45 protein-coding genes are annotated in these 56,548 nt (G+C 60.3%); 43 read left to right on the forward strand and 2 right to left on the reverse strand.

The annotated features are described in order from the left end of the window. Positions 1 to 644: 644 nt before the first annotated feature. The 42 genes from HMPREF2527_RS09860 (at position 645) to hemW (ending at position 52,870) form a co-directional block, all read left to right on the forward strand. Positions 645 to 1,106, forward strand: a complete 462-nt coding sequence (locus HMPREF2527_RS09860) for a DUF559 domain-containing protein (RefSeq protein ID WP_246824753.1) — start codon at positions 645 to 647, stop codon at positions 1,104 to 1,106. A gap of 259 nt (positions 1,107 to 1,365) precedes the next feature. Further along, a complete protein-coding gene (gene aspS / locus HMPREF2527_RS02870; RefSeq protein WP_070506229.1) occupies positions 1,366 to 3,138 on the forward strand; it encodes an aspartate--tRNA ligase in 1,773 nt (590 codons plus the stop codon). A 192-nt stretch (positions 3,139 to 3,330) separates the two neighbouring features. After that, on the forward strand, positions 3,331 to 3,858 hold the full coding sequence (locus tag HMPREF2527_RS02875; protein WP_070506237.1) for a P-loop NTPase family protein: 528 nt from the start codon (positions 3,331 to 3,333) through the stop codon (positions 3,856 to 3,858). Between the two features lie 106 nt (positions 3,859 to 3,964). Beyond that, positions 3,965 to 4,399 (forward strand): D-aminoacyl-tRNA deacylase, encoded by a 435-nt coding sequence (dtd, locus tag HMPREF2527_RS02880; protein ID WP_070506239.1) that lies wholly within the window; start codon positions 3,965 to 3,967, stop codon positions 4,397 to 4,399. 150 nt (positions 4,400 to 4,549) lie between these two features. Continuing rightward, the gene (locus HMPREF2527_RS02885; protein ID WP_070506240.1) at positions 4,550 to 6,115 is read left to right on the forward strand and encodes a replication-associated recombination protein A; all 1,566 of its coding nucleotides are present in this window, start codon (positions 4,550 to 4,552) and stop codon (positions 6,113 to 6,115) included. 706 nt (positions 6,116 to 6,821) lie between these two features. After that, the gene (gene rpsD, locus HMPREF2527_RS02890; RefSeq protein ID WP_005505914.1) at positions 6,822 to 7,454 is read left to right on the forward strand and encodes a 30S ribosomal protein S4; all 633 of its coding nucleotides are present in this window, start codon (positions 6,822 to 6,824) and stop codon (positions 7,452 to 7,454) included. 306 nt (positions 7,455 to 7,760) lie between these two features. Then, positions 7,761 to 8,207 (forward strand): DUF948 domain-containing protein, encoded by a 447-nt coding sequence (locus HMPREF2527_RS02895; RefSeq protein ID WP_070506242.1) that lies wholly within the window; start codon positions 7,761 to 7,763, stop codon positions 8,205 to 8,207. After that, positions 8,207 to 8,701, forward strand: coding sequence for a peptide chain release factor 4 (locus HMPREF2527_RS02900; RefSeq protein ID WP_070506243.1), 495 nt, complete (start codon positions 8,207 to 8,209; stop codon positions 8,699 to 8,701). The genes HMPREF2527_RS02895 and HMPREF2527_RS02900 overlap by 1 nt, the downstream gene beginning before the upstream one ends. Before the next feature lie 132 nt (positions 8,702 to 8,833). Continuing rightward, complete coding sequence (gene alaS, locus HMPREF2527_RS02905) at positions 8,834 to 11,521, forward strand: alanine--tRNA ligase (RefSeq protein ID WP_070506244.1); 2,688 nt, start codon at positions 8,834 to 8,836, stop codon at positions 11,519 to 11,521. A 2-nt stretch (positions 11,522 to 11,523) separates the two neighbouring features. Then, positions 11,524 to 12,087: a Holliday junction resolvase RuvX gene (gene ruvX / locus HMPREF2527_RS02910; protein WP_070506245.1), complete on the forward strand. Its 564-nt coding sequence runs from the start codon at positions 11,524 to 11,526 to the stop codon at positions 12,085 to 12,087. Continuing rightward, complete coding sequence (gene mltG / locus HMPREF2527_RS02915; RefSeq protein ID WP_070506247.1) at positions 12,084 to 13,277, forward strand: endolytic transglycosylase MltG; 1,194 nt, start codon at positions 12,084 to 12,086, stop codon at positions 13,275 to 13,277. The genes ruvX and mltG overlap by 4 nt, the downstream gene beginning before the upstream one ends. Before the next feature lie 272 nt (positions 13,278 to 13,549). Continuing rightward, complete coding sequence (locus HMPREF2527_RS02920; protein WP_070506248.1) at positions 13,550 to 14,485, forward strand: shikimate dehydrogenase; 936 nt, start codon at positions 13,550 to 13,552, stop codon at positions 14,483 to 14,485. 119 nt (positions 14,486 to 14,604) lie between these two features. After that, a complete protein-coding gene (aroC, locus tag HMPREF2527_RS02925; RefSeq protein ID WP_005508730.1) occupies positions 14,605 to 15,822 on the forward strand; it encodes a chorismate synthase in 1,218 nt (405 codons plus the stop codon). Then, positions 15,822 to 17,324: a shikimate kinase gene (locus tag HMPREF2527_RS02930; protein WP_070506250.1), complete on the forward strand. Its 1,503-nt coding sequence runs from the start codon at positions 15,822 to 15,824 to the stop codon at positions 17,322 to 17,324. Before aroC ends, HMPREF2527_RS02930 begins: the two co-directional genes overlap by 1 nt. A gap of 25 nt (positions 17,325 to 17,349) precedes the next feature. Continuing rightward, positions 17,350 to 18,480, forward strand: a complete 1,131-nt coding sequence (gene aroB, locus HMPREF2527_RS02935; RefSeq protein WP_049352486.1) for a 3-dehydroquinate synthase — start codon at positions 17,350 to 17,352, stop codon at positions 18,478 to 18,480. A gap of 213 nt (positions 18,481 to 18,693) precedes the next feature. Next, positions 18,694 to 19,257: an elongation factor P gene (gene efp / locus HMPREF2527_RS02940; protein WP_005505932.1), complete on the forward strand. Its 564-nt coding sequence runs from the start codon at positions 18,694 to 18,696 to the stop codon at positions 19,255 to 19,257. Next, on the forward strand, positions 19,257 to 19,667 hold the full coding sequence (gene nusB / locus HMPREF2527_RS02945; RefSeq protein ID WP_005505934.1) for a transcription antitermination factor NusB: 411 nt from the start codon (positions 19,257 to 19,259) through the stop codon (positions 19,665 to 19,667). Before efp ends, nusB begins: the two co-directional genes overlap by 1 nt. Positions 19,668 to 19,951: 284 nt before the next feature. Then, a complete protein-coding gene (locus tag HMPREF2527_RS02950) occupies positions 19,952 to 21,934 on the forward strand; it encodes a site-specific DNA-methyltransferase (protein WP_049352488.1) in 1,983 nt (660 codons plus the stop codon). A 43-nt stretch (positions 21,935 to 21,977) separates the two neighbouring features. Beyond that, on the forward strand, positions 21,978 to 24,704 hold the full coding sequence (locus tag HMPREF2527_RS02955; RefSeq protein ID WP_049352490.1) for a DEAD/DEAH box helicase family protein: 2,727 nt from the start codon (positions 21,978 to 21,980) through the stop codon (positions 24,702 to 24,704). Between the two features lie 473 nt (positions 24,705 to 25,177). Then, entirely contained in the window at positions 25,178 to 25,846 is a 669-nt protein-coding gene (gene pyrR / locus HMPREF2527_RS02960; RefSeq protein WP_239662323.1) for a bifunctional pyr operon transcriptional regulator/uracil phosphoribosyltransferase PyrR, read from the forward strand. Then, a complete protein-coding gene (locus HMPREF2527_RS02965; RefSeq protein WP_049352494.1) occupies positions 25,843 to 26,844 on the forward strand; it encodes an aspartate carbamoyltransferase catalytic subunit in 1,002 nt (333 codons plus the stop codon). Before pyrR ends, HMPREF2527_RS02965 begins: the two co-directional genes overlap by 4 nt. Before the next feature lie 30 nt (positions 26,845 to 26,874). Continuing rightward, positions 26,875 to 28,176, forward strand: a complete 1,302-nt coding sequence (locus HMPREF2527_RS02970) for a dihydroorotase (RefSeq protein WP_070506251.1) — start codon at positions 26,875 to 26,877, stop codon at positions 28,174 to 28,176. 144 nt (positions 28,177 to 28,320) lie between these two features. Further along, on the forward strand, positions 28,321 to 28,860 hold the full coding sequence (locus HMPREF2527_RS02975) for a PH-like domain-containing protein (RefSeq protein ID WP_005508722.1): 540 nt from the start codon (positions 28,321 to 28,323) through the stop codon (positions 28,858 to 28,860). Between the two features lie 178 nt (positions 28,861 to 29,038). Further along, positions 29,039 to 30,226 (forward strand): glutamine-hydrolyzing carbamoyl-phosphate synthase small subunit, encoded by a 1,188-nt coding sequence (gene carA / locus HMPREF2527_RS02980; protein ID WP_049337438.1) that lies wholly within the window; start codon positions 29,039 to 29,041, stop codon positions 30,224 to 30,226. After that, positions 30,227 to 33,547, forward strand: a complete 3,321-nt coding sequence (gene carB, locus HMPREF2527_RS02985) for a carbamoyl-phosphate synthase large subunit (RefSeq protein ID WP_005508717.1) — start codon at positions 30,227 to 30,229, stop codon at positions 33,545 to 33,547. Beyond that, entirely contained in the window at positions 33,547 to 34,422 is an 876-nt protein-coding gene (gene pyrF / locus HMPREF2527_RS02990) for an orotidine-5'-phosphate decarboxylase (protein ID WP_070506253.1), read from the forward strand. Before carB ends, pyrF begins: the two co-directional genes overlap by 1 nt. Before the next feature lie 407 nt (positions 34,423 to 34,829). Then, positions 34,830 to 35,210 (forward strand): integration host factor, actinobacterial type, encoded by a 381-nt coding sequence (mihF, locus tag HMPREF2527_RS02995; RefSeq protein WP_005508715.1) that lies wholly within the window; start codon positions 34,830 to 34,832, stop codon positions 35,208 to 35,210. A 41-nt stretch (positions 35,211 to 35,251) separates the two neighbouring features. Continuing rightward, a complete protein-coding gene (gene gmk / locus HMPREF2527_RS03000; RefSeq protein ID WP_005505951.1) occupies positions 35,252 to 35,809 on the forward strand; it encodes a guanylate kinase in 558 nt (185 codons plus the stop codon). Between the two features lie 311 nt (positions 35,810 to 36,120). Next, on the forward strand, positions 36,121 to 36,579 hold the full coding sequence (gene rpoZ, locus HMPREF2527_RS03005; protein WP_005508713.1) for a DNA-directed RNA polymerase subunit omega: 459 nt from the start codon (positions 36,121 to 36,123) through the stop codon (positions 36,577 to 36,579). Between the two features lie 31 nt (positions 36,580 to 36,610). Beyond that, the gene (locus HMPREF2527_RS03010) at positions 36,611 to 38,035 is read left to right on the forward strand and encodes a bifunctional phosphopantothenoylcysteine decarboxylase/phosphopantothenate synthase (protein WP_070506254.1); all 1,425 of its coding nucleotides are present in this window, start codon (positions 36,611 to 36,613) and stop codon (positions 38,033 to 38,035) included. A 337-nt stretch (positions 38,036 to 38,372) separates the two neighbouring features. Continuing rightward, positions 38,373 to 39,287, forward strand: a complete 915-nt coding sequence (rapZ, locus tag HMPREF2527_RS03015; protein WP_070506255.1) for an RNase adapter RapZ — start codon at positions 38,373 to 38,375, stop codon at positions 39,285 to 39,287. A gap of 97 nt (positions 39,288 to 39,384) precedes the next feature. Next, the gene (gene yvcK, locus HMPREF2527_RS03020) at positions 39,385 to 40,437 is read left to right on the forward strand and encodes a gluconeogenesis factor YvcK family protein (protein ID WP_070506257.1); all 1,053 of its coding nucleotides are present in this window, start codon (positions 39,385 to 39,387) and stop codon (positions 40,435 to 40,437) included. Positions 40,438 to 40,545: 108 nt separating this feature from the next. Beyond that, the gene (gene whiA, locus HMPREF2527_RS03025) at positions 40,546 to 41,511 is read left to right on the forward strand and encodes a DNA-binding protein WhiA (RefSeq protein WP_005505961.1); all 966 of its coding nucleotides are present in this window, start codon (positions 40,546 to 40,548) and stop codon (positions 41,509 to 41,511) included. Positions 41,512 to 41,755: 244 nt separating this feature from the next. Further along, entirely contained in the window at positions 41,756 to 43,042 is a 1,287-nt protein-coding gene (locus HMPREF2527_RS03030) for a ComEA family DNA-binding protein (protein WP_070506258.1), read from the forward strand. Then, positions 43,042 to 45,207, forward strand: a complete 2,166-nt coding sequence (locus tag HMPREF2527_RS03035) for a ComEC/Rec2 family competence protein (protein WP_246824754.1) — start codon at positions 43,042 to 43,044, stop codon at positions 45,205 to 45,207. The genes HMPREF2527_RS03030 and HMPREF2527_RS03035 overlap by 1 nt, the downstream gene beginning before the upstream one ends. Before the next feature lie 169 nt (positions 45,208 to 45,376). Continuing rightward, on the forward strand, positions 45,377 to 46,411 hold the full coding sequence (holA, locus tag HMPREF2527_RS03040) for a DNA polymerase III subunit delta (protein ID WP_070506259.1): 1,035 nt from the start codon (positions 45,377 to 45,379) through the stop codon (positions 46,409 to 46,411). A gap of 15 nt (positions 46,412 to 46,426) precedes the next feature. Continuing rightward, entirely contained in the window at positions 46,427 to 47,086 is a 660-nt protein-coding gene (locus HMPREF2527_RS03045) for a type II toxin-antitoxin system PemK/MazF family toxin (RefSeq protein ID WP_070506261.1), read from the forward strand. 269 nt (positions 47,087 to 47,355) lie between these two features. After that, on the forward strand, positions 47,356 to 47,619 hold the full coding sequence (rpsT, locus tag HMPREF2527_RS03050) for a 30S ribosomal protein S20 (RefSeq protein ID WP_005505969.1): 264 nt from the start codon (positions 47,356 to 47,358) through the stop codon (positions 47,617 to 47,619). 309 nt (positions 47,620 to 47,928) lie between these two features. Beyond that, a complete protein-coding gene (locus HMPREF2527_RS03055; RefSeq protein ID WP_049337419.1) occupies positions 47,929 to 48,264 on the forward strand; it encodes a hypothetical protein in 336 nt (111 codons plus the stop codon). 157 nt (positions 48,265 to 48,421) lie between these two features. Further along, the gene (locus HMPREF2527_RS03060) at positions 48,422 to 49,444 is read left to right on the forward strand and encodes a PAC2 family protein (RefSeq protein WP_070506262.1); all 1,023 of its coding nucleotides are present in this window, start codon (positions 48,422 to 48,424) and stop codon (positions 49,442 to 49,444) included. A gap of 96 nt (positions 49,445 to 49,540) precedes the next feature. Then, entirely contained in the window at positions 49,541 to 51,382 is a 1,842-nt protein-coding gene (gene lepA / locus HMPREF2527_RS03065; protein ID WP_371260001.1) for a translation elongation factor 4, read from the forward strand. A 210-nt stretch (positions 51,383 to 51,592) separates the two neighbouring features. Further along, positions 51,593 to 52,870, forward strand: a complete 1,278-nt coding sequence (gene hemW, locus HMPREF2527_RS03070) for a radical SAM family heme chaperone HemW (protein WP_070506263.1) — start codon at positions 51,593 to 51,595, stop codon at positions 52,868 to 52,870. Between the two features lie 656 nt (positions 52,871 to 53,526). Here the strand turns inward: hemW and HMPREF2527_RS03075 are convergent. Both HMPREF2527_RS03075 and HMPREF2527_RS03080 read right to left on the reverse strand, forming a co-directional pair. After that, a complete protein-coding gene (locus tag HMPREF2527_RS03075; RefSeq protein ID WP_044150421.1) occupies positions 53,527 to 53,946 on the reverse strand; it encodes a DUF4870 domain-containing protein in 420 nt (139 codons plus the stop codon). Positions 53,947 to 54,209: 263 nt separating this feature from the next. Next, complete coding sequence (locus HMPREF2527_RS03080; RefSeq protein WP_044150423.1) at positions 54,210 to 55,079, reverse strand: DUF3097 domain-containing protein; 870 nt, start codon at positions 55,077 to 55,079, stop codon at positions 54,210 to 54,212. 279 nt (positions 55,080 to 55,358) lie between these two features. Between HMPREF2527_RS03080 and dnaJ the strand changes: the two genes are divergently transcribed. Continuing rightward, a complete protein-coding gene (dnaJ, locus tag HMPREF2527_RS03085; protein WP_070506264.1) occupies positions 55,359 to 56,495 on the forward strand; it encodes a molecular chaperone DnaJ in 1,137 nt (378 codons plus the stop codon). Positions 56,496 to 56,548 lie beyond the last annotated feature (53 nt).

A 56,548-nucleotide genomic window follows, 5' to 3' on the forward strand; every position in this document is an offset into this window, starting at 1 on the left:
GTTAAAAACCATGGCAGAAGACGCTAACCTATGGCACAAAAATTCTGAGATACAACCTACACCTGTGGATAGTGGATATTTCCCTAAAAACAGCGAAGTTATCCACAGATTTCACGAACAGACCCCATAACTTCGCAGAGACTGCCAGGATAAAGCCTATGAACACCGCAAATATCCTGAACCCCCAAACCCAAACCGCACAAGCCCTAACCACATGCGCCGCCGAGCTGTATCCTCTCGTGCTCACCACGCGCATCCTCAACTCACGAGGTATTGGAACCCGGCATATCCGCGCGATGGTGGCGGCAGGAACCCTACAACGTATCCAGCGAGGAGCCTATATTTATTCCCGCGATGCCCAGTCGCTCACTCCGGATGAGCGGCTTGCGGTACGGTGCATTGCTGCTCACCTCATGGGTCTTCAGGGGGTCTTTTCACACTCATCAGCAGCTGCACTTTGGGGGCTAGATGTACTCAATGCGCCCTCAATCGTGCATGTGTACAGTACCGCGACTAGTCCATCCGATAGAGGGCGTATCTGCAGACATAGGCGAGGTTTTGACCCTAATGCGGTGACTGCAATACCCGGTACACCCATCATGACGACTACGGTGGCTCGCACTCTGCAGGATTGCGCTCGCAGCATGCCCTTTCGGGAGGCGGTGGTCCTCGCTGACTCCATCATGCGGCGTGGACTTATGGAGCTCCACGAGGTAACTGAGATTCTGCTGAATCTTACCGGCTACGGCGGTTCCTCCGGGCGTGCTCTGGCGCAGGCGGTGGATGCATCCAGCGAGTCGGCGGGTGAAAGCCTCACCCGGTGCCTACTCATGGAACACAGGCTACCCCTCCCCGTAACGCAGTATCAGATTTCATGCGAGGGTCGTAACTATCGGGTGGACTTCGCCTGGCCCGAGGCGCGTGTGATTCTTGAGTTCGACGGTGAACAGAAGTACCTGGACCACCCCGGCAGGGACCGCTACGAGGCAGCCCGTGACCGTGCCCTAGCCCGTGCCGGATGGACGGTCGTGCACCTCACGTGGGCTGATATTTTTCAGAAAGAGCGGGTAGCCATCACCCATCTTCGGGGGCTACTTTTGCGGTAAGGCCAAGGTTACAAATTTCGACCATAGGTTAGCGTCTTCTGCCATGGTTTTTAACTACGACAGAAGACGCTAACCTATGGCACAAATCTGTGCCCCACTGCCTTACCCCATTTTCTGGTGCCTGACTTGCCCCGACCCGCCATCGACCTGCCCGGAGGGGATACAATATATGAGGCGCACGCAGTGTGCGCATATCATCAACCGCGTGTACCCGGCTACTGTCTATAGTCGTGAGGTGCCCGCTATGAAAGGAATGTCTGTGCTTCGCACTCACACCAACGGCGAGCTGACCGCCGCAAATATTGGAGAGACTGTTACCCTGACCGGTTGGGTGGCTCGCCGCCGCGACCACGGTGGTGTCGCTTTCGTTGACCTGCGTGACCGTGAGGGTGTCACCCAGTGTGTTTTCCACAATGAGGCTGATTTTGAGCACCTGCGCAACGAGTATGTGCTGCGTGTGACCGGTCTGGTGACTAAGCGTCCGGAGGGTAACGAGAACCCGAACCTGGCCACCGGTGAGATTGAGGTTGAGGTGTCCACCGTTGAGGTGCTGAACACCGCGGCCCCGCTGCCTTTCCAGATTGACGAGCACGTTGAGGTGGGTGAGGAGGCGCGCCTGCGCTACCGCTACCTGGATCTTCGCCGCCCGGAGCCGGCTCGCATCATGCGCCTGCGTTCGGACGCGAACCGTGCGGCACGTAACCTGCTGGCTGAGGACGGCTACATTGAGGTTGAGACCCCGACCCTGACCCGTTCGACCCCTGAGGGTGCGCGTGACTTCCTGGTGCCGGCTCGTCTGGCTCCGGGTTCTTGGTATGCTCTGCCGCAGTCCCCGCAGCTGTTCAAGCAGCTGCTGCAGGTGGGCGGTATTGAGAAGTACTACCAGATTGCTCGCTGCTACCGTGACGAGGATTTCCGTGCGGACCGTCAGCCTGAGTTCACTCAGCTGGACATTGAGGCTTCGTTCGTTGATCAGGAAGACATCATTGAGCTGGGCGAGCGCATCGTTGAGGCTGTGTGGAACCTGATTGATGTGAAGGTTCCCCGCCCGATTCAGCGCATGACCTACAAGGATGCGATGGAGAAGTATGGTACGGACAAGCCTGACCTGCGTTTCGGCCTGGAGCTGACTGAGCTGACCGAGTACTTCAAGGACACCACTTTCCGCGTGTTCAAGGCTCCTTACGTGGGTGCTGTTGTGATGCCCGGTGGTGCTTCCCAGCCTCGCCGTACCCTGGACGCTTGGCAGGAGTGGGCTAAGCAGCGCGGCGCTAAGGGCCTGGCTTACGTTCTCATTCAGGAGGACGGTGAGCTGACCGGTCCGGTGGCTAAGAACATTACTGACGCTGAGCGTGCTGGCCTGGCTGAGGCTACCGGCGCGAAGCCCGGTGACTGCATCTTCTTCGCTGCTGGTGAGGCTAAGGCTTCCCGTGCGCTGCTGGGTGCTGCTCGTGTTGAGATTGGTCACCGTACCGGCCTGATTAAGGACGGCGAGTGGTCCTTCGTGTGGGTTGTTGACGCTCCCATGTTCGAGTCTTCTGCTGAGGCTACTGAGTCCGGTGACGTGGCTCTGGGTCACTCCGCGTGGACTGCTGTGCACCACGCGTTCACCTCCCCGAAGCCCGAGTTCATGGATACTTTCGATACTGACCCGGGTTCGGCTCTGGCGTACGCTTACGACATTGTCTGCAACGGTAACGAGATTGGTGGCGGTTCGATCCGTATTCACCGCCGTGACGTGCAGGAACGCGTGTTCGCTGTGATGGGCATTGGTGAGGAAGAGGCTCAGGAGAAGTTCGGCTTCCTGCTGGATGCGTTCAAGTACGGCGCACCGCCCATGGGTGGTATTGCGTTCGGTTGGGACCGTATTGTGTCTCTGCTGGCTGGCGTTGATTCGATCCGCGAGGTTATTGCGTTCCCGAAGACCGGTAACGGTTTCGACCCGCTGACTGCGGCTCCTGCACCGATTACTCCGGAGCAGCGTAAGGAAGCTGGCGTTGATTTCAAGCCGAAGAAGAAGGACGAGGAGTAATCTTCTCTAGTCTTTGGTCGTGCGCCCCGTAGGGGTGTGGGCCTGTGCGGCGTGAACCCGGCGGGCGTTGAGTTGTGCCGGGGTCGCCGTTGAGGGTGGGCTGTGTATTCTGCTGGTGCAGGGTCGCAGCCCACCTTTTGTATCAACTGGCGTGCGTGCCGATTTGTGTACTAACCAAAGGGGGAGGGGAGCATGCGTATTCTGATTGCCGGCCCGAGCGGTAGCGGTAAGACGACGTTCGCGGCGCGGTTGGGGCGCCTCCTGGACATTCCGCATACGGAGATGGACTCGTTGCATTGGGGTCCGAACTGGACTCCGCGCCCTAGTTTCGAGGCGGATGTTCAGACACTCATTGAGCGGCCTGCGTGGATTACGGAGTGGCAGTATCCGCAGGTGCGTGGCCGTCTGCTGGAGCGCGCGGATGTGGTGATTTACCTGCGCTATAGCCGCGCGGTGGTCATGTGGCGCGTGGTTCGCCGGACGGTGCGCCGCGCGGTGACGGGTCAGAAACTGTGGGCTGATAACGTGGAACCGCCGCTGTGGAATATTCTGCGCGACCCGGACAACATGATTCGGTACACGTGGAGGAGCTACCCGCACGTCGGGGAGTTGCTGGCGGAGGCTCGCGGGCAGCATCTGCAGAAGCGTTTTATTGAGTTTCGTACCCCGCGGGCGGCGAACCAGTTTTTGCGTGCCGTGCAGTTGCGCGGCGTGCTCTGAGGCTGTTGCTTCTAGAACTGCGGCTCCCCTAAACCAGCCGCTGAGAGTGGTGTCGAAAGAGATGTATGAGCCCGGCGAAGGCCGGTTCCATGATGAAAGGTGAACGATGCGAGTAGTTATTCAGCGCGTGACCCGCGCGGCGGTACGTGTGGCGGGTGAGACGGTCGGTGCGATTGAGCAGCCCGGCTACCTGGTTCTGGTCGGTATCACGCACGGTGACGGTGCGGCACAGATTGCGAAGCTTGCCGATAAGACCGCGAACCTGCGCCTGCTGGAGGGGGAGAAGTCCCTGCTCGATGAGGGCGCACCCGTACTGGCGGTCAGCCAGTTCACCCTGTACGGGGATGCGAAGAAGGGCCGCCGCCCCTCCTGGTCTGCTGCTGCGCCCGGTGCGGTGAGCGAGCCGCTGTTCAACGACTATGTTCAGGCGCTGCGTGAGCGTGGCCTGCACGTGGAGACCGGTGTGTTCGGTGCGGACATGCAGGTGGAGCTGGTCAATGACGGCCCGGTGACCATGATTCTCGATAGTGAGACCCTCTAGGGCGGCGCTTTCGATAGGTTAGTGGATTGCCCCGGGGTTTAAAACCCACGGCGAAGACACTAACCTATCGAAAACCCGTGTGGTGTCACGCCGCGAGCTAAATCCGCACCCCGCGCCCACCTCAAGCCTGTGAAACGATAGAGTAAGACTATGGCTGATTCCCTCTTTGATCTTGAGCTGCCCGATGACGGGGACCGCGTGAGCTTGATTGGCGCGCCCGCTGAGGAGCCCTCCTCGTATGCCTCTGCGTCGCGTGCGCATTCTGCCCGTTCGGCGTCTCGTGCGCCGTTGGCGGTGCGTATGCGTCCGCGCACGATTGATGAGGTTCTCGGCCAGGAGCATCTGCTGACTCCGGGTGCGCCTCTGCGCGTGTTGGCGGGGGAGAACGCCGGCCCGGCTGGCCCGTCCTCGGTGATTTTGTACGGCCCTCCGGGTACGGGTAAGACCACTTTGGCGCATGTGATTGCGCGCGCGCCGGGTCGTAAGTTCGTGGAGCTTTCGGCGATTACTGCGGGCGTGAAGGATGTGCGCGCGGTCATGGATCAGGCGCTACTCGACCGCGACATGTACGGCTCGACCACCGTGCTCTTCCTCGACGAGATTCACCGTTTTACGAAGGCTCAGCAGGATGCGCTCCTGCCCGGCGTGGAGAACCGCTGGGTGATTCTGGTGGCGGCTACGACGGAGAACCCGTCGTTCAGCATTATTTCGCCGCTACTCTCGCGCTCGCTGCTGTTGCGGGTTCATTCGCTGGAGCAGTCCGATATTGAGCAGCTGATTGACCGTGCGTTGGCTGATCCGCGCGGTTTTGATGGTGCGGCGGTCATTGATGAGGATGCGCGCGCTCACCTCGCGGCGGTTTCGGGAGGCGACGCTCGCCGCTCCCTGACCTCCCTGGAGGCGGCGGCTGCGATTGCCTTTAGCGAGGCTGAACAGGCTTCGGCAGAACCTGCCGCCTCCGCCGAAGATTCGGCAGACTCGGTAAATTCGGCAGACTCGGCAAATTCGGCAAATCAGGCGGGGGAAGCGGGGGAGAAGGCCCCGAAACCTGCCGCGCCCGTGCGCATCACCCTGGCACATGCTACGGAGGCGGTGGACCGCGCCGCGATCCGCTACGACCGTTCGGGCGATCAGCATTATGACGTGGTGAGTGCGTTCATTAAGTCCATGCGCGGCTCTGATGCGGACGCCGCGGTGCACTACTTGGCGCGCATGCTGGAGGGCGGCGAGGATCCGCGTTTCGTGGCGCGTCGCATCATGATTTTGGCGAGTGAGGATATTGGTTTGGCTGATCCGCAGGCGTTGCAGGTGGCGACGGCTGCGGCGCAGTCGGTGGCGCTGGTGGGCATGCCGGAGGCGCGCATTATCCTCTCGCAGGCGGTGATATATTGTGCGCTCGCGCCGAAGTCGAATGCGGCGTATAACGCGATTAACCGCGCGATTGCGGATGTGCGTGCGGGTGCCGCCGGTCAGGTTCCGGTGCATTTGCGTGATGGTCATTATGCGGGGGCTAAGCAGTTTGGTCACGGCGTGGGGTATGTGTATGCGCATGATGAGCCGGGGCATGTGGCGGCGCAGCAGTACCTGCCGGATACTCTGCGCGGTACGGTCTACTACGAGCCGACTCAGCATGGTTTTGAGCGTACGTTGACGGAGCGTCGTGAGCGTATCCGCCGTATTTTGGATGCCGCGCCGGTGCAGGATACGACCCGTTAGCTTACGTGGCTCCCATCGAGCCGTCTACTACTTTGACTGCTGACCGCCGGGGAGTAGCGCGCCTCGGCAGGAAAGCAACCGTATAGAGCAAGCAGCCGTATAGGGCTGAGTGCAAGCTGAGTGCAAACAGAAAGCGGTGCGTAGTACCTCGGTAGTACTGCGCACCGCGTCAGAGTTTTGAGTTGTGATAGACGTCTTGACTATCGGCCTTCCCGGAAGGGCGGACGCCAAGCTTGTTATGGTTTCTAGTCTATGCGATATGGGGGGCCGTTTCAAGCTATTCCCATAGATTCACAGGTTAAAAATAACGAAATGATTACAATCCAACATCTTAGCGCCGCGATTTTTCGGGGAAGTCCCACCTAAATAGCTCTGACGGGCATAAATAATTCCTGTGGGGTCGTGTGGGTAAGTATCAAAAACCCACACGCACAGTGATTTGAACCAAAGATTTCCCAAAAGGCTGGTAAAGCCCGGGTACATCCGGTAAGCTTGACGGGTCTGGCAATTACTATGCCCGCATTCGTGCGAGCGTCAGTAATGTAGCTGCGGGGTACTCTGCCCCGAGCTCTCCGCCCCACCGCCGTACAGCAACGACCGAATCGGTCGCGTACGGATCTCGGCGGGGTCAACCGAGGAGGCCAGTATTCAACAGACCGAGGCCCCATCCGTGAGGGTGCAGGAGCCTCACATAGAAAGGTAGATTGTGGCTAAGCACAACCGCACCCGCCGTACCGTGCGTCAGTCCCGTGCCCTGGGCATTGCACTGACCCCGAAGGCAGAAAAGTACCTCGAGCGTCGTCCTTACGGCCCCGGCCAGCACGGCCGTGCCCGCAAGAAGGCTGACTCCAACTACGCTACCCAGCTGAAGGAAAAGCAGCGTCTGCGCGCTCAGTACAACATCCGCGAGGCACAGATGCGCCGCGCATACCTCGAGGCAAAGCGTACCGAGGGCCAGACCGGTAAGAACATGGTCGAGCTGCTCGAGACCCGCCTCGACGCTCTGGTTCTGCGTGCAGGCTTCGCCCGCACCATTGCACAGGCACGTCAGATGGTTGTTCACCGTCACATCATGGTTGACGGCGTTCGCGTGGACCGCCCCTCGTTCCACGTCAAGCCCGGCCAGCTGATCCACGTTCACCCCAAGGCTGAGAAGACCACCCCCTTCCAGGCTGCGGCTGCAGGCGAGCACCAGGCAGTTCTGCCCGAGGTTCCCGCATACCTGAACGTTGAGATCGAGAAGCTGCACGCAAAGCTTGAGCGCAAGCCCAAGCGCGAAGAGATCCCCGTGATCTGCGACGAGCAGCTGGTCGTTGAGTACTACTCGCGTCTGGCATAATCTCGATTTTTCGAGAAGCAACCCGTCCTGCACCGTTCGGTGGGGGCGGGTTGTTCCCGTTTAACGCGCGGGTTTTTTGGGGTATATACACTACAGGGCAGTGGTGCCGCTGAACCTGTGAATCTTCCGTCGCTGGGAGTTTCATGAGAGTTTAGGGGGCGCTTGAAGGATTTTTCGACTAAAATAGGGGATTGAGCTGTGTATACAGTCCTGAACTGTATGCACGATCCGGCTGTACGCCACGGTGGCGTCCAGCCTTGTACGACTATTGATAAGCATCATGCATTGAGCGGAATGGGGTTATAGATGACCGGCGGAGATATTGCGGGCCTGATTGCAGCAGGAGTTTTTGCGATTCTGGTGGCTCTTCTTGCGTTACCCATTATTCGCCTGACTAAGGTGTTTGATGAGCTTATCGTGACGATTCGTTCGCTGAACCAGAGCACCGGCCCTCTCATTGAAGAGGTGACCCGTACTGTGGTGACCACCAATGAGCAGCTGGAGAAGGTTGACGACATCACCTCGAACGTTTCGGATGCGTCCGCGAACGTTTCTGCGCTGTCCTCGCTGGTGACCTCGACTGTGGGTCAGCCGCTGATTAAGGTTGCGTCCTTCTCGTACGGTGTGCGTCAGGCGTTCCGCGGCGGCAAGACCGGCGATGCACACGGCACCGCTGGCAACACCGGCAACACCCACACTGGCGGCCAGTACGGTTCGGCTCAGTCCTCTTACTCTGCAGGCGGTGAGAACTAATGGGTCTGCTTCGTTCAGCTCTTCTGCTCGGCGCCGGCGCGGCGGTTGGTTACTTCGCTTCCAGGCGTGCCACCTCCGAACCTGCTCAGCGTACCCCCGGCAGCGCCCTGCTCATGCGTGAGCACGGTGAGCTTGCCCTCAACCCGGAGTCTCATATGGGAAAGTTCTTCGATTCGCCGATTGGCAAGCCCCTGCAGCCGTATGCGTTGCGTGCTGTTGAGTTCGCCGCCCGCGTGCGTGAGGGCATGCAGGAGAAGGAGATGGAGCTCAACGCTAAGGTGGAGCGCCAGAAGCAGGATCTGCGTCCTGGCTCCCTGGATACATGGGACCGCCAGATGAGCTCGGCTGAGATTGAATCCACGAACCGCCGCCTGGCTGAGCGTGAACTCATTGAGGTGGAGGCTGAGATTGCCTCCTTGGAAGAGGCTCAGAAGCGAGCGCGTGAGCAGCGTATTGCGCGTGACCGTCAGCTCGGCGACGGCTTCTTCAACTAGGTTTTTAAAGGTGGTGTTTTTGTCCGTTAACCACGGTACGAGGGTGGCTCGATTAGCCATTTTGCTCTCGGACAGGCACCATAGGTCAGTAGACTAATTTAGAATTTCGCACAGATTACTCTAAGGAACGAGATGCTCTCACAGGAGATTTCTAAGCGTTGGATCGATTTCTTCGCTTCCCGCGGCCATACTGTGGTGCCTTCGGCATCGCTGATTTCGAACGAGCCCGGCGCTATGTTCACCATCGCCGGTATGGTGCCGTTCATTCCCTACTTCCTGGGCCGTGAGACCCCTCCGTTCTCCCGCGCGACCAGCGTGCAGAAGTGCATCCGCACCCTGGATATTGAAGAGGTCGGTAAGACTGCGCGTCACGGTACCTTCTTCCAGATGGCTGGTAACTTCTCCTTTGGTGATTACTTCAAGGAGAAGGCGATTCCTTTCGCTTACGAGCTGCTGACCACCCCTCAGGATAAGGGCGGTTTCGGTCTGGATCCGGAGCGCCTGTGGGTCACCATTTATGAGGGTGACGATGAGGCCTTCGACATTTGGCACAACAAGGTGGGCTTCCCGGCTGAGCGTATTCAGCGTATGGGCATGAAGGAAAACTACTGGTCCACCGGTCAGCCCGGCCCCGCAGGTCCCGACTCGGAGATCTTCTACGACCGTGGCCCCGCGTACGGTAAGGAAGGCGGCCCGGCGGCTGACGATGACCGTTACATTGAGATTTGGAACCTCGTGTTCATGCAGTACCAGCGTGGCGAGGGCATCGGCAAGGATGACTTCGAGATTCTGGGTGATCTGCCGAAGAAGAACATCGATACCGGTCTGGGCGTTGAGCGTCTTGCCATGTTGCTGCAGGGTGTTGAGAACTTCTACGAGACCGACCAGGTTCGCCCCGTTCTGGACGCTGCTTCTAAGCTGTCCGGTAAGAAGTACCACGGCTCTGAGTCCGCTGAGGACGAGGGCTACGAGGACGACGTGCGTATGCGCGTGGTGGCTGACCACATCCGTTCCTCGCTGATGCTGATTGCTGACGGCGTGACCCCCTCCAACGAGGGTCGCGGCTACATTCTGCGCCGTCTGATGCGCCGTGCGATTCGCGCGATGCGTCTGCTGGGTGTGACTGAGCCCTGCCTGCCCGTACTGTTCCCGGCTTCGCGTGATGCGATGAAGGGTGCTTTCCCGTACGTTGCTGACGACTTCGAGCGTATTTCCCGTATTGCGTACGCTGAGGAGAAGGCGTTCCTGCACACCATTGAGACCGGTACTGAGCGTCTGGAAGAGGCTGTTGCTGCGGCTAAGAAGGACGGCTCCAACGCTGTTTCTGGTGCTGAGGCGTTTGCTCTGCACGACACCTACGGCTTCCCGATTGACCTGACCCTGGAGATGGCTGCTGAGGCTGGCGTGAAGGTTGACGAGAAGGCTTTCCGTGAGCTGATGGCTGAGCAGCGTCACCGTGCGCAGGCTGACGCTAAGGCGAAGAAGGGTGCGTTCGCTGACCTGTCCGAGCTGCGTAAGCTCGTGGACGAGCGTGGCTCCATCTTCACCGGTTACACCGAGCTGCGTACTGAGACTAAGCTGCGCGCAATCCTGGTGGATGGCGTTTCCGTGCCCGCTGCTAAGGCTGGCGACAAGATTGAGGTTGTCCTGGATGAGACTCCGTTCTACGCGGAGGCTGGTGGCCAGGCAGCTGATACCGGTGTCATTACCGGTAACGGCTTCGTCATTGACGTTCAGGACGTTCAGCAGCCCGTGAAGGGTCTGAGCGTTCACCGCGCCGTTGTGCGTGAGGGTGAGGTTCACACCGGTGCCGATGTTGTGGCACAGGTTGATGTTCAGCGCCGCCGCGACGGTGAGAAGGCACACTCCGGTACCCACATCATTCACGCTGCCCTGCACCAGGTGCTCGGCAACGAGGCTACTCAGCGTGGCTCTTTCAACAAGGAAGGCTACCTGCGTTTCGACTTCGCGTGGGGCGAGGGTCTGTCCGAGTCCGCTAAGCGTGAGGTTGAAGAGGTTGCTAACCTCGCGATCCGCGATAACCACGAGGTGATTACTCGTGAGATGCCGATTGCTGAGGCTAAGGCTCTGGGCGCTATGAGCCTCTTCGGTGAGAAGTACGGCGATGTGGTGCGTGTTGTTGAAATCGGCGGCGAGTTCTCCCGCGAGCTGTGCGGTGGTACCCACGTTGGTTCGTCCGCTGAGATTGGTTCGCTGACCCTGCTGACCGAGGGTTCTGTTGGCTCCGGTAACCGCCGTGTTGAGGCGCTGGTGGGTCTGGATTCCTTCAACCACCTGGCTGCTGAGCGTACCCTGGTGAACCAGCTGACCGGCCTGATGAAGGTTCAGTCTTCCGCTGATCTGCCGGAGAAGATTAACCAGACTCTGGCTAAGCTGAAGGCTGCTGAGAAGGAACTGGCTCAGTTGCGCCGCGAGAAGCTGCAGGCTGAGGCTGGCAAGCTGCTGGAGAACGCACAGACCATCGGTTCTGTTCGCGTTCTGGCGCATGACGCTGGCGAACTGGACGCTAACGGCGTTCGTGAGCTGGCTCTGGATCTGCGTTCGCGCTTCGGCTCCGAGGCCGCTGTTGTCGCCGTGGTGGGTGTGGCTAATGGCCGCCCCGTCGTCCTGGTGGCAACCAACGAGGGCGCTCGTGAGGCTGGCGTGAAGGCTGGCGCTCTGGTCCGCGTCGCTGCCGGTGTTCTCGGCGGCGGTGGCGGCGGTAAGGACGACGTCGCTCAGGGTGGTGGCCAGGACGCATCCAAGATTGGTGCTGCACTGGACGCTGTCCGCGACGCTATCGCACAGGCTCAGGCCTAAACATGGCAGAATTCCAGCGCGGAGTGCGGATGGGTGTCGATGTGGGTAATGCCCGCGTCGGCACCGCCCTCAGCGACCCCGACGGTATTCTCGCCACCCCGCTCAAGACGTTGCGCCGCGACGAGAAGAAGAACTCTGACCGCCGTGTTTTGCGCAAGCTGATTGAGGTGAACGAGGTGGTGGAGGTTTTCGTCGGGCTTCCGAAGACCATGCGTGGTGGGGATTCTCCCTCCACGGAAATGGCTCGGGAGTACGCTCAGGCTCTGCGCTCCGAGCTGGATGCCGAAGAGAAGACACACATTAACATTTGGCTGGTGGATGAGCGACTCACCACCGTGAGCGCTCACCGTGCACTGCACGAGGCTGGGGTTTCCAGCCGAGATTTCAAGACTATGGTTGACCAGGTGGCGGCTGTGAACATTTTGCAGTACAGCCTGGATGCCCTCAAGGCGGGGCAGTCCGTAGCCGGGTACAAGGTGAGCGATCCGGCCCACGAAGAAAACCGACCGTCTGAGTCAGAAGGGACCGCGGTTGGTGCCGTCAACGAAACGGAGAACCTTCAGTGACCGAACAGAATAAACATCCCGAAGAGAGCGGGCTCGACCTCTTTAGGCCTACGGCCGAGGACGAACGTAAGGGTATTACCGGCATCACGATGGAACAGGAAATCGTGTCGGTGGCTACGTTGCGTGCGCGTAAGCGCCGCCGCCACGCCGTTTTGCTGAGCGCAATTTCCCTGTTTGTCGTGGCTCTGGTCATCATTTCTGGTGCCCTGATTACTCGCTACGACCCGTTCAAGACTCGTGACTACTCGGGTGGCGGTAACGGCACGACCGTGACGTTCACGATTCGTTCTGGCCAGTCCACCGCGCAGGTGGCGCAGGAGCTTGAGGCGGCGGGCGTCATTGCTGATGCTGATAAGTTCCTTGAGGTGTACACCAAGGAGAGCAAGGGTAAGTACCTGCAGCCTGGCACCTATGAACTGCAGCAGCACATGAGCAGCTCGAGCGCGATTACGACCATTATTGATGCGAACAGCAACGTCCTGTACCTGGCGATTCCGCAGGGTAAGCGCGTGAGCGAGACCATCGATCTGATTGTTTCTGGCTCCGATGGCGCGTTCACCCGCAAGCAGGTTGAGGACGCGGTCAGCAACTACACCCAGTACGGTGTGCCGAGCAACTTCCCCTCGATTGAGGGTTGGTTGCACCCGGGTGAGTACCGCTTCCCGAAGGGCACCGACATCAAGAAGGTCATTCAGACCATGGTTGATAAGACCAAGGCTGACCTGAAGGAAGCCGGCGTGAGCGGCGACCAGAAGATCTTTGAGGTTCTGACCATCGCCTCCATCGTGGAGCTTGAGGCTCAGCCGAAGGACTACGTGGCGGTTGCAGGCATCATTGAGAACCGCCTGAACAACCCCGATGGTGAGACCTCGGGTCTGATTCAGTCGGATGCGACCGTGACTTACGGTCTGGGTGTCCGTTCGTACCACCTGACTGAAGAGCAGAAGGCCGATAAGAGCAATAAGTACAACACTTATGCGAATAAGGGTCTTCCGAAGGGTCCGATTGGTTCCCCGCAGCTGGCTTCGATTAAGGCTGCTGCGGCTCCTGAGAAGAACCCGTACTACTACTGGGTGACTGTGGACCTGGATTCCGGTGAGACTAAGTACTCCCGCACTTACGCTGAGCACCAGCGTTATGTTGAAGAGTACAACCAGTGGTGTTCTAAGCACCCGAACCGTTGTAGCTAATCGGTTTAGCCGGTAGCTACGAGCCGGTAGCTTTGGGCTGAAGGTTCCTTGCTGAGGCGGGTACCGCCTCCACGAGAGTGGGGGAGGTGCCCGCCTTTGCTGTACCCGAATGCTGGGTGCTCGGTTGTTGGGCTATACCCGAATATTGGTTTGTCCCTTAAAATGGGTAGAGTGCGCCTATGAACTTGGGTTCGTGGTGTGCATGTCCGCAAGCCCCGAGCGTTGAGTGTTGAGAGCGTTCCCCAGCGTTGAGAGCGAGAGAGTATCTATCGATGAAGACTGAACCGTACCGCGAAGCCCCGTATCTTCGCCGCGCCTACGTGCTGGGGCACCCTATTGCGCATTCGCTGTCGCCTGCGCTGCATCGTGCCGCGTATGACTTTTTGGGTGAGCAGAATTTGGGTTATGATCGCCGCGATACTCTGCCCGATGATTTGCCGGAGATTATGCACGGGGTGCGCCACCCGAAGGGTACGGAGGACGCCCCGTATATTGCGGGTCTGTCGGTGACGATGCCGTTGAAGACCGCGGTCATTCAGTATTGCGATGAGCTGAGTGAGACTGCCCGAGTGACCGGTGCGGTGAACACGGTGTATCCGCGCGGTGAGAAGGTGCTGGGCGATAACACGGATGTGATTGGCATTGTGAACGCGCTGCGCCACGCCGGTTTGGAGCCGCAGCCGCTCAAGGATTCTGCCGCGATTGTGGGCGGGGGAGCGACCGCTATTTCCGCCCTGACCGCACTGCATCAGCTGGGGTATTCCCGTGTGAGCGTGTACGCCCGTTCGTTGCATAAGCTCGGTAGCGTGCAGAAGGCGGCGGACCGCCTGGGCGTTCAGCTGGAGCAGGTTTCTCTGGCTGATTTGCCGCAGAACCTTGCGGAGCGCGGTCATCACCCGGTGGTGTCTACTCTTCCTGCCCATGCGGCGGATGAGTGGGCGAGCCAGCTGAGCGGGCTGAAGGGCGCCTCCGCAACGCACCGGCCGGTACTGCTCGATGTTGCGTATAACCCGTGGCCTTCGGTGCTGGCGAGCGCTTGGGAGGCTAACGGCGGCACGGTGGTTTCTGGCCTGGAGATGCTGCTGTATCAGGCGGTGGAGCAGGTGCTGCTGTTCACCGATCGCACCCTGTCTGAGGGCGAGCTACTGGGCTTGGTGAATGCGATGTGCGCGGCGGTTGATCTTGCGCCTCGTGCTTCCGTTTCGTGAAAAAAGCGTGCTTTCACTCGCTCAGTAAACAGGCATTTTATACACTATTTATACACGTGAAGAATTATTATTCCTTCCTCCTGCGCTGCGGTGCGGGTGCGATGAAAAGAGGTTAACCTATGGCTCTGCGTTGGCTCACTGCCGGAGAATCCCACGGCGAGGCGCTCGTCGGCATTATTGAGGGCGTACCCGCCGGTGTGGAACTCACCAGCGACATGGTGCGTGACGCCCTGGCTCGTCGCCGCCTTGGCTACGGCCGCGGTGCCCGCATGAAGTTCGAGGAGGACCGCGTGCGCATCCTGGGCGGTGTGCGTCACGGCCTGACTCAGGGCGGCCCGGTCGCGATTGAGATTGCGAACACCGAGTGGCCCAAGTGGACTGACGTGATGAGCTCCGACCCGGTGGATCCGAAGCTGATTGAGGGTCGTGCGCGTAATGCTGCGCTGACCCGTCCGCGCCCCGGTCACGCCGATTTTGCGGGTATGCAGAAGTACAACTTCTCGGAGGCTCGCCCGGTGCTGGAGCGCGCCTCCGCGCGTGAGACTGCGACCCGCGTGGCTCTTGGCGTGGTTGCCGCCCAGATTTTGAAGGCTCTGGGTGTTGAGCTGGTTTCTCACACCGTTGCTGTGGGTGGCGTGCACGCTCCCGAGGGCGCCCCGGTGCCTTCGCCCCGCAACGTTGACCAGCTGGACGCTGACCCGCTGCGCTGCTTCGACAAGGCGACCTCCGACGCGATGGTTCAGCGCGTGGACGAGGCGCACAAGGACGGCGAGACTCTCGGCGGCGTGGTTGAGGTGCTCGCGTACGGTATGCCTCCCGGACTGGGTTCGTACGTGCACTGGGACCGCCGCCTGGACGCGCGCCTTGCCGCAGCGCTGATGGGTATTCAGGCAATTAAGGGCGTTGAGGTTGGCGATGGTTTCGCGACCGCTGACCGCCCGGGCACTGCCGCTCACGACGAGATTTCCATCGGTGAGCACGGCGTTACCCGCGATACCAACCGTGCCGGTGGTATTGAGGGCGGCATGAGCATTGGCGACCTGCTGCGTGTGCGCGCTGCAATGAAGCCCATTGCGACCGTGCCGAAGGCTCTGAAGACCATTGACACTTCCACCGGTGAAGAGGCTCGCGCCCACCACCAGCGTTCGGACGTGTGTGCTGTTCCCGCCGCCGGCGTGGTGGCGGAGGCTATGGTCGCCCTGGTGCTCGCTGAGGCTGCACTGGAGAAGTTTGGTGGCGACTCGATTGGTGAGACTCGCCGCAACATGGATTCCTACCTGGACGCCATTCCGGCGTCTCTGGCGTGGGAGTCTAACGTGGCTGGTTGGGACGCGTAGTGCCCCTTCCGGCGGAGTCTGAGGGCCGCGGCGCGAAGGGTCGCGGTTCCGGGGAGGTTTCTGTGGAGCAGGGTGTTCGCCCGGTCGCTTCGAGCCCCCTTGCGCGTATTGCTGCGGCAACGCAGCGTGCGCGAGGGGGCGCTTCGCCGCGCCCGGAATCCGGCACAGAATCCGGTGCGGAATCTGGTGTATCTGCTGCGGCTGAGCAGGCTGTTGAGGTTGCGGGTGCTGAGGTTCGTGAGACTGTTGCGCGTGAGGATTCTTCCCGCCCGGCTTCTCGCGTGCCCACCCCCGCTGACCTGATGCGTTCTGGCGCCCGCCCCCTGCCCGCCGCCGCTACGGCGAGCACGCAGGGTGTGCGCCTGTACGCCTCCTCGGTATCTGAGGACGCCGACCCGGCGCTCGGCCTGGACGAGGACCTGCGCCTGAAGCTGCTCAGCGCCCTGCAGGGCATGGGCACCGCTGAAGAGGAGCCCCGCAAGGAACCCGCGAAGGCGGAAGCACCCAAGCCGACTGCGCCTAAGCCGGCACCTCCGAAGCAGGCTCAGCCTGCAGAGGCGGCGGGGGAGAGTGCTTCTGCTCCCGTGCAGAAGGCTGAACCCCAGTCTGCGCCGGCTGCGCCCGCAGCCCCCGTAGCTGTGCCCGCGGCTGAACCCCCCAAGCCGGTCCGTCCGACCCCGGCGCTGTTCGGCAAGGTCCAGGTTGCTGCGCCCGCATCACCCACCGCGCCCGCAGTACCCCCCGCGGAAGAAGAGAACCAGGCGGGGGAGAATCCCCTCGACGCTTCCGAACTGTCCGCAACCCCGGCTGGATCTGTGGCACCCGCAGAGCTCACCGTCCCTACAGAGCTCGCCATTCCTGCAGAGGTTCCCGCAGAGGCGCTCGCAGAAGACGAGTCCGCCGGCGCTCGCATCCACCCGCAGCAGGTGCGTGAAATGCACGAGAACTTCGCGGAACGCTCCCGCCCGATCGTGCTCATCGGCCCCATGGCGGCAGGTAAAACCTACATTGGTACGCACCTTGCGCGTTTCTACGGCTACGAGTTCCTCGACGCCGACCAGCTCATCGTGGAACGCTACGGCGAAGTCTCCGAAATCTTCGAGATTTTTGGTGAGGCGTACTTCCGCGAGCTCGAACGCAAAACCATCGAAGAGGTCCTCACCTCGCCCGTGTACCGCAACACGGTGTTCTCCCTGGGCGGTGGCGCACCCATGACCGACTCGGTCGCGGAGCTGCTCAAGGACGAATGCGTGGTGTACATCCTCGTTGATGCTGACACCGTCACCCCGCGCATTACCGGCAATAAGACCCGCCCGCTGCTGCAGCCGAACCCGGTCGAGCGGTGGACCGAAATTTTTGAGCGCCGCCGCAGCCGATACGAAGAGCTGGCGCACTTCACTCTGGACGCACGAGGCGGCCGCCCCATCACCGAGATGACCGCCGAAATCCAGGCGTACGTGACCGCAACCCGCGCCTCCCGCGCGCAGCGCCCCCAAGCATAACCCCTCACCTGTGAAAGGACACACGATGAGCACTCAGCCCACCCCCACTTTCGGTGCCTCCGGCGCGGAAGATATCACCCGCATCCCGGTGACCGGCAGCTCCCCGCGTGAGAACTATGAGGTTCTTATCGGCCACAACCTGCTCGGTAAAATCCCCGAAATTCTGGGCAACCGCGCCAAGAAGGTGCTCGTGATTCACCCGCGTGCCCTGCGTTCCACCGGTGAGCTGGTCATGGAAGACCTGCGCGCCATGGGCTACGAATCGTTCAGCGCCGAAATTCCGGACGCTGAAGAGGCAAAGCACTACCAGGTGGCGGCGTTCTGCTGGCAGGTGCTCGGTCAGAACGACTTCACCCGCACCGACGCGATCATCTCCGTGGGCGGCGGCGCCATTACCGACGTTGCCGGCTTCGTCGCGGCAACCTGGCTGCGCGGCGTGCGCGTCATTCACATTCCGACCACCCTGCTCGGCATGGTGGACGCCGCCGTGGGCGGTAAGACCGGCATCAACACCGCCGAGGGTAAAAACCTGGTCGGCGCGTTCTGGCCGCCCGCCGCGGTGCTCTGCGAGATTGGCACCCTGCGCACTCTGCCCGAGCATGAGCTGCTGACCGGCATGGGTGAGGTCGTCAAGTGCGGCTTCATCGCAGACCCCGAAATTCTCGACCTGATCGAGGCGAACCCGAACGCCGTACGCGACTCGCAGTCCGCCGTGATGCGTGAACTCATTGAACGTAGCGTGCGCGTGAAGGCTGAGGTCGTCTCCGAGGATCTGCGCGAATCCGGCCGCCGCGAAATCCTGAACTACGGCCACACCCTCGCCCACGCCATCGAGCGCAACGAACGCTACCAGTGGCGTCACGGCGCGGCAGTGTCCGTCGGCATGGTCTACGCCGCCGAACTGGCGCTGGCAACCGGCCACGCCGACGAAGAACTCGTGGCACGCACCCGCCGCATCCTTGAATCCCTGGGCCTGCCCACCTCCTACAAGGCAGACGCATGGCCCCAGCTGCTCGAAGCGATGCGCCGCGACAAGAAGGCACGCGGCAACCTGCTGCGCTTCATCATTCTTGACGGTCTGGCTCGCCCGCGCGTCTACGAGGTGCCGGACGACTCGATCCTGTACATGACCTACCAGGAGATTATCTCCGAGTAGGCACAAGTCCCGTACAATCACCGGATGCACCCGGCGCGTGTTTGCTAATACGCGCCAGCCGGGTGGGGTGCCACAGAAAAACTGTGGCGCCCCTGCTAGGCAAACTCGTGCGCATCCTGTAGAATGTACGGGACATATTTTTGCTCATTGAAAACTTAGCGCCTCGCCGGGTACCACTACGGCGTGAGCGTCGATGACACGAAGGAGAGCCCCATGGCATCCACTACCGATATTAAGAACGGCGCCGTCCTGAAGATTGACGGCAACCTCTGGTCCGTCGTTGAGTTCCAGCACGTTAAGCCCGGTAAGGGTGGCGCATTCGTCCGCACCAAGCTGCGCAACGTTACCTCCGGCAAGGTCGTCGACCGTACCTTCAACGCTGGCGCTAAGATCGAAACCGCAACCGTTGACCGCTCCGACTACCAGTACCTGTACCAGGACGGCGACGACTACGTCTTCATGGACATGAAGACCTACGACCAGATCAACGTTCCCGCAACCGTTGTCGGCGACGCAGCAAACTACATGCTCGAGTCCCAGACCGCAACCATCGCAATGCACGAGGGTAGCCCCCTGTACATCGAGCTGCCCGCATCCGTGGTCCTCGAAATCACCTACACCGAGCCCGGCCTGCAGGGTGACCGCTCCACCGGCGGCACCAAGCCCGCAACCGTTGAGACCGGCTACGAGATCCAGGTTCCCCTGTTCCTGGAGACCGGCACCAAGGTCAAGGTTGACACCCGCACCGGTGAGTACCTCGGTCGCGTGAACGACTAATGAATTCGCGTACGAAAGCCCGATTGCGCGCCCTCGAAGTGCTCTTCGAGGCGGATCAGCGCAACGAAGATTATATTGAGGTACTCCGCCGCCGCCGACTGTACACGGTAGCGCAGATCTCTGCTTACTCTGAGGAAATCATTCGTGGCGTCCGTGACCACGACGAAGAGATCCGCGAGTTTGTGGAGACTTACGCCCGTGACTGGTCCTTCGAGCGTATGCCCGCCGTGGACCGTGCCGTGCTGCGTATTGGCACTTGGGAGCTTCTGTACAATGACGAAGTTCCGGATGCTGTCGCAATTTCTGAGGCTGTCGGTCTGGCGCGTGTGCTGTCCACGAATGAATCTCCGAAGTTCGTGAACGGTCTGCTGGATAAGCTCCGTCAGGTGAAGCCGACCCTGCTCGCGTAAGACGTCCCGCCGCGGCCTGCCCGCCAGCCCGTAGCTGGTTGGTTTGCTGTTTGAGGATGTGCCCGCAGGGGAGCGTACGTGAAACCCCCCGCCGTACTGTAGTTCGCTACAGAACGGCGGGGGTTTTCTGTGTCTACGTTTGTGTTTAGGAAGAATGACCGGTTCGTTCGCTAATGAGCCGTAAACTCGGTAGAGTGCTATATGGATGATGATTTAACGGGCCTGACGGGTATTGTTAGCCGAATGGCACAAACGCTCTGACGGAGAACTACAAGGAAGGTAGTATGCCGGAACTGACTTGGATTGGTAAGAACAAAGTTGTTACCCACCATCTTGATGTGCCGTATCGTGTTCTCGAAAACCAGTACACCTACGGCAAGAATGCAGATGGTACCGATGTTTCTTCTTCCGAGAATATGGTTATTCACGGAGATAACTTGGAGGCTCTTAAATCCTTGCTTCCCATGTATGAGGGGCGTGTTGATTGCATTTATATCGATCCTCCCTACAACACGGGTAATGAAAGCTGGGTCTATAACGATAATGTGAAGGACCCCCAAATTCTGAAGTGGTTGGGCGAGGTTGTTGGCAAGGAGGGCGAGGACCTATCCCGTCATGACAAGTGGCTGTGCATGATGTACCCTCGCCTGCGTTTGCTCCAGCGCTTGCTTGCACCGACCGGCGCTATTTTTATTTCGATTGATGACAACGAAGCAGCTCATCTACGCCTAATCTGCAACGAGATTTTTGGCGCCCGTTGCTTCGTTGCGGATATTTCCTGGCAGCGTACATACTCTCCCCGTAACGATTCCAAGGGTATTCCCGCAGAAGTAGAGCACCTTCTGGTGTTCTCTAAGGAACCTGGATGGCAGCCTCGCAAGTTGGAGCGTACTGCCGAAACAGATACGAACTACAAGAACCCAGACAATGATTATTGTCCCTGGACGAGTAGTGACGCTTTTGCCCCCGGAGCTGCTACCCACCAAGGGATGGTGTACGCGGTCCAGCATCCGTTTACCGGTGAGCTAATCTATCCGACGGCTGGTAGGTGCTGGTCGTTAGGCCAAGAGGACATTCTGAGTTCTTTTTCTGGGTGGACTGAATATGAGCTTCGAGATATTGACGATGCTGAGAAGCGAGCTGAGCTTTGTGGTATTCCTGCGGATGAAGTGCGTGCAGGGGTTCGGGCATTGATGCTGGTTAAGCCTCTTGAGGAGGCGCAGGCAGATGCCCAGGCTGTGTATGAGCGTGGCCCCTGGCCCCGCTTCTACATCACGAGCGGAGGTAAGGGCGGTGTACGTCGTAAGACCTACCTGGATAGCGTCGGGGGTATCCTGCCATCTAACTTCTGGGACCACCAGGCAGCCGGACACACCGATGCCGCAAAGAAAGAAATCCGTGCAATCTTCGATGGACGTGTAGCTTTTGATACTCCCAAGCCTGTGCGTCTGGTTGAACGCGTTCTGGCTATTGCCACCGATAGTGACTCCATCGTTCTTGACTCCTTTGCAGGATCCGGTACGACCGCTCATGCAGTACTGAACGCCAACGCTAAGGACCGTGGTAACCGCAAATTTATCCTTGTTGAACTGGGCGATTACGCGGAGACCGTGACGGCGGAACGTGTACGTCGCGTGATTGACGGGTACATCAAGACTACTGCGGAGGAATCAGTCCTATTTGACCGGAAGATTAACCTTACCTCTCTGAAGAAGGGCAGTCAGGTCTTTGAAGAAGCAAACGCCGTAGCTGCGGAGGCTACACAGAGCGGTGCCTACACGAAGGTCTCAAAGCCTAAGCTTTATACCGAAGTGACGGGTAAGAATAACGCCAGCGTGTCTCTGCGTGTGACTGCTACCGTGGAACATGAAGAGAAAGCAGTCGGTGTCCCTGGTTCCTTTGCATATTATGAGCTAGGCGCTCCGCTCTTTGTACAGGATGGACTGAACTCCGAAGTGCCATACGAGAAGATGTCGGAGTACATCTGGTATTCAGAAACTTCGACCCCGTTGGACCCGCGAGGGTACAACGAAGCCCATAAGTTACACCCGCACTACCTTGGTAAGTACGACGACACGAGCTACTTCTTCGCATACGACCCTGAATCGGCAACCAGCCTGGACAGGAAGTACCTCGGCACTATTCCTACGGAATGTGCTGCCGAATCCTACGTTATCTATGCCGAGACATGTTTGTTGGATGAGAAGGACCTTCTCTCTCATAACATTACTTTCAAAAAGATTGCTCGCGATATCTCGCGTGTCTAGAGCCTAACGACTACTCATTTTACGATTGGAGGACGACAGCACGATGGAACTCAAAAAGTACCAGAAGCGGGTCATTGATGACCTCAACGACTATCTTGAGATTCTTACGAGCACGCAGTCTCTCTCACGAGCCTACTCTGAATACTGGGAGGCTCGGCACATCACCGTGGGGTCTAAAACCTCGCATGTGCAGGAATACCAGAACATCATCACGGATGTTCCAAACATCTGCTACAAGGTCCCGACAGGTGGTGGCAAGACATTTCTGGCCACTGCATCGGTCAAACCGATTTTCGATTACCTGCCGAGCACTGCCCCACATGTGCTCGTATGGCTCGTGCCGTCTGAGGCAATCCTGACTCAGACTCTGCGCGCCCTTAAAGACCCATACCATCCCTACCGGCGCCGACTCAACACAGATTTCGGAGGCAGGGTAGAGGTGTACTCTAAGGACGAGCTCCTGGCGGGCCAGTCCTTTAGCCCCACCATTATTGCCGACCAGCTCTCAGTGATGGTGCTTTCTTACGACTCTTTGCGTTCTACGAATAAAGACGACCGTAAGGTCTATCAGGAGAACGGTAACCTTACGAGTTTCTCCACCTTCCTGGGAAGCCCTGAACGCCCCATTGAGAATGCGGCTGAAGGCTCTCTTGCGCAGTACATTAACCAGCTCAACCCCGTAGTAATCGTCGATGAATCTCACCACGCTACGAGCTCGTTGAGCAGGGAGATGCTGACCATCCTCAACCCTTCCTTTATTCTCGACTTGACTGCTACCCCGCAGGAGGAAGCCAACGTTATTTCCTACGTCAGTGCTTCGGAGCTCAAGCTTGAGAACATGGTTAAATTGCCGGTTGTGGCTTATAACCGAACTTCTAAAGAGGAAGTGATTACGGACGCTATCGACCTGCGTTGCTCTCTGGAAAAAATTGCGAAAGAAGCACAGAAACAGGGCGGCCGGTATATTCGTCCTATCGTCCTCTTTCAAGCGGAACCCCGCCATAAGGAAGACGTCACTTCGTTCAAAAAGCTACGCGAAAAGCTAATCGCAGCTGGCATTCCGCAGGAAGAGATTGCCATTAAAACCGCGCAGGAGGATGAGCTGAAGAGCGTTAACCTGCTGAGTGAAGAATGCCCGATTCGCTACATCATCACGGTGAATGCGTTGAAGGAAGGTTGGGACTGTTCCTTTGCATACATCCTTGCTTCGGTAGCTAACAGGACGAGCCGCGTAGACGTGGAACAGATTCTAGGCCGAGTCTTGCGTCAGCCTTACGCCAAGATCCAGAGCAAGAGCGTGCTCAATATGAGTTATGTGCTCACCTCTTCCAATAATTTCTCGGAAACTATCCGTCAGATTATTGCAGGTCTTAACTCAGCCGGATTTTCGAAGCGTGATTACCGCCTTGCTGATGACGAAGGACAGCTCGACCTGGAGAACAGCACCGATAAGATGTCTGCTGAAGAATCAGGAATGCCCGAACAACCCTCCCTCCTGCCCGTCTCCGATTCCGGGGAAGAGCCTACAACGGAGGAATTTCTGGACTTTGACGAGTCTCTGGTCTCTGCTGCCGTAGAAGTAAGGGATATCGATACCTCGTCGAGTAATATCGATACGCACAATGTCGAGGAAGACTCGTATTCTCTATCCTCAAAGAATGTACTAGAGATGCTGAATCAGGCCGAGGAACAGGAATCTTCGTACCAGCAAGATATCCAAAAGATTGCTAACAACGTGGAGGTTTCTTTTATGGAGTACTCCGGAGAAGACTCTGTAAAATCCTACCCTGTAATTGAGGAATTTAGGGATGACATTTCGTCGCTGAGGATTCCGCAGTTCTTTATCAAGTCAGAGGAATCAGACCTGTTTAATTTCGGTAACAGTGACTACGACTTGTTGCAGAAGGAATCTCTCAATGCGGGATTTAATCTTCTAACGAAGGATACGAGTATTAACCTCGGCGCTGTTGATGAAGAAATGTATCTGATTGACGTCAAAGATCAGGCTGACGCTCCTGTGACTTCTCGTCTTAGCAGAGAAGCCCAGCAGAAGATGCGTGAACATTTCATGAATATGAGCGATGAAGGTAAACGCTACGAAGCTATCGAGCAGATTTATCAGAGAGTCATTAAACGCATTAACGAAATCCCTGACAGGCAGCTCAAAAAATATATTGAACGGATTGTAGAGGGGTTCAGCGCAGAAGATATGCTCTTCTACCATGAGAACTCTCATAAAGTTGCAGAGCAGGTTCACACAAAGATTAAGCATCTTCTGGAAGAACACCGAATCGAAAAATTCAATACGGATCTCGAAACCGAATCTATTTCGGTTAGGGAGTCGTATGCCTTGCCTGACCTCATCTTCCCGAAGGAAACTGTCACGTACAGCATCTCTAAATCTCTGTATGAGGAAGAAGGAAAGATGAACAGCCTGGAGACGAGGTGCGCAGAGCGCTTCTCCGGTCTGGATAGCGTTAAATGGTGGCACCGAAATATCGAGCGTAAGGGGTTCTGCATTAACGGGCCTATTGGCAACCATTACCCTGACTTTATCGTTGAGACGAATAACGGTCACATCGTTATGGTTGAAACAAAGGGCACCCACTTGAAGAACGAAGAATCTGCTCAGAAGCTCAAGTTGGGAAAGCGGTGGGCAGATAAAGCAGGCGATAAGTACCGCTACTACATGGTGTTTGATGAAGGAGATGTTCCATTGGAAGGAGCTTATGAAATGAGCAAGTTCCTGGAGATTCTTCAGCGCTTGTAAAGCAGAGTAGGTAGCGGCTGGGAGCTCCATAGGGATTTCCCAAGTTCCCGGAACAAATGCTGCTGTTGAGGATGCGCCCGCAGGGGAGCGTACGTGAAACCCCCGCCGTACTGTAGTTCGCTACAGGACGGCGGGGGTTTTCTGTGTCTAGGTTGCGCTTGGTTGGTGCAGTTCTGCGTGGGGTTCCGTATTGGGCGCGGATGCGCTCGCAGGGGATAGGAGAGGCGCCGGTTAAGGTGCATCGGTGGAGGCTTCACCAGACAACGCAGGCGGGGGAGTGCCCCCCTTTTCGGCACCCTAGCTATAAACAACATAGGCGCCTCGAAGACGGAGCCCCCGCCCCGCTCCATACCAGCTCCGTCCCCGCCGTGAGCGGTCTCTCGCCGAACCTGAACGTAGCCTGTGAACTGTGGTACCCTACTAGAAGCACAAAACCTTTAAATCCGTCCCGTGAGGCGGGGAAGGAGACGGCTATGCCTGGGTCAACTGTACCCACATCCGGCGCGAATCAGGGGCGAAATCTAACCGCAGCCCCCCATTCGGCAACCCCTCAAAGCACCTTGGAGGACGCGACCACCGTCGGCCGCACCATCCTCAGCGAGGACGAAATCCGCCGCGCCCTCACCCGCATCGCCTACGAAATTATTGAAACCAATAAAGGCGTAGAAAACCTCGTACTCATCGGCATCCGCTCCCGCGGCGTGCCCCTCGCCGTACGACTCGCAGCCCGCATCCAAGCCATCGAGCCGAACTTCAACGCAGAAACACGAATCGGCGCCCTGGACATCACCGCCTACCGCGACGACCAGCGAACCGGCGGCACCACCTCCCCAGACACCGCAGGGGAAAGCATCATGCCCACCATCGGCATTGAAGGCAAAACCGTAGTCCTCGTTGACGACGTCCTCTACTCCGGCCGCACCGTACGTGCCGCCCTCGACGCACTCAACGCCCACGGACGACCCGCCCTCGTACGCCTGGCAGTCCTCGTAGACCGCGGACACCGGCAACTACCCATCCGCGCCGACCACGTGGGCAAAAACCTGCCCACCAGCGCCAGCGAAACCGTGCGCGTCGTACTGACTGAAACCGACAACGCAACAGACCGAGTTGACATTATCCAGCTGGGAGGGCTCTCATGAAGCATCTGCTCGACACCCGCGAACTAACCCGCGAAGAAGCTATCGAAATCCTTGACGTCGCCGACTACATGGCGCAGGTCAAAGCCGAAAACCGCACCCTCAACGTGCTCAACGGCAAGACCGTCGTCAACCTCTTCTTCGAGGACTCCACCCGAACCCGCCTCTCCTTCGAAGCCGCAGAGAAGCGCCTGGGTGCAGCCGTCACCAACTTCTCCGCTTCTGGCTCCTCCGTGTCTAAGGGTGAGTCGCTCAAGGACACCGCGCAGACTCTCAAGGCGATTGCCGCGGATGCGTTCGTGATCCGCCACTCGGCATCCGGCGCGCCGCAGCGCCTCGCCGAGGCAGGCTGGACCGACATCCCCGTACTCAACGCGGGCGACGGCACCCACGCGCACCCCACCCAGGCACTGCTCGACGCCGTATCCCTGCGCCAGTACAAGGCAGAACGCGACGGCCTCGACAGCCCCCGCGGCACCGACCTGTCCGGCATGCGTGTGCTCATCGTCGGCGACATCCTGCACTCGCGTGTGGCACGCTCCAACCTCTGGCTGCTGCACACCCTCGGCGCGCAGGTCGTCTTCGTCGCACCGCCGACCCTGCTACCGCTGAACACCGCCTCCTGGGTTGAAGAAGCCGGCCTGGAAATCTTCCACGACTTCGACGAAGCAATCGCCACCAACCCCGACGCCGTCATGCTACTGCGCATCCAGAAGGAACGCATGAACGCCGCGTACTTCCCCTCCGCAGAGGAATACACCGAGCTGTGGGGTCTGACCGCCGAACGCTTCGCAACCCTGCAGGCACAGCCGCAGCCGGTCGCAATCCTGCACCCGGGCCCCATGAACCGCGGCCTGGAAATCTGCACCGAAGCCGCCGACGCCACCAACTCCTGGGTCCTGCGCCAGGTCAGCAACGGCGTGGCGCTGCGCATGGCGGTGCTCTACCTGCTTCTGACCGACGGCTCCAGCGCCAAGCTCTACGCCGGCGACGAATCCTAAACGACCTTCCTAACGAGAGGAACCAACACCATGAGCAAGTACCTGATCAAGGGCGCAAGCCTCTACGGCGAAAAGGTCGCCGATATCCTCATCGAGGACGGCGTGATTAGCCGCATCGCAGAGAACATTGACGCCGCAGACGCACAGGTCGTCGAGGCGGCAGGCCAGGTGGCGCTGCCCGGCCTGGTCGACATCCACACCCACCTGCGTCAGCCCGGCTACGAGGCATCCGAAACCGTCGAGACCGGCACCCGCGCAGCAGCCCTGGGCGGCTACACCGCAGTGTTCGCCATGGCAAACTCCATGCCCGTGGCAGACACCGCCGCAGTCGTTGAGCAGGTTGACCGCCTCGGCAAGGAATCCGCATGGTGCCGCGTGCAGCCCATCGGCGCAGTGACCGTGGGCCTGAAGGGCGAGCGCCTCTCCGACATCGGCGGCATGGCGAACTCCACCGCGAATGTGCGCGTGTTCTCTGACGACGGCATGTGCGTGTACGACCCCGCAGTGATGCGCCGCGCCCTCGAATACGTCAAGACCTTCGACGGCGTTATTGCGCAGCACGCGCAGGAGCCGCGCCTGACCGAAGGCGCCCAGATGAACGAAGGTAAGGTGTCCGCTGACCTGGGTCTGACCGGTTGGCCCGCCGTCGCCGAAGAGGCAATCATTGCCCGCGACGTGCTGCTGGCTGAGCACCTGGACTCTAAGCTGCACATCTGCCACCTGTCCACCAAGGGCTCCATTGAGGTTGTGCGCTGGGCTAAGTCCCGCGGCGTGAAGGTGACCGCGGAGGCAACCCCGCACCACCTGCTGCTCACCGACGAGACTGCACGCACCTACGACCCGATTTTCAAGGTGAACCCGCCGCTGCGCACCGAAGAGGACGTCATGGCGCTGCGTCAGGCTGTTGCTGACGGCATCATCGACGTGATCGGTACCGACCACGCACCGCACCCGGCAGAGACCAAGGAATGCGAGTGGGCGTGCGCCGCGAACGGTATGACCGGTCTGGAGCAGGCACTGTCCATCATCCAGATGACCCTGGTTGACACCGGCATGATTACCTGGCGCGATGTGGCACGCATCCTCTCCGAGGAGCCCGCGAAGATTGGTCGCCTGGACCACGAGCAGGGCCGCCCGCTTGCCGAAGGTGAACCGGCAAACATTGTGCTGGTCGACCCGAAGGCAACCCGCGTGATTAAGCCGGAGGAGCAGGCTACCAAGGGTAAGAACAACCCCTACCGCGACATGGAGGTGCCCGGCTCGATCCGTGCAACCTTCTACGCTGGCCACCCGACCGTGCTGAACGGCGAGCTGGCAACCCCGCGCCGCTAAACCCGCGAGGCGAACGTACGTGGTGACCGTGTCTGGCGGTGGTAGGTTCACGCCTGCCACCGCCTCGCCGGGAGCACCGCCCCCAACCTCACCAACCCAGGCCGAGATAATCGGCCGAGACCCCAACCGAAAGAGAGAACCTTCGTGGGAAAGTTCCTGACCGCCGTCATCTGCATCGCCCTGGTCGCCCTGTGCATCTACGGCATGTGGCACGGATGGCGCTCGCGCCTGGCACGCCAGGCGAACATGTTCGGCTCCCTCAAGGAAGTTCCCGAACGCTACGAGGGCATGACCGCTGACGCCGCTTTCGAGGGCGAGTACGTCAGCACCACGATCTTCGGTAACTGGCTGGACCGCGTGGGTTTCGATTCGCTCGGCTTCAAGAGCAAGTCCACCCTGCTGATTTACCCGGACAGCATCATCTTCACCCGTAACGGCGCGAAGGACCTGTGGATTCCGGCGAAGAAGCTCGCAGTCATCACCACCGACCGCGGTATGGCGGGCAAGGTTGTGGAGAAGAACGGCTTGGTCGTGATTGGTTGGACCCTGGACGGTCACCGCGTGCAGACCGGCTTCCGCACCCGCTACGCCGAGGATAAGCAGGCGGTACTGCGGGAGCTGCGCCGCATCGCTCCGAACGCGGTGGATGCGCCCGAGAAGTGGGCGGCAGAACCGGAAGCCTAAATCCCGGTGTAATATCCCGGCGCAATATCGCGGTGTAATATCCCTGCGCACCCACACCCATAGATTTTGCCTGAGGTCAGGCGAACACCCACCGAAGGCACCATAGACTACCCCGGAACCTGCACGGTAGAGGCCGTACAGGAAGCGGGGGAGAACACCAGAGAAAAGGAAGAAGAGCATGACTGACATGACACGATCCGGCGCCCTGCGTACGGACCGCGCGCTGCTCGTCCTGGAGGACGGCACCGTCTACCGTGGCTACGGCTACGGCGCAACCGGCGCGTCCCTGGGCGAGGCGGTTTTCTCGACCGGTATGACCGGCTACCAGGAAACCCTGACCGACCCCTCCTACGCGGGTCAGATTGTGGTTCAGACCGCTCCCCATATCGGCAACACCGGTGTGAACACCACTGATGCTGAGTCCCGCAAGATTTGGGTTGCCGGCTACGTGGTTCGCGACGCAGCACGCGTGGCATCCAACTGGCGTTCTGAGCGCACCCTCGACGAAGAGCTCATCGAGCAGGGCATCGTCGGTATTCAGGGCATTGACACTCGCGCCCTGACCCGCCGCCTGCGTTCGAGCGGTTCGATGCGTGCGGGCGTGTTCTCCGGTGAGCACGCAGAACGCCCCGAAGCTGAACTGCTGGAGGAGGTGCGCGCCTCCGAGCCGATGGCCGGCCGTAAGCTCGCTGACTCCGTTTCGGTTGATACCGCCTACACCGTTGAGCCGCACCAGTTCAACTGGTTCGCACCCCCGGTCGCAACTATCGTCGCCCTGGACCTGGGCATCAAGGCGATGACCCCGCAGCGTTTCGCTGAGCGTGGCGTGCGCGTGCACGTGCTGCCCGCAAGCGCAACCCTCGAGGACATCTACTCCCATAACCCCGACGGCGTGTTCTTCTCCAACGGCCCCGGTGACCCGGCAACCGCTGACGAGCAGGTTGAGCTGCTGCAGGGCGTGCTGCGTAAGGGCACCCCGTTCTTCGGCATCTGCTTCGGTAACCAGCTGCTCGGCCGCGCCCTGGGCTTCGGCACCTACAAGCTGCCCTTCGGCCACCGCGGCATCAACCAGCCGGTCATGGACAAGACCACCGGCAAGGTTGAAATCACCGCACAGAACCACGGCTTCGCTGTGGACGCGCCGATTGGCGACTACGTGACTGCACCGAACGCCGAGTTCGGTCAGGTCATGGTCTCCCACGTGGGTCTGAACGACAACGTGGTTGAGGGCCTGACCTGTAAGGACATCCCCGCGTTCTCCGTGCAGTACCACCCCGAGGCTGCTGCGGGCCCGCACGATTCCGCCTACCTCTTTGACCGTTTCATCGACCTGATGGTCGCAACCAAGACTGCAAAGGAAGCATAAATGCCTCGTCGTACTGACCTTAATAGCGTCCTCGTCATCGGTTCCGGCCCCATCGTCATCGGTCAGGCAGCGGAATTCGACTACTCCGGCACTCAGGCGCTGCGCGTGCTGAAGGAGGAGGGCGTGCGCGTCATCCTCGTGAACTCGAACCCGGCAACCATCATGACCGACCCCGAGTTCGCGGACGCCACCTACATTGAACCCATCACCCCCGAGGTGATTGAGAAGATCATCGAGAAGGAAAAGCCGGACGCAATCCTGCCGACCCTGGGTGGTCAGACCGCACTGAACGCGGCAATCTCCCTGGATGAGCGCGGCGTGCTCTCCAAGTACAATGTTGAGCTGATCGGCGCGAACATTGAGGCGATTAACCTTGGTGAGGACCGTGAGGCATTCAAGGGCGTGGTGGAGCGCGCCGGCGGCGAGTCTGCACGCTCGGTGATTGTTCACTCCATGCCGGAGGCGCTGGAAGCCGCTAAGGAGCTGGGCTACCCGATGGTGGTCCGCCCCTCCTTCACCATGGGCGGTCTCGGCTCGGGTATGGCGTACAACGAGGAAGACCTCTACCGTATTGCCGGCGCCGGTATTCAGTACTCGCCGACCAGCGAGGTCCTGCTGGAGGAGTCCATCCTCGGCTGGAAGGAATACGAGCTGGAGATGATGCGTGACACCAACGACAACGTCGTGGTCGTCTGCTCCATCGAAAACTTCGACCCCGTGGGCGTGCACACCGGTGACTCCATCACCGTGGCACCCGCACTGACCCTGACCGACCGTGAGTTCCAGAAGCTGCGCGACATCGCGATCAACGTGATTCGTGAGGTTGGCGTGGACACCGGTGGTTGTAACATCCAGTTCGCGATTGACCCGAAGACCGGCCGCATCATCGTCATTGAGATGAACCCGCGCGTGTCTCGTTCTTCGGCGCTCGCGTCGAAGGCTACCGGCTTCCCGATTGCGAAGATTGCGACCAAGCTGTCCCTGGGTTACACCCTGGATGAGATCCCGAACGATATCACCCAGAAGACCCCGGCATCCTTCGAGCCGACCCTCGACTACGTGGTCGTGAAGGTTCCGCGCTTCGCGTTTGAGAAGTTCCCGGCTGCTGACCCGACCCTGACCACCACCATGAAGAGTGTTGGCGAGGCTATGGCTCTGGGCCGTAACTTCACTGAGGCTCTGCAGAAGGCGATGCGTTCGCTGGAGCAGAAGGGCGCGTCCTTCTCGTTCAAGCCGCTGTCTCTGTCTGAGGCTGAGCTGGCTGAGCTGATTGAGAAGACTAAGGTTGCGACCACTCAGCGTATTTACCAGGTTCAGCAGGCTCTGCTGGCTGGCGCTACCGTGGAGCAGCTGCACGAGGCTACCAAGATTGACCCGTGGTTCCTGGATCAGCTGGTGCTGCTGAATGAGGTTGCCGGCGTGGTTCACGCTAAGCGTGACAACCTTGACCCGGAGACCCTGAAGCTGGCTAAGCGTCACGGTTTCTCGGACGCTCAGATTGCTGAGATTATCGGCTCTTCTGAGGATGTCGTGCGCGGTGTTCGCCACGCTCTGGGTATCCGCCCGGTCTTCAAGACTGTTGACACCTGTGCAGCCGAGTTTGAGGCGTTCACTCCGTACCACTACTCCTCCTACGACCTGGAGGATGAGGTTGCTCACCACGAGAAGCCCTCGATTATGATTCTGGGTTCGGGCCCGAACCGCATCGGTCAGGGTATCGAGTTCGACTACTCGTGCGTGCACGCTTCGCTGGTGCTGCGTTCGCTGGGTTACGAGACCGTCATGGTCAACTGCAACCCCGAGACCGTTTCGACTGACTACGATATTTCGACTCGCCTGTACTTTGAGCCGCTCACCCTTGAGGATGTGCTTGAGATTGTTGAGTCGGAGCGTCGTACCGGCGGCCTGATGGGCGTGTTCGTTCAGCTGGGCGGTCAGACCCCGCTGAAGCTGGCTCGTGCCCTGAAGGATGCGGGCGTGCCGATTCTGGGCACCACCCCCGAGGCTATTGACCTGGCTGAGGACCGCGGCGAGTTCTCCCGCGTGCTGGAGGAGGGCGGCCTGATTTCGCCCAAGAACGGCACCGCGTTCACCTTCGAGGGCGCTAAGCGCATCGCCGACGAGATTGGTTACCCGGTTCTGGTTCGCCCCTCGTACGTGCTGGGCGGCCGTGGCATGGAAATCGTCTACGATGAGGCTAACCTGGCTCGCTACCTGGAGAACGCTACCGAGGTTTCGCCTTCGCAGCCTGCTCTGATTGATAAGTTCCTTGAGGACGCTATCGAGATCGACGTTGACGCCCTGTTCGACGGCGAGGAGCTGTACTTGGGCGGCGTCATGGAGCACATTGAGGAAGCCGGTATTCACTCGGGTGACTCTTCTTGTACTCTGCCTCCGATTACTCTCGGCCCGGACATCATCGCGAAGGTGAAGGACGCTACCGAGAAGATTGCTCGCGGCACCGGTGTGCGCGGCCTGATTAACATTCAGTTCGCGTACGTGTCTGAGAACCTGTACGTGATTGAGGCGAACCCGCGTGCGTCTCGTACTGTTCCGTTCGTGTCGAAGGCTACCGGCGTGCAGATGGCTAAGGCTGCTGTGCTGATTGGTCTGGGTAAGAGCATTGCGGAGCTGAAGGCTGAGGGCTACCTGCCGTCGAACATGGATGGCGCATCCCTGCCTGAGGAGACTGCGATTGCTGTGAAGGCTGCGGTTCTGCCGTTCGCTCGTTTCCGCACCCCGGAGGGTGTTGTGGTGGATTCGCTGCTGAGCCCGGAGATGCGTTCGACCGGTGAGGTCATGGGTCTGGATAAGCACTATGACACCGCGTTCGCGAAGGCTCAGGCTGGTGCTGGTTCGCCGCTGCCGACCTCCGGTAAGGTGTTCATTTCGGTGGCTAACCACGATAAGCGTAACGTCATTATTTACGCGAAGATGCTGGAGTCGCTGGGCTTTGAGATCGTTTCGACCGGTGGTACCGCTGAGATTCTGCGCCGTAACGGCCTGAACTCGGTGATTGTGGCTTCGAAGTTCGCTGAGGCGAATGGCGACCACTCGATTGTGGACATGGTCCGCAACGGTGACATTGACCTGATTCTGAACACCCCTGCCGGTGGTGCTGCTCGTAGCGATGGTTACGAGATTCGTGCCGCTGCGGTTTCGGTGGGCTGCCCGGTCATGACTACCATTTCTGAGTTCGCTGCGGCTGTTCAGGCGATTAATGCTCTGCGTGAGCACAGCTGGGACATCATGAGCCTGCAGGAGCACGGCGTTCAGCTGGCTGCCGCTGTGGATGCTCGTTCCGAGGGTGGCGAGGCGTAATGTCCGCTGCTTTTGGTGATCGTCTGGCGAAGGCGATGGCGGAGCGCGGCCCGCTGTGTGTGGGTATTGACCCGCATCCGAACCTGCTGGAGCAGTGGGGTCTTGAGGATTCCGCTGCCGGCCTGGCTGCTTTTACTGAGGCGGTCTATGAGGGTTGCGCCCCGTTTGCGGCGGCGTTGAAACCTCAGGTGGCGCTGTTTGAGCGTCACGGTTCGGCTGGTCTTGCTGTGCTGGAGGCGCTGTTTGCCCGCGCTGCCGCTGATGGTGTGCTGATTGTTGCTGACGCTAAGCGCGGCGATATTGGTTCGACCATGAAGGCGTACGCGGATGCGTGGCTCGGCTCGTCTTCGCCGCTGGGTACCGATTCGGTGACTTTGAGCCCGTATCTGGGTTTTGAGTCGCTGCGTCCGGCGCTGGATTTGGCGGATGAGAATGACCGCGGCACGTTCGTGTTGGCGTTAACCTCGAACCCTGAGGGTAAGAGCGTTCAGCACGTGGGCGCGTCGGAGTCTGGTCATTCCGGTGAGTCTGAGGGCGCTGTGGCTAAGCGTATTATCGCTGCGGCTACCGCTGAGAATGCTTCCCGCCAGTGGGAGCAGATGGGCCCGTGCGGCCTGGTGGTTGGCGCGACTGTTGGTCAGGCGCTGGTTGATTTGGGTATTGACCTGAGCGTGTTCAACGGCCCGATTCTGTCGCCGGGTTATGGTGCGCAGGGCGCTTCGGCGGCTGATTTGTACCGCGTGTTCGCGGGTGTGGAGTCGCAGGTGCTGGTGAATTCCAGCCGTGGCGTGCTCGCTGCAGGCCCGTCGGTTGAGGGTTTGGCGCAGGCTGCGCAGGCGGCTCGTGATGACCTGTTGGCGGCTCGCGGCGCATAGTTCGCGTGTTGCGTGAGGGGCGTGTGCTCCGGGTAGATTCTGTTGAGGGTCTGCTCGGGGTGCGTGCCCCTTGTGCGTACCCCCTGTGCGCGCCTGTTTTATCGCATTTTTTCGGTACATCCGCATGCATAATTTTGCCGCCGCCCGCTCGCGCCGATGCGAGTTTGCTCACCTCTGTAGCGGGGGAGTGTGCCTGCTCTTTGAGGTGCGTCCGCGGTTCCGCTTTTGATAGGGCGAATACTCCGCTATGCTATAGGGGTACTCCCTGATATTTACGTGCTGACGTGCGTAGACGCATTGTTGGTGCGAGGGTGAGTGCCGCGGGTAGAACGAGGGTTCTCGTGCTATCCGTGTTACATTAGTTGATAAGTAAAATTCTATAACTCGCAGAAATGGGGGACCCAACCATGCCGCTGACTCCGCTAACTGAGGATGCGCGCGCCTCCGCCCGCGAGAAGGCAGTACTTGCCCGAGCACACCGCCAGGAAATTAAGCGTGCACTGAGTGAACGTGAACTTTCCGTGCGTCAGGTGCTCGATATGGTCGATTCCGACCCTGCACTGGCTAAAATGCCGGTGGGGCAGATGCTGCGCGCACTTCCGGGCATTGGTGCCGTTCGCGCTGAACGCATCATTGAAGAACTTCATATTGCACCTACTCGCCGCCTTGGCGGCCTGGGTGTACACCAGCGTCGCAAGATGGTGGAGTACTTCAACCGTAATTCGCGGTATTTGAACCGTGCACGTCGTAAGACTGCTGGTCAGTCTTCCGAGTCTTCTCAGTCCTAATACCTCGTGCCTTCAGCCGATGAAGGCGCAGTAAGGAAGCTATGTCTCAGCCGACTCTCACCGTACTGGCTGGCCCCACTGCTGTTGGCAAGGGTACGGTGTGCCAGTACATTCGTGAGAACTACCCGAACGTGTGGTTCTCTGTTTCCGCTACTACTCGTGATCCTCGCCCCGGTGAGGTTGACGGTACTCACTACTATTTCGTTTCGATGGAAGAGTTTGACCAGATGATCGCTGACGGTCAGATGCTTGAGTACGCTGTGGTGCACGGTAAGAATAAGTACGGTACTCCGCGCGCTAAGGTCCAGGAGGCCCTGGATGCTGGCCGCCCGGTGATCCTTGAGATTGACCTGCAGGGTGCTCGCCAGATTCGCGAGACAATGCCTGATGCTCGCCTGATTTTCTTGGCTCCTCCGAGCTGGGATGAGCTGGTGTCGCGTCTGGTGGGTCGAGGTACCGAGAGTGAGCAGGAGCAAGCTCGTCGCCTTGAAACCGCGAAGGTTGAGTTGGCTGCTGAGAAGGAATTTGACGTCACGGTCGTCAACGACTCTGTTGAGCGTGCAGCGAAGGAGATTGCTGAGCTGATTGGCGCCGCCTAATCTGCATGCTTTGCGTTTGCGGTGGGGCTAGAGTTTCTTCCGACCTGTAGTTCTGCCGTGAGGCGTTGTGAAGGGTGGGGGTTTCGAAGAGTTTTCTTCGGAGCCCCCGCCTTTTGTTTGCCCTGTGCCCGCTACTCTGTGCCTGCCGGTCTGCCTTTTATCTGGGCTGGTACGTGCGTTTTAGCCGTTGAGAGGGTAGAATAGTTCTTTAGTTTTGACCGTGCCCTCAGTGTGCCCGGTTTGCGCCATAGCGCGAACGGTGTACGGGGGTGTTCGGTACGTACATTCCATCAAGCTATTTGGAGTTTTTAGTGGCAAACGAAATCAAGGAACACGAGGACTACAACTTCGTTGACGGTGTCGCTCCCGAGGGCATCGTGAGCCCCAGCGCTGACGCGCTGATTGAGAAGGCGGAGTCCAAGTACGGCCTGGTGATTTTCGGTGCCCGCCGTGCACGCCAGATTAACGCGTACTACGCTAACCTGCAGGACAATACTGCTGCGCACGTTGGCCCGCTGGTTGACGCTGAGTCGAACGAGAAGTCCCTGTCGGTGGCAATGCGTGAAATCATTGCTGACCGTGTTGTGGCAGAGCACCGCCCGGACGCTAAGTTCGACGAGGACGGCTACCCCGTTCCCGAGGATCTGTCCGCTGTGATTGATTTCAGCGCGGCTGAGTTCTCTGGCGCTATCGAGGAGGAGTACATCCCCGCAGGTAGCGAAGAGGTTATCGCTATCGAAGAGGTTATCCTCGACGAGTCCGCTGAGTAATCTGCTTTTTACAAGGATTCTTTGACGTACCATGCGCATTATCGTTGGTATTGGAGGGGGCATTGCTGCGTATAAGGCGGCGATGCTCCTTCGTCTTTTTGCGAAGAATGGCGACGAGGTAATCGCCATGCCCACCCCGAACGCGACAAAGTTCGTGGGTGTTCCCACGCTGGAGGCGCTGAGCGGTAACCCCGTCTCAACGGACGTGTTTGACCGCGTGCCGGAGGTAAACCACGTGCGTCAGGCCGAGCAGGCTGACGCTGTGGTGATTGCCCCGGCGACTGCTGACCTGCTGGCTCGTTTGGCGGCTGGTCGTGCCGATGATTTGCTGTCCTCTACGGTGCTGACCACGCACGCCCCGGTGATTTTGGCGCCTGCGATGCACACTCAGATGTGGGAGCATCCGGCGACTCAGGCGAACGTGCAGACCCTGCGTTCGTGGGGTTATCACGTGATTGAACCTGCGATTGGGCGTTTGACGGGCCCGGATTCTGGTCCGGGTCGCATGCCTGAGCCGGAGGATATTTTCGCGGTCGCGCTGGATGTAATTGAGCGCTTCCCGAAGGGTCAGGTGCACCCGGTGTACACGCCCGGTTACGCGCCGACTGAGCCCCTGTACACGGGCACGGAGCAGGAGCGTATGGCGGCGGCGCGTGCGGCGACGCTGACTTCGGCACTGCTGGGCCAGGGTGATGCAGGCCAGGGTGAACCTAGCCAGGCAACTGGCGCATCCGAATCGCTGCGTGGTCCTCTGTCCGGCCGCCTCGTGGTCATTACCGCTGGCGGCACCCGTGAGGCGCTGGACCCGGTCCGCTTCCTCGGCAACCGTTCAACCGGCAAGCAGGGCGTGGCGCTCGCGGAGGCGGCACGCGACCTGGGCGCGACCGTGCACCTGATTGGTGCGAACCTTGAGGTTCCCGCGCCGGAGGGTGTGCAGGTGACCCGCGTGGTGAGCGCCCTGGAGCTGCGTGAGGCGACCCTTGAGGCGAGCGCGGCGGCGGATGTGCTGATCATGTCTGCGGCGGTGGCTGATTTTAGGCCCGCCGAGTTTGCCGAGTTCAAGATTAAGAAGAGCGCCGACTCTGAGGATGCGCCGGTGATTCAGCTGGTGCGCAACCCGGATATTCTGCGTGAGGTCGTGGTGCGCCGCCAGCAGGCTCGTGAGGCGGGGGAGAGCACCCTCGGTCCGAAGCTCATTGTTGGTTTTGCGGCGGAGACCGGTTCGGCGGAGAAGACTCCGTTGGAGCTGGGTCGTGAGAAGCTGCAGCGTAAGGGTACGGACTTCTTGGCGGTCAATACGGTGGGCGTGAATCGTGGTTTCGGCACGGACGATAACACGATTACGCTGCTGTCGACTCTGAATGATGAGGCGCCGGTGTTCTCCGGTTCGAAGAAGGAGCTGTCGGTGCGTCTGTTGGAGCATGTGGCGGCTTTCCTGCCTGAGCTTTCTGGCTAAGAATCCTCATGCGTCCGCGTAGCTACTCAGCTGGTGCGCGCTTGCTTACATATCTTCAAAGCCCGTGCGGTACTTCCTGGGGGAGGTATCGTGCGGGCTTTGCTGTACCCGCTGGGAGGTTGCCAGCGCCTCCATCTACTAATCCTTGGGGGAGCATTATGCGCAAGCACTTGTGATGCGGGTTTCTTTCTTCTGGGGTTCCTTCCGGGGTTCCGCCGGGGGAGTGTCTCATATTTCTGTCATACTGGTGAAATTTCTGACCGTACCCCCGAACCGTCAGATAAAGGTCTTGTATCATGGCATAGAGAGTATTTCGCGTTGAAGGGGAAGAAGCACCATGCCCGAGAATCAGAGCAAGCCCGCCACGGTACAGTCCGCCCAGAGTGAGGAGCGTCCTCAGATTCTGGTGATCACCGGTATTTCCGGTGCAGGCCGCAGCACTGTCGCAAACGTGCTGGAGGATGAGGGCTGGTACGTTATCGATAACATCCCGCCGCAGATGCTCGGTTCCCTGGCTGAGCTGGTGACCCGCGACGGTGCACGAGTTCCGAAGGTGGCGCTCGGCATTGACGTTCGCGCCCGCGCACTGTTCTCCGATCTTCCCGCTGCGATTGAGACTCTGCGCAAGTCCGATATTGACTTCTCCATGCTCTTCCTGGATGCCAAGGACGAGACCATCATCGCCCGTTACGAGGCTCAGCGCCGCCCGCACCCGCTGCAGGGTGAGGGCCGCGTGCTCGACGGCATCCGCGCCGAGCGAACCCTCTTCGAGGGCCTGCGCCTGGCCTCGGACCGCACGATTGATACGACCGGCATGAACGTTCACGAGCTGGCCCGCACCGTGCGCGAGATGTTCGCCGAGGGTGCGGACAAGAAGCTGAACCTGACCGTCATGAGCTTCGGCTTCAAGTACGGTGCGCCTTCGGACGCCAACTACATGGCCGACATGCGCTTTATTCCGAACCCGCACTGGGTACCCGAACTGCGCCCGCTGACCGGCCAGGACGCCCCCGTGCGCGACTACGTGCTGGAGCACGCCGGCACCGAGGAGTTCATCAGCAACTACCTGGCCGCCCTGCGTCCCGTGCTGGAGGGCTACCGCCGCGAGGGTAAGTACTACGCCACCATCGCGATTGGTTGCACCGGTGGTAAGCACCGCTCGGTGGCCGTGACCGAGGAGCTGGCCCGCCGCCTCTCCGCCTTCCCCGATGTCAACGTGAACGTGCAGCACCGCGACAAGGGCCGCGAATAGCCCCGCAGTACTGACCGGCAACCCATAATCAGCTACCGGTCGCCCTTCGCACACCGAGCGGAGGGCCGGCCGCTTCCGGGTATGTGAGATACAGACTATGAACACTCATTCAACCAGTTATGACACTCAGGGGATTCCCCGCCTACCCGCGCTCCCAACCCAGGCTCTGCGTCTGCTGAAGACCACGCACCGTTCACCGAAGGTGACGGCCATGGGCGGCGGGCACGGCCTGTACGGATCGCTTTCGGCTCTGCGCCACGTGACCCCCGACCTGACGGCCGTGGTAACCGTGGCGGACGACGGCGGCTCCTCGGGTCGCCTGCGTGAGGAGATGGGTATTCTTCCTCCCGGAGATTTGCGCATGGCGCTCTCGGCGCTCTGCGACGACACCGATTGGGGCCGCACCTGGCGCGACGTCATGCAGCACCGTTTCGCCGCGCCCGAAGGCTACGAGGGGGAGTTCCCCCTGGACTACCACGCGCTCGGCAACCTGCTCATCGCGACGCTCTGGCAGCTGCTGGACGACCCTGTGGCCGGCCTGGACTGGGCGGGCGCCCTGCTGAACGCCCGCGGCCGCGTGCTGCCGATGGCGCTGGATCCGATGGTCATTTACGGCACCGTGCTGCGTGAGCATAACGGCGGCGGTATTGAGCGCGTGAAGGTGGTCGGCCAGGTGAACCTCTCTAAGGAGGAGCGCGTTCACGATATCGGTCTGACCCCTGAGAATGCTCGCCCCTGCCCGGAGGCGCTCTCCGCTATTGAGGAATCTGACTGGATTGTTTTGGGCCCGGGTTCGTGGCGTACTTCGGTTCTGCCGCATCTGCTGCTGGACGCTCAGCGTGAGGCGATTATTCGCACGGAGGCGCGCCGCTGCGTGGTCATGAACCTCTCCGACGATAAGGAGACGGTCGGCTTCACTCCGGCGACTCACCTGGATTTGTTGCGCCAGTACGCCCCGAAGCTGCACCTTGACGCCGTAATTGCTGACGCGGACATGCAGGCTGATCACCGTTCCGAGCTGGAGCGTGAGGCTTCTGCGATGGGTGCGAAGGTTGTGTGGGCGCACCTGCGTTCGAGCGCCCAGCCGAATGTGCACGACCCGCTGAAGCTTGCGGCCGCGTATAACGAAGCGTTTGAGCTGAGCTCTTAGACTGACTGGCTTGGATGTGCAACTCAGGTGCGCTGCTTGAGCTGGCTGTTTTGTGCGCCCTTTTCCTGATTTTTTAGACTTAAACACTACGCCCAGAAGGACCTGTTCATGGCATTAACCACGCTCGTCAAGGACGAACTCGCCAACTACGAGGCAACGAAAGTCTCTGCTCGTAAGGCAGAAATCTCTACGATTCTGCGTTTTACCGGAGGCCTGCACATTGTCTCGGGGCGAATCGTGGTGGAGTCTGAGGTCGACCACGAAGCAACCGCCCACCGCATGCGCCGCACCATCGCGGAGATTTACGGCCACGACTCTGAGCTGACCAGCGTCAGCGGTGGTGGCCTGCGTCGAGGCGGCCGCTACATTGTGCGTGTGGATCACGGCGGTGAGGCGCTGGCTCGCCAGACCGGTCTGCTGGATTTGCGTGGCCGCCCGGTGCGTGGTCTGCCGCCGGCTGTGGTGAACGGCTCCCTGCAGGACGCCGAGGCGGTCATGCGCGGTGCGTTCTTGGCGCACGGTTCGCTGACTGAGCCGGGTCGCTCCTCCTCCCTGGAAATTACCTGCCCCGGTCCGGAGGCGGCGCTCGCGCTGGTGGGTGCGGCTCGTCGCCTGGACATTATTGCGAAGGCACGCGAGGTGCGCGGCACGGACCGTGTGGTGGTGCGTGACGGCGAGACGATTTCGCAGCTGTTGGAGCGTATGGGCGCGACCGGCACCCTGACCACGTGGCGTGAGGCGCGTACCCGCAAGGAGGTTCGTGCGACCGCGAACCGTCTGGCGAATTTTGATGATGCGAACCTGCGCCGTAGCGCTCAGGCGGCTGTTGCGGCGAGCGCTCGCGTGGAGCGTGCCCTGCAGATTCTGGGTCATGAGGCGCCGGATCATCTGCGCTATGCCGGTGAGCTACGTGTGTTGCATAAGCATGCGTCGTTGGATGAGCTGGGTCGTCTGGCTGATCCGCCGATGACGAAGGACGCGATTGCGGGCCGTATTCGTCGCCTGCTGGTGATGGCTGATAAGCGTGCTTCGGAGCTGGGCGTTCCGGGTACTGAGTTGCCGCGTGAGGACTAAGCGAGGGCTAGATTCTGGTCTGTGCGGCGCGGTCTGCGCGTGTGGCGGTGCTTGTGTCTGGGCATGTGGCTGAGGTGTTTGTGACGGTTTTATGACAAACCGAAACCCGCCGTTTTTGAACAAAAACCGCATATTTTTCAAAAATGAGCCTGTGGATAGCTTCTTTCTCGTTGTTCGAGGGGAGTTATCCACAGGTTCTTTGTTCGCGCTCGTGCGTTCGCGCGCGTGAGCCTAGGGTAGGGGTATGACGAGCATGACCCCCAACCCCGACCAGAACGCTGTACAGAGCCCTGCGCAGGACAGCGCAGCCCAGCCTGGCAACACAACCCAGCAGGGCGGCGCGCAGCGTAGCGCCCGCTCCCTGATGAACAGCCTCTACCGCAGCCCCCGCGCCCGCAAGAACGGTGCGCCGGATGCCGAGGACACCGTGCCGCTGGCTATTGCCGCTGAGGTAACGCCCGCGGAGGTAGCTGCCGAAGAAGCTGAGGCACCGCAGCCTGAATTTTCGCTGCCTAATTCTTCTCAGCCCGGCACCGCACAGCCCAGGGCGAGCCAGCCCGTACCTACCGGCGACCCTGTACCTACCAGCAAGCCCACGGCATCCCAGCCGGAGTCGAATGGTTGGGCTGACTGGGATCAGCAGCCCGATTGGAACGAGGTGGACGACTGGGCGGAGTGGGAGCAGGCCGATCAGCCCGGCACCACCCGCAGTGCCCGTTGGGGCTTGTCGCCGCGCGTGCTGCTTCTGGTGGCGGTGTTGGCGTTGGTTGCCGTGGTGTGGGGTGTGACCCAGTTTTCGGCGGCGCCGCGTGCCGAGCAGGTCGCCTCCCCGGGCGCTTCTGCCGAGTCGGTGCAGGCGGTGGGTGCCCAGCAGAGCCCCGGAACTCAACCCGGCACCCAGTCCGCTACTCAATCTACTGCCCAGCCGGGCGCTCATCCGAGTGAATCCGCGCAGGGTGGTGGCGCCTCCGGTGAGGCTACCGTGCGGGTACACGTGGCGGGTGCCGTGAACAACCCCGGCGTGTACACGCTGCCCGCGCAGGGTCGTGCCGTGGATGCGATTGCCGCCGCCTCCGGTGCCGCCGCGGATGCTGACCTGGACCGCGTGAACCTTGCCGGTGCGCTCAGTGACGGGGTGCAGATTTATGTGCCGCATCGTGGTGAGACGGCTGCCCCGGCGCAGATTCAGCCCAATGGCGGCACGGCGAATGCGGGTCAGGGTACCGCGGCGAATGGTGCCTCCCAGAACGGTACTGCGCAGAACGGCGCGGCTCAGAGTGGCGCTCAGCCTCAGCCGGCGCGCACGCTGACCGCTTCGGGGAGCGCGCAGAAGGGCTCAACTCCGGTGAACATTAACACCGCCACCGCTGAGGAGCTACAGAGCCTGCCGCGTATTGGCCCGGCGATGGCTCAGCGCATTATTGCTTGGCGTGAGGCGCACGGCGGCTTCCGCAGCGTGGATGAGCTGGATGCGGTGCCCGGCATTGGCCCGTCGATGCTGGAGAACCTGCGTCCGCTGGTGACGGTCTAATGCTTGCGTGGAACCGCCGGGAGCCTGCACCGCAGGGGCGCCCTTCACGCGATAAGCGGGTATCTTCGCGAAAGCCCGCCGCACTGCAAAAACTCAGTACACCTCAAAAACCCAGCGCACTGCAAAAACTCAGCACACCGCAAAAGCGCGCGGGACAGCTAGGGGAGCGGGAGCTCTTTCCCGGTTCTTCGCGCCTCACCCGGTCTGCGGCTACGGCGTATCGCAGTGCCCGCTACCGTTGGAGCATCGGCGCTGAAAAGTGGCGCACTCGCCGCGACGAGCAGGAGCTGCGCGCCCAGGGAAGCCTCATTCACCTGGACCTTCGCCTCACGTTCACGGTGCTGGCGCTGTGGGCTTTTACCGCGGCGGCGCTGACCGTGGGCACGTGGCGGGTGGTGCATCCTCTGGCGTGCGTGCTCATTGCCCTGCTGGGGTGCCTGGTGATTCTGCTGTTCTTTCCGCCGCGTGCGGCAATGCCCTACAGCCTGCTCTTTCGCACGACCGGTCAGCTGGTTTTCCTGGCGTGTACCGTGACGGTTCAGGCGGTACTTCTGTGCGCTACGGGGGTGGATGCATCCCGCGCCACCCTGCAGCAGGCGCAGGGCACCTCGCTTCGCCTGAATGGTACGGTGGAGCAGGTTCGCCGCGTGGATCCGCGCACTACTCTGGTGGTCATTAAGCTGGAGGAAATTCAGGGGCGGAGCGTGCGTGCGCTGGTGAATGAGCGGGTGCGCGTGTACCGGCGTGACGGTTCGGCAAAGAGCACCGCGCAGCGCCCGGAAGCACGATCGGAAGTAAGCTCGGCTGGTAGTGTTTCTGGGGCTAAGCACCAGGGGAACGGTACCGCGCGTTCGCAGGCGATTTATCCGGGCATGAAGGTGACCGCCCTCGGCACGGTGGAGTTCAACGGTTCCACGGCGAAGCTGAGCGGCGCAACTATTTTTCCTGCGCCCGCCTACGGTGCCGGGTCGAACGCTACCGCCCAGACGGCGGCGGAGCCGTACCTGTCTACGGTCAAGGAGCAGCTGCGCGCCCGAGCCCTGGACACCCTCGGCACGGAGTCGGCGGCGCTGGTTTTGGGCACCGCCTACGGGGACGATTCGCTGATGAGTTCGACCGCGCGGGAGGAGTATAAGCTCAGCGGACTCAGCCATATTACGGCGGTGTCCGGGGCGAATATTGCCATTGTGTTTTTGGGTGCGTACCGGCTGGTGTTGGCGGTTCGCCCGTACCGTTTCGCCAGCGCATACCTGCTGTTCCGTTCCTGGATGCAGTGGTTGCGGGGGAGAGGCACGGGTTCTTCTCGCCGCCCCGCGCACACCCGCCATGCCGCCCGTGCTCAACAACCTACCCAGTCAACCGTCCACGCCCTGCCGCCGCTCGTGCACCGGCTGAGCACCCTCGCCATTCCGCACCGCGTCATGGTGCTGTGCGGGGTCGCGGCGGTGCTCGCCTACGCCATGCTGCTGGACTCTGAGGGTTCCGTAATTCGTTCCCTCGCCATGGGTCTGCTCGGTGCATACGCGATGCTGCGCGGTTCGGGTCGCCAGTCTTTGGCGGCGCTGCAAACAACGGTGCTGATGTGTCTGCTTGCCGCCCCGCACCTCGCCGTGGATATGGGGTTCGCCCTGTCGGTGACGGCAACCTCCGCGTTGATTCTGCTGGGTCCTCCGCTGATTCGCCTGCTCATGCGCGTCATGCCGGTGTTCTGCGCGGAAATGCTTGCCGCGCCGATTGTGGCGTCCCTGTGGTGTACTCCGCTGATTTTGGCGATGAGCGGTAAGGTGCCGCTCTACTCGGTTCCGGCGAATCTGGTTGCCGCTCCTTTGGCGCCGTTGAGTATGCTCGCCGGGCTGGCGGCGCTCGGATTAATGCTCCTGGGTCTGCCTGCTCTGGCGGATGTGTGCCTTCGTGCCGGTGGTCTTGCCGCGCAGGGCATCGAGTGGGCGGCACACACTGCCGCGCACGCGCCGGGTAACCCCTGGGAGCCCGGTTCGAGCGTCCCGGCAGTGGTGTGTAGCGCCCTCTGCGTGCTGGCGTTGAGCGTAGCCCTCTGGTGGGTGGATGCGCGCCGCTACCGCGCGGTCACGCACCGGCAGTATTTGCGGGTGGTACCGCGCACCGCGCCCTCCTATCAGCGCCCCGATCAGCCCGCCCGTTCCTAACCGACTCACTGCGGGCATCTAACCCTGACCGACTACCCCTAACCACCGCTAGGAGGCATCTGAGAAGAAAACGCTATGATGGATACTCGAGACTCCACCCGCGCAGCACCCCCGCGCGCAGTGGGGCCGAGTTCAGCCCGTACCCTGCAGATAAAGGCGAGTGATAAGCGTGTCCGAGCGTAAGCGTTCAACCCAGCGTGGTGGTTCCCGAGGCTACGCCCGCCGAGGCGGCCCCGCCCTCGACACCGCGTGGCGTACCGTCACCCCGGCACCCGCCGTCATGCTCTACGGCCCGGAGGAGTACTTCGCCTCCCGTGCCGCGGCACGCCTGCGTGAGCTGTTCCGCAGCATCCACCCGGAGGTGGACCGCGTTCAGATTAACGCCGCCACCTACACGGCGGGGGAGCTGATCCTGCACGCTTCGCCCTCCCTGTTCGGTTCGGCGAAGATTATTGAGGTTGAGAACGTAGCCTCCATGAGCGACGAGTTTTTGACCGATACGCTTGCCTACTTGAACGCCCCCGAGCCGGATATCATGCTCATTCTGAACCACTCGGGCGGTAACCGCGGCAAGAAGCTCATCGACCTGGTGCGCTCCCAGTTCGTGCTCATTAACTGCAAGGCGCTCAAGACCGATCGCGAGAAGAGCGAGTTCTTGGCGGGGGAGTTCGCCGCCGCCCAGCGCCCGATTACCGGCGGCGCCCTGGCGTTGCTGACTGCCGCCTCCTCCGACACTGCGGAGCTTGCCGCCGCCTGCCAGCAGCTGCTCTCTGACGTACCCGGCGAAATCACCGAGGAGGTGGTGAACCGCTACTACGGCGGCCGCACCGAGGTCACCGCGTTCCGTGTCAGTGACGCGGCGATTTCCGGTAACGCCCCGGAGGCTCTGCGTCTGCTCCGCCACTCCCTTGCCACCGGCACGGAGCCGATTCCGATGCTGGGTGCGCTCGCCATGCGTATCCGCAATATTGCGCGCGTGCACCACGTGCGTATGAGCGCTAACGAACTGGCGCGCGAGGTGGGCATGGCGCCGTGGCAGGTAGAACAGGCTCAGCGAGACGGCCGCCGCTTTACTGGCGCGCAGCTGGCGCATATCGTGCAGCTTCTGGCTGATGCGGACGCCCAGCTGAAGGGCGAGTCGCAGGACGCGGTGTATGCGGTGGAGCAGGCTGTTTTGGCGATTGCTCTACCTCCGCGCCTGTAGTGCATAATAGAGCCCATGCTCGAAATTCTGAAGAAAATTTTCTTTGCCCTGCTGCCCTTCCTGCAGAAGGCGGCAGAGGATGCCCTCAACGACGCTACTGCGTCTAAGGGCGGCTCCGAGTCCTCCCAGAAGAGCGAGTCTCACAAGGGCGAATCTCGTCAGGGTGAGGCTCGTACCTCCGGCTCCTCGGCGCCTAAGCCGAGTGCCCCGAAGCCTTCCTCGGCAAAATCCTCGGCACCTAAGCCTTCCGCACCGGCTCCGACCGTCGCATCCGACAGCTCGGATTACCCCGGCGATTACCGCGACATGATCAACTTTGAGTACTCGCCCTCCCTGGACGGCGACGCTGACCCGGGTGAAATCGTGTGGACGTGGGTTCCCTTCGAGGAGGACCACTCGCAGGGTAAGGACCGCCCGGTGCTTCTGGTGGGTCGTGACGGTGAGTACCTGCTGGCGCTGATGATGACCAGCAAGGACCACAATAACCGTGAGCACGCCGATTCGAACTACCTTGATATTGGTTCGGGTCCGTGGGATCCGCAGGGCCGCGCCTCTGAGGTGAAGCTGAACCGTGTGATTCGTGTTCGCCCGGATACGATGCGCCGTGAGGGTGCGATTATGCCGGAGGATACGTTCCGCCTGATTGAACGTGCGTGGACTCGCCATAACGGCTAACACCCCGTGCTTTATGCTGGGATGCTTTATGCCGGGAATCTGAGGGTGACCGGCGTTAGATGTGGATGCTGCGTGTAGCGGTTTTCACAGTATTTTTCTCTCCGCGAGGGTCTGTCGTGGAGGCTGTTCATCTGGTATTATGTGTGGTTGAGTGTCCGATGGTCATCGGGCACTGCTGGCCGGTTGCCATAGGCATCCCCACGCCGCTCAGTCGATGATCGGCCAGCGTCGCCCTCACCGACCAATAAGACAAAACAGAAAGTTTAATTGTGGCTAACATTAAGTCTCAGAAGAAGCGTATCCTCACCAACGAGAAGGCTCGCCTGCGCAACAACATTGTAAAGTCCGAGCTGAAGACCGCGACCCGCAAGGTCAAGGCTGCTGTTGAGGCACAGAACCAGGAAGCTGCTGTTGAGGCTCTGCGTTTTGTGAACCGTAAGCTGGACAAGGCTGTTTCCAAGGGTGTTCTGCACAAGAAGACCGCTGCAAACAAGAAGTCCGGTCTTGCTGCGCTGGTAAACAAGGCTTTCTAAAACTTGCGGGGTACCTAAGTACCTCTCTGGTTTAAGGGCAGAGACCCCCTGTGTTCCCCCTCCTCTAAGGGGAACGCAGGGGGTTTCTTTATGCCCAATTCTTGGCACGGATTCCCTGCCCAGATTTCGGGGAGGCGCCCGCCCGGTGACGAAACCGCTTGCGGGTCGCGTGGGAACCCGTATAGTGGGAACTATCGGCGGTACCGCACACCGCCCGCGCCCTAGCAATAGTGCCGTATAGACGGCACCGGGGGAGTGAGCACCGCCGATGTGGGTACACATTTTTTGCATATTATCAGGAGGTTCCCCATGAGTAACGAGATCGCAGAAGAAGCTTACGATTATCGTGAAGACCCTGAGTATTGGCGAGCTCCGTTCGATTTTACGAAGCCCATATCTGATGCAAATACTCCGGAGGGGTGGATGCGTGCTGAGTTGAAAGGGCGTTATTTTAATGCTCCGGTGGCGCGCCCCGGTGCCGAATATGAGTGGGGTTTAGCAGAGATTAAGCGTAGGTATGAAGCTAAGGAATTCCCCTTCAGGGATAGCGAAGTAACCAGCTTGTATCGTGAGAAGGTAGCTAATGGTGAGTTGCCGGATGTTTATGCTGGCACTCCATACGATTTGGCGCTTCTGCCTTTTTAACATAGTTTCCCCTTTCCGTCCGGGGTTTTGGGCGGCATAACCGAATATAGAACATATTTTTTACAACACCACCCACTACACAACCACCGATGGTTCACCGGTAATTTTCCATACACCCCCATGTATCCGGTGAACCGACCACGAGCTAAGGACAATGATGAGCCAGCCGAACTTCCCTCCCGCCCGACTCTTTGACGCTTTCGCCAAGCCCGCCTCCACAGAACAGCCCGCGAAGAAGGGCCTGCTTGGCAAGCTGGGCCTGGGCGAGTCCTCCGAGGAGGACAACTACACGACCGTCATGCTGGTCGGTTTCAACTCCGCGAAGGAACCCCCGGGCAACGGTGAGGACGCCCTCGACGTGATTCACCGCGCGTTCGACCCGTGCGATGAGAGCCCCGGCTTCGACATGGACGACTTCTACGACTACGGTTCCGTCGCCCCGCAGCTGCTGAACAACGACGACTCCGAATCCACGGTCCTGGTGTGGCCCAAGATGTTCTACAATATGGTCACCATCCCGGAGCGTCGCCTGCGCCTGCTTGTGGTGACCGGCCCCGCCCCGAGCCTGTGCCTGCAGCGGTTCATGACCCGCTTCTTCAAGTACGTGAAGAAGCTCCACGTGGACCACGCGATCTTCGTTGAGACCTTTGAGGATCAGGTGGCGCACACCCGCCCGTACCCGTACACGCTGACCACTCACGACGAGAAGCTGGCGGCAATCCCCGGTATTCTGCACGAGTATTTCACCGGTTCTACCTCGGTGACGATGGCAATGTCTGCGCTCGCTGCCGAGCACGGCCTGTCTTCCTCGGTCATGTTGCGTATGAGCATCCCGGGGTATCTAAGTTTTGACCAGCAGAACCCGCGCGCGGTCGTGAGCCTGATCGAGGCGCTGGAGGTCATCCTCGGCATTAAGGTCGAGTCGGAGGAGTACGACCGCCTGCGCGCCCACGCTGGTGAGTGGGAGGCGGAGCTCGCCGAAGAAATGGCGAAGGACTACGAGAAGGTTGAGCTGGTGCGTGAGATTGAGCAGAAGATGGATTCGACTCTGCGCACTGTCTCCGGTGAGGTGATTGCCGAGGATATTGAGGGCTACCTGGATTCCCTCAGCGGCGCCTCCGAGGGCGTAAATCCTGCCGATGATGGTGCGGATTCCGCGGAGGATTCTTCGGAACGTTAGGTCCGTTCGCGCATATGGCGCGGGTATGGGAAAATGATAGGTAACTATGCCCATACCCGCGCCCAGCATCTCGAAAGGATGATGTGATTGGCACCCATGTCGAAGAACCCGCCCGTTCCGGCGGCGACCGACCCCGCGATTATTCGCAACTTCTGCATTATCGCCCACATTGACCACGGTAAGTCCACCCTCGCAGACCGTATGCTGCAGGCCACCGGCGTGGTTGCCCCGCGCGATATGAAGGCGCAGTACCTGGACCGCATGGACATTGAGCGTGAACGCGGTATCACCATTAAGTCTCAGGCTGTGCGCATGCCCTGGGACGTTGACGGCACCTCCTACGCGCTGAACATGATTGACACCCCCGGCCACGTGGATTTCACCTATGAGGTGTCCCGCTCCCTGGCTGCGTGTGAGGGTGCACTTCTGCTCGTGGACGCCGCTCAGGGTATTGAGGCTCAGACCCTGGCGAACCTGTACCTGGCGATGGAGAATGACCTGACCATCATCCCGGTGCTGAACAAGATTGACCTGCCCGCGGCTCAGCCGGATAAGTATGCCGAGGAGCTGGCGAACCTGATTGGTTGCGAGCCGGACGAGGTTCTGCGCGTATCGGGTAAGACCGGTGAGGGCGTTGAGGCCCTGCTGGACCGCATTGTGGAGGCGATTCCCGCCCCGCAGGGTGACGCATCCGCCCCGGCGCGTGCCATGATTTTTGACTCGGTGTACGACTCGTACCGCGGCGTGGTCACCTATGTGCGTGTTGTGGACGGCAGCCTGCAGCCGCGTCAGAAGATTAAGATGATGTCCACCGGCGCCGAGCACGACCTGCTCGAAATCGGTGTGATTTCCCCTGAGCCTGTCCCGTCGAAGGGCCTGGGCGTGGGCGAGGTGGGTTACCTCATTACCGGTGTGAAGGACGTGCGTCAGTCGCGTGTGGGTGATACCGTCACTTCCGCCGCGAAGCCTGCGCAGGAGTCCCTGGGCGGTTACGAGGACCCCAAGCCGATGGTGTTCTCCGGCCTGTTCCCGATTGACGGGTCGGACTACCCGGCGCTGCGTGACGCACTGGATAAGCTGAAGCTCAACGACGCCGCGCTGATTTACGAGCCGGAGACTTCTGCCGCTCTGGGCTTCGGTTTCCGCTGTGGCTTCTTGGGTCTGCTGCACCTGGAGATTGTGCGTGAGCGTCTGGAACGCGAGTTCAACCTGGACCTGATTTCGACCGCACCGAACGTTATTTACGACGTGGTGGACGAGGCCGGCAACGCTAAGCGCGTGACCAACCCGAGCGAATTCCCCGAGGGTAAGGTCGCGACGATTCGCGAGCCCATGGTGGCGTGTACGATTATTGCCCCGAGCGAGTACATTGGTGCGATTATGGAGCTGTGCCAGGCTCGCCGCGGCCAGATTGGCGGCATGGATTACCTGTCCGAGGATCGTGTGGAGATGCGTTACCGCCTGCCCCTGGCGGAGATTGTGTTCGACTTCTTCGATCAGTTGAAGTCCCGTACCCGCGGTTATGCGTCGCTGGACTGGAAGTTCGACGGTGAGGAAGAGGCTGACCTGGTGAAGGTCGACATCCTGCTGCAGGGTGAGAAGGTGGATGCGTTCAGTGCCATTACTCACCGCGATAAGGCGTACTCGTACGGCCTGATGATGACTTCTAAGCTGCGTGAGCTGATTCCTCGTCAGCAGTTTGAGGTGCCGATTCAGGCGGCTATCGGTTCGCGTATTATTGCCCGCGAGAATATTCGTGCGATGCGTAAGGACGTTCTTTCGAAGTGTTACGGTGGCGATATTTCGCGTAAGCGTAAGCTGCTGGAGAAGCAGAAGGAAGGCAAGAAGCGCATGAAGATGGTTGGTCGTGTGGAGGTTCCTCAGGAAGCCTTCATTGCGGCACTGTCTTCGAGCGAGGAGAAAGAAAAGAAGAAGTAGCCTTTCGCTGCTGTAGCTTTTCCGGCTGTGTGCTGACCTGTTGATTGTGGAGAACCCGGCTGGTGCCTCGTGTACCGCCGGGTTCTCTGCACGCTGTCGTTGATGCGCCCCGCCTTGATGTCACCCGCCTGCTGATACTACCCACGTAGCCGCATGCGCGGTGCCCATATTTGATTTCCCCGACCTCTACACCTAGTTCCAGGAGGCAGAATGCCCGCCCAGCCCACCGGCGCCCCCGCACCCCGCGACGGGCGCATCCCCGCCACCAGCGCGGCAGGATGCGAAACCCGCGACTTCAGCCTCTACGTACACATCCCCTTCTGCTCCGTACGCTGCGGCTACTGCGACTTCAACACCTACGCCACCGAAGACTTCGGCGACGGCATCGGCCTCGGCACCTACGCCGACGACGCCATCGCAGAAATCCTCTTCGCAGCCCGCACCCTCGAAGCCTCCGGCGTCGCAAAACGCCCCATGCACACCGTCTTCTTCGGAGGCGGCACCCCCACCAAACTACCCGCCCGTGACCTCGTACGCATCCTGCAGGCAGCCATCGACGTATTCGGCCTCGTCGAAGGCGCAGAAGTCACCACCGAAGCGAACCCCGACTCCGTCACCCGCGAAGACCTGCAAACCCTCAAGGACGGTGGCTTCACCCGCGTATCCTTCGGCATGCAGTCCGTCGTACCCGAGGTGCTACAGGTACTCGACCGCACCCACACACCCTCCAACGTGCCGAAGGTCGTCGCCTGGGCCAAGGAGGTCGGCCTGCAGGTGTCCGTGGACCTGATTTACGGTTCGCCGGGGGAGAGCCTGCACCAGTGGGAGCGCAGCGTTCGCGCCGCAATCTCCTACGAGCCGGACCACATTTCGGCGTACTCGCTCATCGTGGAGGACGGCACCAAGCTTGCCGCGCAGATCCGCCGCGGCGAATACACCATACCCGATGAGGACCTCATGGCGGACATGTACCTGCTCGCCGAGGAGCTACTCACCGAAGCCGGCTACAACTGGTACGAGGTCTCCAACTACTCGCGCAGCGAGGACACCCGCAGCGACCACAACCTCGCCTACTGGCGCAACCAGGACTGGTGGGGCATCGGCCCCGGCGCGCACTCGCACGTGAACGGTACCCGCTGGTGGAACGTGAAGCACCCGGTGCCGTATGCGCAGAAGGTGCGTGCGGGGGAGTCCCCGGCGGCGGCACGTGAGGTGCTGGACACCGCCACTCGTGCTTTTGAGACGGTTATGCTCATGATCCGTGTGCGTGAGGGCTTGGCGATGCGCGAGCTGCTCGCCGTGCACGATGAGGCGCAGCTGGGTGCCTCCCTGCGCTGGCTGGTTTCTCAAGCTCTGATTGAGCCTGATGCTTTGAATTCTCAAGCTGAACCTGACCCTGAAGCCCACGTGCGACTAACCCTCAAGGGCCGCCTGCTGGGCGATGCGGTCACCCGCGAGCTGCTCCCGGAGGTCTCTGAAGAGCACTAGAAATACCTGCTTGATTAGGGGCTTTTCAGCTGGAGCTGTGTCTTGGCTCAGATCTGGTTCAACTTCATTTGCCCCTTGTCTCTGCCGCCGCCTGCACGCGGCGTGCACCCCGGTATTGCCGTAATATTTCGGTGATTTCGGGGTGTTTTTGTGGGTTCAGAAAAACTTTTAAAAAATTTTTTCGGGTCTGTTTGGAGGGACTTTGGGGGAGCATCACACCTTACACCGGTGTGCTAATTGTTCGCATTTGTGCTGGACTAGCCGAAAGAATTTTCCACTCCTTCATGCCGCTTTTGGGATGCGTATTTTTCGATTACTTTCCTTAGAAAAAATTCTCCAAAACACCCAATTTCAAGTTGTGGTTGAAGGTTACGCTGTGCCATAATAGGTCATGGCAGGACGGTATATGTCTAACAGCGTGTTCTCGTCTTTGCTGAAGTTGAGTGAATACGGTTGTGGGCTCCTGGTAACAGGGGCCCACGATCGTTTAACAACGATTATCTACAGCACCATTCGGTAGAGTTTGCAGCAATTCACGCGCACTAGGCAAAGAAGCCCCACTTAAACGTAGAACGCCCCGCACACAACGTGCGGGGCGTTCATCGTAAAAGTTATCAGCGCGGTTCTGAGACAGCGCGGTTTAGGACCGGCAGTTCTTAGGACTCTGCGGATTCTGCGTTCTCGGTGGAGTAGAAGCGGTCCAGCAGGCGCGGGTTAATGCGGTAGCTGTACGGCTCACCGCGGTTCACCTCAATACCGGCACGCAGCGACGCAATAGCCATGAACAGCCACACGAGCGCACCCAGAACCATGGCAATGTTGCCCATGCCGGGCAGGAACGACACAACCCACAGCGCCACCAGAGCAATGGAGGGCAGGAGGGTGAAGTTCATTGCCTCGCGAGCCTCCTGCTCAGCGAAGGGCGCGTTATTGCGGCTGACGTAGAAAACCGCAGCGGAAGGAATGATGCCGAGAATGCCGCCGAAATGCGCGAGAGTCGCACGGTTGCGGTCCTGAATCACGCTAATCTTACGGGTTTTCTGAGGCCCGGTTGCCGGGCGAACATCGTTAGTCACGAAAATCCTGGTTCGATAGAAGTTTCTTGTGGTGATCACCTAAGCCGGTGGATCTGCCCTCCGAAGAGGTGAATCGTTTGAGCGGTGGTGACCCAGAGTGTAGTGATGGTGCAACATAAACCCACAGAGGCAATGCCACACGCTCAACTATTGTACCGCTTTGGGGGACAAAACCCACAGGATAATGCTCTCGAGGGAAAGGTTCTGAGCAAACTCACACCTGCGCCCGCAGACGGGGGCGCAATAGCGGGTTTCGCGTGCGGTTAGGCACCCGGCTCGGTGAGAAAATCGATGAGCGATTCGACCGGGCCGAGCAGTGTCGGATCCAGGTCAGCGTAGGAGTCAACGCGGGAGAGAATATACTTCCACGCCTGCGCCACATCCGCCTGCGTTTCGTGCGGCTGCCCCAGACGACGCAGCGTGCCCTTCTTGAAGTCCTCACCGCGCGGCACCTGCGGCCACGCCTTCAAACCCAGCACTGAGGGCTTGACCGCCTGCCAAATATCGATGAACGGGTGACCCACGATCTTCACGTGCCCTGCGGCACCCGGCACAGCCAACGCCTCGGCAACAATACGCTGCTCCTTCGTGCCCTCAAGCAGGTGGTCGACCAGAATACCCAGGCGGCGGCCCGGGCCCGGCGCGAACTCACGAATAGCACCGGCGAGATCATCCACGCCGTGCAGCGGCTCCACAACAATGCCCTCAACGCGCAGATCGTGGCCCCAGACCTTCTCCACGAGCTCGGCGTCGTGCAGACCCTCAACCCAGATGCGGGATGCGCGCGCCACCCGAGCCGGGGCGTTCTTCACTGCAATAGAACCGGAGCGAGAAATCGTGCGCTTCGGCTCCTTCGCAGCCACCGGGGCAACAATCTCAACGGGCTCACCCTCAATCAGGTAGCCCGGACCCAGCGGAAAATTCTTCACGCGCCCCTTTGCGTCTTCGAGTCCGAAGAAGAGAGCACCGCCGATGCGTTCAGCCTTCACGACCTCACCCACCCAGCCGTTAATATCCTCAATCAGCAGGCCGCGGCGCAGCGGCACCTTACGCGGGGCCGGCGCCTGGCGGCTCAAGCGGGCGGCGTTTAGATCCTGGGCACCCCAGCCGTAGGGGGAGTGGTGGGTACTCAACGTATTCTCCTTTGGGGCGGTAGGGGCAGCAGAGCCAGTAGGGGCGGTGACCGTGCCGGAACCATAAGACAGAACAATCAGACGGAACCGTGAGACAGAACCGGCGGGGGAACTAAAACGGGGTTCGGGGCGCACCGCAGATTAAGCGGATAGCGGGAGCGACCCCCTTTCAGCCTAGCCATTGTATCGGGTCGGGGGTAGTATCCCCTAGAATTGGTACGACCATTATTGGCGGTGCACTCATCGAGCACCGCCATCGTCTCGAGAGGAAGGAAACGCATGAGCCACTACGATACTCTCGGCGTATCGAAAGACGCCAGCCCCGAAGAGATCAAGAAGGCGTACCGAAAGAAGGCACGCCAGCTGCACCCGGACGTGAACCCCTCCGAGGACGCAGCCGAAGAGTTCAAGCGCGTCACCCTCGCCTACGAGGTGCTCTCCGATCCCGAAAAGCGCCGCAACTATGACACCACCGGCGACGAACAAGGCCGCGCAGGCTACCCCGGAGGCGGCGGCTACCCGGGCGGCGGATTCAGCGGCTTCGGCGGTTTCGAGGACCTGCTGAACATGTTCACCGGCGGCGCGGCAGGTGCCCGCGGCCCCGCATCCCGCATGCGTCAGGGCCAGGACGACCTGATTACCGTCTCCATCAGCCTGCAGGACGCCGTGTTCGGTGTTGAGAAGACCATTGAGCGTCGCTCCGCCGTGACCTGCAAGTCCTGTAACGGTGAAGGTACCGCAGAGGGCACCCAACCCGAAACCTGCACCACCTGCTCCGGTCACGGTTTCATGCAGCGCCGTGTGCAGTCCATCCTCGGTACCGTCATGCAGCAGGTCGAATGCCCCGACTGCCACGGCTACGGCACCGTCATCAAGACCCCCTGCCCTGAATGTCACGGTCAGGGCCGCGTACGTGAAGACGTACCGCTGACCTTCAACGTTCCCGCCGGCGTGCACGACCAGGCGCGTATCCGCCTGCGCGGCAAGGGCGAAGCAGGTCTGTACGGTGGCCCCAACGGCGACCTGTACATTGACCTGAACGTCAAGCGTGACAAGTACTTCAGCCGCGAGGGCGACAATCTGGTTACCACCGTGAACATCCCCATGGTTGCGGCAGCACTGGGCACCACCATCCCGCTGAAGACCTTCGACGGCGACCAGGAAGTTGCGATCCCCGCAGGCACTCAGAGCGGTGACGTGATCACCCTCAACGGCCTGGGCGCAACCGTGCTCGGCACCGAGCGTCGCGGCGACCTGCTGGTGCGTATCCAGGTGGTCACCCCCACCGATATGACCGAAGAACAGCGTGAACTGCTGCGCCAGTTCGCTTCCCTGCGCGGTGAATCCCTCACCGAAGGTTCGCAGGTCAAGCACCGCGGCGGTCTCTTCTCCCGCCTGAAGGACCAGTTCAAGTAGGATCCCTACACCAAGCTGAGGATGCGGCGGGTGCGGTACTCAACCCGCACCCG

The organism is Rothia sp. HMSC071B01, from assembly GCF_001808945.1.
In the GTDB taxonomy this organism is placed as follows: Bacteria; Actinomycetota; Actinomycetes; order Actinomycetales; family Micrococcaceae; genus Rothia.

Coding starts and splice junctions, on each gene's coding strand:
- HMPREF2527_RS09860 (WP_246824753.1), top strand. CDS start 645: ATGCCCTTTCGGGAGGCGGTGGTCCTCGCTGACTCCATCATGCGGCGT.
- alaS (WP_070506244.1), top strand. CDS start 8,834: ATGCTCTCACAGGAGATTTCTAAGCGTTGGATCGATTTCTTCGCTTCC.
- HMPREF2527_RS02955 (WP_049352490.1), top strand. CDS start 21,978: ATGGAACTCAAAAAGTACCAGAAGCGGGTCATTGATGACCTCAACGAC.
- efp (WP_005505932.1), top strand. CDS start 18,694: ATGGCATCCACTACCGATATTAAGAACGGCGCCGTCCTGAAGATTGAC.
- rapZ (WP_070506255.1), top strand. CDS start 38,373: ATGCCCGAGAATCAGAGCAAGCCCGCCACGGTACAGTCCGCCCAGAGT.
- HMPREF2527_RS02895 (WP_070506242.1), top strand. CDS start 7,761: ATGACCGGCGGAGATATTGCGGGCCTGATTGCAGCAGGAGTTTTTGCG.
- ruvX (WP_070506245.1), top strand. CDS start 11,524: ATGGCAGAATTCCAGCGCGGAGTGCGGATGGGTGTCGATGTGGGTAAT.
- HMPREF2527_RS03060 (WP_070506262.1), top strand. CDS start 48,422: ATGAGCCAGCCGAACTTCCCTCCCGCCCGACTCTTTGACGCTTTCGCC.
- HMPREF2527_RS03035 (WP_246824754.1), top strand. CDS start 43,042: ATGCTTGCGTGGAACCGCCGGGAGCCTGCACCGCAGGGGCGCCCTTCA.
- HMPREF2527_RS02965 (WP_049352494.1), top strand. CDS start 25,843: ATGAAGCATCTGCTCGACACCCGCGAACTAACCCGCGAAGAAGCTATC.
- aroB (WP_049352486.1), top strand. CDS start 17,350: ATGAGCACTCAGCCCACCCCCACTTTCGGTGCCTCCGGCGCGGAAGAT.
- HMPREF2527_RS02950 (WP_049352488.1), top strand. CDS start 19,952: ATGCCGGAACTGACTTGGATTGGTAAGAACAAAGTTGTTACCCACCAT.
- HMPREF2527_RS02900 (WP_070506243.1), top strand. CDS start 8,207: ATGGGTCTGCTTCGTTCAGCTCTTCTGCTCGGCGCCGGCGCGGCGGTT.
- mihF (WP_005508715.1), top strand. CDS start 34,830: ATGCCGCTGACTCCGCTAACTGAGGATGCGCGCGCCTCCGCCCGCGAG.
- HMPREF2527_RS02970 (WP_070506251.1), top strand. CDS start 26,875: ATGAGCAAGTACCTGATCAAGGGCGCAAGCCTCTACGGCGAAAAGGTC.
- lepA (WP_371260001.1), top strand. CDS start 49,541: ATGTCGAAGAACCCGCCCGTTCCGGCGGCGACCGACCCCGCGATTATT.
- dtd (WP_070506239.1), top strand. CDS start 3,965: ATGCGAGTAGTTATTCAGCGCGTGACCCGCGCGGCGGTACGTGTGGCG.
- HMPREF2527_RS02885 (WP_070506240.1), top strand. CDS start 4,550: ATGGCTGATTCCCTCTTTGATCTTGAGCTGCCCGATGACGGGGACCGC.
- nusB (WP_005505934.1), top strand. CDS start 19,257: ATGAATTCGCGTACGAAAGCCCGATTGCGCGCCCTCGAAGTGCTCTTC.
- carB (WP_005508717.1), top strand. CDS start 30,227: ATGCCTCGTCGTACTGACCTTAATAGCGTCCTCGTCATCGGTTCCGGC.
- HMPREF2527_RS03045 (WP_070506261.1), top strand. CDS start 46,427: ATGCTCGAAATTCTGAAGAAAATTTTCTTTGCCCTGCTGCCCTTCCTG.
- HMPREF2527_RS03055 (WP_049337419.1), top strand. CDS start 47,929: ATGAGTAACGAGATCGCAGAAGAAGCTTACGATTATCGTGAAGACCCT.
- pyrF (WP_070506253.1), top strand. CDS start 33,547: ATGTCCGCTGCTTTTGGTGATCGTCTGGCGAAGGCGATGGCGGAGCGC.
- aroC (WP_005508730.1), top strand. CDS start 14,605: ATGGCTCTGCGTTGGCTCACTGCCGGAGAATCCCACGGCGAGGCGCTC.
- HMPREF2527_RS02920 (WP_070506248.1), top strand. CDS start 13,550: ATGAAGACTGAACCGTACCGCGAAGCCCCGTATCTTCGCCGCGCCTAC.
- whiA (WP_005505961.1), top strand. CDS start 40,546: ATGGCATTAACCACGCTCGTCAAGGACGAACTCGCCAACTACGAGGCA.
- dnaJ (WP_070506264.1), top strand. CDS start 55,359: ATGAGCCACTACGATACTCTCGGCGTATCGAAAGACGCCAGCCCCGAA.
- yvcK (WP_070506257.1), top strand. CDS start 39,385: ATGAACACTCATTCAACCAGTTATGACACTCAGGGGATTCCCCGCCTA.
- gmk (WP_005505951.1), top strand. CDS start 35,252: ATGTCTCAGCCGACTCTCACCGTACTGGCTGGCCCCACTGCTGTTGGC.
- HMPREF2527_RS03010 (WP_070506254.1), top strand. CDS start 36,611: ATGCGCATTATCGTTGGTATTGGAGGGGGCATTGCTGCGTATAAGGCG.
- pyrR (WP_239662323.1), top strand. CDS start 25,178: ATGCCTGGGTCAACTGTACCCACATCCGGCGCGAATCAGGGGCGAAAT.
- hemW (WP_070506263.1), top strand. CDS start 51,593: ATGCCCGCCCAGCCCACCGGCGCCCCCGCACCCCGCGACGGGCGCATC.
- carA (WP_049337438.1), top strand. CDS start 29,039: ATGACTGACATGACACGATCCGGCGCCCTGCGTACGGACCGCGCGCTG.
- HMPREF2527_RS03030 (WP_070506258.1), top strand. CDS start 41,756: ATGACGAGCATGACCCCCAACCCCGACCAGAACGCTGTACAGAGCCCT.
- HMPREF2527_RS02875 (WP_070506237.1), top strand. CDS start 3,331: ATGCGTATTCTGATTGCCGGCCCGAGCGGTAGCGGTAAGACGACGTTC.